Raw genomic sequence first — 44,926 nt, forward strand, 5'->3', positions numbered from 1 at the left:
CCCTCCATGGGCCAGGGAACGCTGCCGCCGCAGTACCAGCAGGCGCTCGAACCGGTGATCGCGGCGAACTGGCAGTAAGTACGCGGGGAGGGGACCATGCAAGAGCCTGAAGGCCGGGCGAGCGGCCTCGCGTGTCTGGTGATGCTCGCCCGGTTCCACGGGGTTGCGGCCGATGCCGGGCGCCTCGCCCACGAGTTCGACATCGGGGACGAGCCCTTCGGCATCGAGCAAATCCTTCTGGCGGCGAAATCCCTGGGGCTGAAGGCGAAAGTGGCGGAGAGCCGTTTCGAGCGCCTGGCAACCACCCCTCTCCCCGCCATCGCGGAAGGGACGGATGGCCGCTTCTTTGTCCTGGCCCGGGCGGATAGGGATCGCGAACAGGTGTTGATCCAAGACCCGGGCGCCGGGCGGCCCCAGGTGCTCGCGCGGGAGGCGTTTCAGGCGCGCTGGTCGGGGAAGCTGATCCTCATCGCTTCCCGGGCGTCCCTCGCGGGGGAGCTCGCGCGATTCGACTTCTCCTGGTTCATCCCCGCCCTGGTCAAGTACCGCAAGCTCCTGGGGGAGGTGCTGGTGGCCTCCCTCTTTCTCCAGCTCTTCGCCTTGGTGACGCCCCTCTTTTTCCAGGTGGTGATGGACAAGGTGCTGGTGCACCGGGGCTACAGCACCCTCACGGTAGTGGGCGTGGGGCTTCTGGCGGTGTCCCTGTTCGAGGCGCTGCTGTCGGGGCTTCGCACCTACGTGTTCTCCCATACCGCGAGCCGCATCGACGTGGAGCTGGGCGCGCGGCTGTTCCGCCATCTCCTGGCGCTGCCGCTCGCCTACTTCGAGGCGCGCCGGGTGGGGGATTCGGTGGCCCGGGTGCGGGAGCTGGAGCACATCCGGCAGTTCTTGACCGGCCCGGCGCTTACCGCGCTGCTCGATCTCGTCTTCTCGGTGGTGTTCATCGGGGTGATGCTGTACTACTCGGTAGCGCTTACCTTGATCGTGCTCACGTCGCTTCCCTGTTACGCCCTTCTCTCGGTGCTGGTCACCCCGGCACTGCGGGCCAGATTGAACGAGAAGTTCGACCGCGGCGCCGAGAACCAGGCTTTCCTGGTGGAGTCCGTCTCCGGCATCCACACGCTGAAGGCGATGGCGGTGGAGCCCCATGTCACCCGTCATTGGGACAGCCAGCTCGCGGCTTACGTGACGGCGGGATTTCGCGTGGCACGCCTTTCTTCCGTAGCCGCCGAGACGGTGTCCCTCATCGGCAAGCTTACGACGGTGGCGATCCTGTGGCTCGGCGCCTATCAGGTGATCGACGGCGAGCTCACCATCGGGGCGCTCATCGCCTTCAACATGCTGGCGGCCAGGGTGGCCCAGCCGGTGATGCGGCTGGCCCAGCTCTGGCAGGAGTTCCAGCACGCCGGGATCTCGGTGGCACGGTTGGGGGACATCCTGAACGCCCGCACTGAACTCCCGGCGAGCCGCCAGGATCTCCCGCCCATGCGCGGCGCCATCGAGTTCGAGAATGTGCACTTCCGTTACCGTCCGGACGGGACCGAGGTGCTGAAAGGCGTCTCCTTCCGCATCGAGCCCGGCGAGGTGATCGGCATCGTGGGCCGCAGCGGCTCGGGCAAGAGCACCATCGCCAAACTGATTCAGCGGCTTTACGCGCCCGAGCGGGGGCGGGTGCGGATGGACGGGGTGGATCTCGCCCTGGCCGACCCGGTGTGGCTGCGCCGGCAGATCGGGGTGGTGCTGCAGGAGAACGTGCTCTTCGCCCGGAGCATCCGCGACAACATCGCGCTCGCCGATCCCGGCGCGTCCCTGGAGGTGGTGATCGAGGCGGCCCAGCTCGCCGGCGCCCACGAGTTCATCATGGAGCTTCCCCAGGCTTACGATACGCCCGTCGGCGAGCACGGCGCGACCCTCTCCGGCGGGCAGCGCCAGAGGATCGCCATCGCCCGGGCGCTGCTTGGCAATCCCCGGGTGCTCATCTTCGACGAGGCGACCAGCGCCCTCGACTACGAGTCGGAGCGCACCGTCCAGGAAAACATGAAGCGGATCTGCGCCGGGCGCACGGTGATCGTCATCACCCATCGCCTCTCTGCGGTGAAGGAGGCGGACCGCATCTTCGTGCTCGACCAGGGGGAATTGGTGGAGGAAGGCCGGCACGGGGAGCTCAAGGAGCGTCCCGACGGGCGCTACGCCCGGCTCTACGCGCTGCAGAGCGCGTAGGCATCCGGGGTGGGACCATGGCGGAGACGGCATGAAGCGCGCGGCGATGGGCGCTTCCAGCTCCCCTTGGGGTGAATTGCTCGCCCGCTACGTCCGGGTGTTCCGGGCGGCTTGGCAAGCACGGCGCGCGCTGGAGCCACCCCGGCGCGAGCCCCTGGAGCGCGAGTTCCTGCCGGCGGTGCTGGAGCTGCAGGAGACCCCGCCGGCGCCGCTGCCCCGCGCGATCCTGTGGACCCTCATCGCCGCCTTCACCCTGACGCTCGCCTGGGCGGTTTTCGGGCGCGTGGACACGGTGGCCGTGGCCCCGGGGAAGCTGATCGCCGACGTGCGCGCCCAGGTGGTCCAGCCCATGGAGACGGCCACCGTGAAGCGCATCCTGGTGCGGGACGGGCAGTCGGTCCGGCAAGGCGATATCCTGATCGAGCTGGACGCCACCGCCGCCGACGCGGAGTCAGCCCAGACGCGGGACGCCTGGGTCGCGGCACGGCTGGAGTCGGCCCGCGCCAGGGCGCTGCTCAACGCGCTGGAGGGCGGCGCCGCGCCGCGGCTTCCCCCACTGCCGGACGTGGACCCGGCGCGGCTGGCGTCCGAGCAGCGGTTGCTTTCGAGCCAGTTCGAGGAATACCGCAGCCGTATGGCGGCCTTTGAGGCGGAGCTGGCCAGGCGCAGGGCGGAGCTCGCCACGACCCGGGAGCTCGCCGCCCGGCTGGAACAGACGGTGGAGATCGCCCGCCGGCGGGCGGAGGATTTCCAAGCCTTGATGGAGAAGAGCTTCGTCTCCCGCCACGGCTTCCTGGAGAAGGAGCAGGCGCGCATCGAGCAGGAGCGGGAACTTGCCCACCAGCAGCTGCGGGCCGCGGAACTCGCGAGCGCCATCGCCCAGGCGGCGCGGGAACAGGCGGCGTACGCGGCGGAGTTCCGGCGCACCGTGGCGGCGACGCTGAACGAGGCGGACAAGCGCGCCGCCAGCCTCGCCCAAGACGTGGTGAAGGCCGAGCAGAAGCGCAGGCTCACGCGGCTCACCGCCCCCGTGGACGGCACGGTGCAGCAGCTCGCGGTCTTTACCGAAGGCGGCGTGGTGACCCCGGCCCAGCCCCTCCTGGTGATCGCGCCCAGGGACTACCGGGCGGAGGTGGAGGCGTGGCTGCCGAACAAGGACGTGGGCTTCGTGAAGGCGGGGCAGCGGGCCGAGATCAAGGTGGAGACCTTCCCGTTCGCCCGCTACGGCACGATTCCGGCCACCGTCACCTTCGTCTCCAACGACGCCGTCAACGACGAGAAGCGGGGGCTGGTGTTCCAGACGCGGCTGCTGTTGGAACGCTCTACCCTCCAGGTGGACGGGCGCACCGTGCAGCTCACCCCCGGCATGGCGGTCACCGCCGAGATCAAAACGGGAAGCCGCCGGGTGATCGAGTACTTCCTCTCGCCCTTGCTGCAGACCGCGAACGAGAGCTTGCGGGAGCGCTAGACCGAGCGCCGGTGCAGCAGCTTGGCACTCCTTCAGGCTTCACGCCACCGGCACCACCCGCATCGAGAAGTCCACCGCCTTCACGTCCTTGGTGAGGCTGCCGATGGAGATGCGGTCCACGCCCGTTTCGGCGATGGCGCGCACGTTCTCCAAGGTGATGCCGCCGGAAGCTTCCAGCTCGGCCCGGCCGGCAGTCAGGCGCACTGCCTCCCGCATGGCGTCGAGGGAGAAGTTATCGAGCAGAATGAGCCGGGCGCCGGCGGCCAGAGCCTCCTCGATCTGGGCCAGGGTTTCCACCTCGATCTGGATCGGCACCGAAGCGTTCATCCGCCAGGCGGCAGCCAGGGCCTCCTTCACGCCCCCCGCCACGGCGATGTGGTTCTCCTTGATCAGGATCCCGTCATAAAGCCCCATGCGGTGGTTTGTGCCACCGCCCACGCGCACCGCGTATTTTTCCGCGAACCGCAGCCCGGGCAGCGTTTTGCGGGTATCGAGAATGCGCGCACGAGTGCCCGCCACCGCGTCCACGTAGCGCCGGGTGGCGGTGGCCACCGCCGAGAGGGTCTGAAGAAAGTTGAGGGCGGGCCGTTCCGCCGAGAGAAGCGCCCGGGCCCGACCCTGGAGCAGGCAGACCTCGGTGCCCGGGGACAAGGCGCCGCCCTCGGGGACGTTCCACTGAATCTCCACGGCCGGATCGAGCCGCCGGAAGCAGGCATCGAACCAGGGGGCGCCGGCCAGCACCGCGTGGTCCCGGCACATGACCCGGGCCCGGGCGATCAAGTCCTCGGGCAGGAGCTGCGCGGTCAGGTCTCCGGGACCCAGGTCTTCTTCGAGCGCCCCGGCCACGTCCCGGGCCACATGCTCCTGGAGCGTGGGGTCCATCGGGCTAGCGCACGTGCTGGGTAAGTTCGGTCAAGGCCTTCAGCACCGCGTCCGGGCTGTGCCCCAACTCGTCGGGCGTGGCGTCGAAGCGGTTGATCCAGAAGACGTGGAAGCCAAACGCCTTGGCCCCCACCACATCCCAGTAGTTGGACGAGACGAACCCCACCTCATGCTTGTCCACCCCCAGGCGGGCCGGGGCCAGGGCGTACACGGACGGGTGGGGCTTGAAGATCTTGAGCTCGTCCACCGACAGGATCGCCTTGAACTTGGGCTCGAGCCCCGTGTTGCGGACCAGGTCCAGCAGCATGCGGGGGCTGCCGTTGGAGAGGATCGCCAGCGGCCGCCCTCGCAGGGCCTCCAGCGCCTCCGCCACTTCTGGGTAGGGCTCCAGGTGCAGGTAAGCGTTCAAGAGCCGGGCGCGGGTGGCGTTGTCGCAGGCAAGGCCCAGGTGACGGCAGGCGTAGGTCAGGGCCCTCTCGGTGATGGCCCAGAAGTCCTCGTATTCCCCCATGAGGCTTTTGAGCCAGGTGTATTCCAGTTGCTTTTGCCGCCAGGTCTGGCTCAAGGCCTGTCCCTGACCGGGGAAGCGCTGGTCGCACCGGGCGACCACCGAGTGCACGTCGTAGAGCGTGCCGTAGGCGTCGAAAACCAGGGCCTTGATCCGGTTCGTCATGGGGTCTGCTCCTTTCTTTCCCCGATGATACCCTGGCCCGGCAGGATTCCGAACCCCGGAAGGCATTGAAATCGCCGCCCGTCCCCCCATTTAAGTGAAAAGTTCATTTTTCGGCAAAGACTTTTTGGAGACCCTCCATGCGCCTGGACAAATTGACCACCAAGTTCCAGCAGGCATTGGCCGACGCCCAGAGCCTGGCCTTGGGCCAGGACAACCCCTTTATCGAGCCCCAGCACGTGCTGATGGCCCTTCTCAACCAGGAAGACGGCGGCACGGCGTCGCTTCTCGCTAGGGCGGGGGTCAACGTGGGGGCCCTGAAAGCCGACCTGCAGAAGAGCCTCCAGCGGCTGCCGAAGGTGGAGGGAACCGGGGGGGAAATCACCCTGTCCCGGGACCTCGTCAACCTGCTCAACTTGACCGACAAGGAGGCCCAGAAGCGGGGGGACCAGTACATCGCCTCGGAACTCTTTCTCCTGGCCTTGACCGAGGACAAGGGCGAGACCGGGCGCCTGTTCAAGCAACACGGGGCCAACCGCACGGCACTGGAGCAGGCGATCCAGACGGTGCGGGGCGGCGCGAGCGTGGAAAACCCCGAGGCCGAGAGCCAGCGCCAGGCCCTGGAGCGCTACACCCTGGACCTCACCGAACGGGCCCGCCGGGGCAAGCTCGATCCCGTGATCGGGCGCGACGACGAGATCCGACGGGTGATCCAGATCCTGCAGCGGCGCACCAAGAACAACCCGGTGCTGATCGGCGAGCCCGGCGTGGGCAAAACCGCCATCGTGGAGGGGCTCGCCCAGCGCATCGTCAACGGCGAGGTGCCGGAATCCCTGAAGAACAAGCGCGTGCTGTCCCTGGACATGGCGGCCCTGCTGGCGGGGGCCAAGTACCGGGGCGAGTTCGAGGAGCGCCTGAAGGCGGTGCTCAAGGAGATCGCCCAGGAAGAAGGCCGCATCATCGTCTTTATCGACGAGCTCCACACCATGGTGGGGGCGGGCAAGGCCGAAGGGGCGATCGATGCCGGCAACATGCTCAAGCCCGCCCTTGCCCGGGGCGAGCTGCATTGCATCGGCGCCACGACCCTGGACGAGTATCGCAAGTACATCGAGAAGGACGCCGCCTTGGAGCGGCGCTTCCAGAAGGTGATGGTGGACGAGCCCACGGTGGAGGAGACCATCGCCATCCTGCGGGGCTTGCAAGAGAAGTACGAACTGCACCACGGGGTGGAGATCACCGACCCGGCCATCGTGGCCGCTGCCGAACTTTCCCACCGCTACATCACCGACCGGTTCCTGCCGGACAAGGCCATCGACCTGATCGACGAGGCGGCGGCCCGCATCCGCATGGAGATCGACTCCAAGCCGGAGGAGATGGACCGCCTGGAGCGGCGCCTGATCCAACTCAAGATCGAGCGGGAAGCGGTGAGGAAAGAAAAGGACGAGGCGTCCCGGAAGCGGCTGCAGCTCCTGGAAGAGGAGATCGCCAAGCTGGAGAAGGAGTATTCGGACCTGGAGGAGATCTGGAAGGCGGAGAAGGCCCAGGTGGCCGGCGCCCAGCACATCAAGGAGGAGCTGGACAAGCTGAAGCTGGAGATGGAGGCGGCCAAGCGGAGGGGCGACTGGCAGAAAGTCTCCGAGATCCAGTACGGGAAGATCCCCCAGCTCGAGGCCCAGCTCAAGCAGGCGGAAAGCGGCGCGGGCAAGAAGCAGTTCAAACTGCTGCGCACCCAGGTGGGCGCGGAGGAGGTGGCCGAGGTGGTGTCCCGCTGGACCGGCATTCCCGTCTCCAAGCTGATGGAAGGGGAGCGGGAAAAGTTGCTCCACATGGAGGAGCGATTGCATCAGCGGGTGGTGGGCCAGGACGAGGCAGTGCGGCTTGTCTCCGACGCCATCCGCCGCTCCCGGGCTGGGCTTGCCGACCCGAACCGGCCCTACGGCTCGTTCCTGTTCCTCGGACCCACCGGGGTGGGCAAGACCGAGCTGTGCAAGGCCCTGGCCGAGTTTCTGTTCGACTCGGAGGAGCACTTGATCCGCCTCGACATGAGCGAGTACATGGAAAAGCACTCGGTGGCGCGATTGATCGGCGCGCCACCGGGCTACGTGGGCTATGAGGAAGGCGGCCAGCTCACCGAGCAAGTGCGCAGGAAGCCCTACTCGGTGATCCTGCTGGACGAGGTGGAGAAGGCCCATCCCGAGGTGTTCAACGTACTGCTCCAGGTGCTCGACGACGGGCGCCTCACCGATGGGCAGGGCAGGACGGTGGACTTCCGCAACACGGTCGTGGTGATGACCTCCAACCTGGGCTCTCACATGATCCAACAGATGGCGGGGGACGACTACCAGGTGATCAAGCTGGCGGTGATGGCGGAAGTAAAGAACTACTTCCGGCCCGAGTTCATCAACCGCATCGACGAGGTGGTGGTGTTCCACGCCCTTGACGAGAAGCACATCAAGCAGATCGCCCAGATCCAGCTTGCCTACCTGCGCAAGCGGCTGGCGGCGATGGACATAGGGCTGGAGGTGTCGGAGGCAGCCCTCTCCGAGCTGGCCAAGGTGGGGTTCGATCCGGCCTACGGGGCGCGCCCCTTGAAGCGGGCGATCCAGCAGCGGATCGAAAATCCCCTGGCCAGGCTGATCCTGGAGGGCCGCTTCGGGCCGAAGGACCTGATCCGGGTGGACGTTTCCGGCGGCGAGTTCATGTTCACCAAGGCGGAGCGGCAGGCGGCCGCGGCGTGAGGGCGCTTTTCTTATGCGGCCGACGGCTGGGGCGCCGAGGAAAGGGCGCGTTCCCCGCTCGCCCGCAGCCGCTGCCACCACTCGGCGGCGGCGGTCTGGGTCCAGGGGTGCCAGGCGGAGAGCACATAGAGCACCACGAGCAGCTCCTCCATGCGCTGGGGACGGGCGGCGGGGTCCTTGTCCAGGCAGCGCACCACCAGGTCGTCCAGCTCCTGGGGAATCTCCTGGGCGCCGCGCTCGGAAGGCCGCGGGGGCGGGGCGCTCAGCACCTGGTGGGTCAGGTCCATGTCGGTTTCCGCCTCGTACAGCCGCCGCCCGGTGAGAAGATAGAAGGCCACTGCGCCCACGGAATAGATGTCGGAGCGGGAGTCGGCCTGCCCCGGGTTGCGGATGCGCTCCGGCGCCATGTACAAGGGCGTGCCCAGGATGCGCAAGGTGCGGGTGAGGTCCCGGGGGTCGGGCTTGTCCAGGTCCTTCACTAGCCCGAAGTCCAGGACCTTTACCACGTCCAGCTCCCCGCCTCGCTCGCACAGCATGATGTTCTGGGGCTTGACATCCCGGTGCACCAGGCCTTTCCCGTGGGCTTCCCGTAGCGACCCGCACAACTGCCGCAGGATGTGGATCACCCGGGGAACGGGCACCGCCCCGTCGCGCGCCACCAGGACGTCCAGGGTGATGCCGTTCAGGTACTCCATGGCGTAGAAAAAGACCCCGTCGGGCGAGCGGCCGTAGTCGTAGATCTCGATGGTGTTGGGGTGGGAGAGCTGGCTCGCGAGGCGCACCTCCCGCTCGAAGCGGGCAATCATCTCGTCGGTGGCCACCGCGGGCTTCAGGATCTTCACCGCCGTGGGCCGCTTGAGGAGCGCATGGGTGGCGAGATAGACCCGGCTCATGCCGCCTTCGCCGATCTCTCGCTCCAGCTTGTACGGCCCGAGCTGGCGCGCTTCGCCCACCTGGCGCTTGAGCCGGGCCACCAGCAGGGACGAGCCGAGGGCCGCCAGCAGGGACAGGACGAACAGCCCGAACAGGGTGCCGAACATGACGTTGAGATAGGCGAGGGGGGCGAAGGCCTCCCGGGCGCTCACCTCCACCGCCACCCCCATGTCGTACTCCGGCAGCCACTTCCACGCGCCGATCACCAGGACGCCGCGATAGTTGCGATACGGCTCCACCAGGACGCCCCGCTGCTCCTGGGGGTCGGATTTAAAGCGGCTCGCCACGGCCAGCGCCGCCAGCCGGGTGAGGGGCCAGGCGTTCGGCTCCAGCTCGGGCACGTACCCGGTGGCCAGTTCGCCCCCGGGGTCGCGCACCTGCACGGCGAGTGCCGAGCGGGCGTCGGGAGATTGAGGCAGAAGGCCCGCGCGCTTGAGGGCTTCGTCGAAGCGGCTTTCGGAGAGCATCAGACCGCTTTCGTCGAAAGCGTACACCTCCAGCGTTTTCCCGGGATGCGTCACCTTGAGGATCTGGGCGAACTCTTCGTCGGCGAACCGGGCGAAGCCCAGGGCGGCGATCACTTCGCCCCGCTCGTTGCGTACCGGGGCCTCGATCCACAGCACCGGGCGCCGGAACAGGGGCAGGGGCGGAGCGTTCAGGCGCTGCTCCTCCCGCAGCGGGCGCACGAAGCGGGTCTTTCCCTGGAACACCGGTTCCAGGTGGTCGAGGGCCGTGCCTGACAAGCGGGCGCCCGCGTACTCGCGAAACCGGGTGGCGATGATCACCCCGCTCCGGTCGATCACCTGGGCGCTGACGCTGCCCGAGTCCCGGATGACGGGGGACAGGATTTCGAACAACCGCGCCCGGGCCGGCGACTCCCACAGGCGGCTTGACGCCGTTGCCGGGTCCCGGCTCAGGCGGGCAAGCTCCACCACGGCCTCCCGGACCCGGGGGTCCTGGGCCCAGCGCTCCGCTTCCCGCCTCTTTTCCTCTATCCAGATCTCCAGCCCTTTGACTTCCGCGTCGAGCACCGTGGTGAGCTCGGAAGCGCGGATCTCCTGCAGGGAGCCGCGCACGCCCTGGTAGGTCCAGCCACCCAGCCCCCCGATGGCCGCCAGGGTGAGGGCCAGCGCCAGGTTGCGGCGCAGGGGGGTCGCGAAGAGCAGGGCCGCGAGGGACGGGCGCCGGTCCTTGCCCACCGCGGGCGCGGGCCGCTCGGCCCGGCTGATCTCCTCGGGATCGGGGGCGGAGGGGGGAGGAGTGGGGGAAGGGCTCATGGACGGCCGCGGGACGCGGAGCCGAGGAGCATGGGGAGTCGCGGTTCTGTCGGTGCGGCGAGGGCTGGCCGCTTGAGAAAACTTATACCTCAACCCCGGCGGCCGCGGCAAACCGGGCGAGGGCTTTTTTATAATGGGCTGCTGCGCCCGAGCCACCTGGCCCCTGATCCCAAGGCCGGGCGCGGATCACCATGGAACACGCCCACACCCTTTTCGAACCCTCCGCCTGGGTGAAGCGCTGGGCCCGGCTGATTCCCGCCGGCGGCGCCGTTCTGGACGTGGCGGCGGGCTCCGGCAGGCACGCCCGTTATCTCGCGGGGCTGGGGTACCGGGTAGAAGCGGTGGACCGAGACGCCGAGGTCTTGCAGGCTTTGGCGGGGGTGCCCGGGATCACGGTGCGGGTGGCCGACCTGGAGGGCGGGCCCTGGCCCTATGCCGGGCGGCGCTTCGACGGGATCGTGGTCACCCACTACCTCCACCGGCCCTTGTTCCCCTGCTTGCTCGAGGCCCTCGGGGAACGGGGCGTCCTCATCTACGAGACCTTCGCGGCGGGCAACGAGCGCTACGGCCGCCCCAGCAACCCGGACTTCCTGTTGCGGCCGGGGGAGCTGCTCGCGGTCTTCGGTGCCGCGCTCCAGGTGGTGGCCTTTGAAAGCGGGCGGGTCAGCGTTCCGAAACCCGCGGTCCTCCAGCGCCTGTGCGCGGTGCGCTTCTCCGAGCCGGTGGACCTGGAACCGGCACTGCCGGCGGATTGAGCCGGCGTGTATGCCGCGGGGCAAAAGAGGCGGGGGTTCCATTTCGCCGGGAGGCTGAATTGGCTACAATGGCCCATTTTCTGGGCGCTATCACATGATCAAGGGCAGTCTCGTCGCCATCGTCACCCCCATGCACGACGATGGCAGCCTGGACCTGGAGCGCTACCGCGCGCTGATCGACTGGCACATCGAGCAAGGCACCGACGGCATCGTGGTGGTGGGCACCACGGGGGAATCGCCCACGGTGGATTTCGACGAGCACCGCACCCTGATCCGGGTGGCGGTAGAGCACGCGGCGGGACGCATTCCCATCGTCGCCGGCACGGGGGCCAACGCCACGCGGGAGGCCATCGAGCTGGCGGCCTACGCCCGGGAAGCCGGCGCCGACGCGAGCCTGTCGGTGGTGCCCTATTACAATAAGCCCACCCAAGAGGGGCTGTATCGGCATTTCAAGGCCATCGCCGAAGCGGTGGACATGCCCCATATCCTCTACAACGTGCCCGGCCGGACGGTGGCCGACATCTGCAACGACACGGTGCTGCGCCTGGCCGAGCTTCCCAACATCGTGGGCATCAAGGACGCCACCGGGAACCTGGAGCGGGGTGCCGACCTGCTGCGGCGCGTGCCGAAGGATTTCGCGGTCTACAGCGGTGACGACGCCACCGCCCTCGCGCTCCTGCTGCTGGGCGGCCATGGGGTCATTTCCGTTACCGCCAACGTGGCGCCCCGGCTCATGCACGAGATGTGCGCTGCCGCCTTCGAGGGGGACTTGAGCCGCGCCCGGGAGATCAACAATCGATTGATGGGATTGCACAAGGATCTGTTCATCGAAGCGAACCCGATTCCGGTGAAGTGGGCCGTCGCCCAGTTGGGGCTCATCAACGAGGGCATCCGGCTCCCCTTGACACCCCTCGCCTCCCAGTATCACGGGCGGGTGCGGGAGGCCATGCGTCAGGCGGGGGTGCTGGGGTGAGCCGAAGGAGTGGAGGGCCGCGCGCCCTGGTTCGGGGGATCGGAGCCTTCCTGCTGGCCCTGGTGGTGGCGGGCTGCTCGGGGGGGCTGCTGCGCAAGGAGATCGATTACAAGTCTTCCAGCAAGCTGCCGCCGCTGGAAATTCCCCCCGACCTGACGGCGCCCAGCACGAGCGATCGCTACACCGTGCCGGACGTGAACGCCCCGGGACCGGCCACCTATTCCGCCTACAGCGCCGAGCGCGCCGGGCGCCCCCAGCCCTCGGGCGTATCCACCCTGCTCCCCGAGAACGCGCAAGTGCGCATCGAGCGGGCGGGCAGCGAGCGCTGGCTGGTGGTGAACCAGCCGCCGGAAAAAGTATGGCCCGTGGTGCGGGACTTCTGGCTGGAGCTGGGCTTCATCATCGCCACCGAGGTCCCGGAGGCCGGGGTGATGGAGACCGACTGGGCGGAGAACCGGGCCAAGATTCCCCAAGACTTCATCCGCGATACCCTGGGCAAGGTGCTGGACCAGTTGTGGTCCACCGGCGAGCGGGACAAGTTCCGCACCCGGCTGGAGCCGATCAAGGATCGCACCGCCACCGAGGTCTACATCAGCCACCGGGGGATGGTGGAGCGGCTGGTGGGCAACAATCCCAACGAGCCCCAGGGCTCCGTGTGGGAGCCGGTGCCGCCCAATCCAGACCTGGAGGCGGAGATGCTGCGGCGGCTGGCGGTGCGCTTCGGTGTGGAAGAGGAGCGCAGCCGGCAACTGCTCGCGGCGCCCAGCCGGGAGCCCCAGGCGAGCCTGATGCCGGGGGCGGGGACGCTGGCCCTGGTGGATCCCTTCGACCGGGCTTGGCGGCGGGTGGGGCTCGCCCTGGACCGGGTAGGATTCACCGTGGTGGACCGGGACCGCTCCAACGGGATCTACTACGTGCGCTACGCCCCCTTGGAGACCCAGCCGAGGAAAGAAGGCGGGCTCCTCTCCCGGCTCGCCTTCTGGCGCAGCGACGAGGGGGGGAAGCCCAGGCCGGAGCAGTATCGCGTTCACCTGGAGCCCACAGGAGAGGGCACTCGGGTGAGCGTGCTCGACAAGGAAGGCCAGCCGGAGAAGTCCGAAACCGGCAAAAAGATCCTGAGCCTGCTGTACGAGCAGCTCAAGTGAGCGGGCGCCACGGATGCCGGGCGAGGGAAAGGGATGAGAAGCCGCGCCGGGCCGCGGGGCGTGGTTATCCCTCTCCTCCCTTCCCCCGCGTCATGATGCGCTTCGCCTCCCTCGGCAGCGGCAGCGCAGGGAACGGCCTGCTGGTGGAGGCGAACGGGACCCGCGTGCTCCTCGATTGCGGTTTTCCCTTGCGGGAGACCGAGGCCCGGCTGGCTCGGCTGAAGGTGGATCCCGGCGAGCTGGACGCCCTCCTGGTAACCCACGAGCACGAGGACCACGCCAGCGGCGTCGCCCGACTGGCAGCCCGTCACGGCATTCCAGTCTACCTCACCTACGGCACCCGCCGGGCCCTGGAATCGGCCCTGCTCCCCGCCACCGAAGTGCATCTGATCGACAGCCATACGCCCTTCGCCGTGGGAGACTTGGAGATCCATCCGTTCCCCGTGCCCCACGACGCCCGGGAGCCCGTCCAGTTCGTCTTCGCCGACGGGGCGGTGCGCCTGGGGGTGCTGACCGACACCGGCTGCCCCACGCCCCACATCCGGGCAATGCTGAACGGCTGCCAGGCCCTGGTCCTGGAGTGCAACCACGATCCCGAGATGCTGGAGAAGGGACCCTATCCCCCGTCCCTCAAACGGCGGGTGGCCGGTCGCTACGGGCACCTAGCCAACCCGGCCGCCGCCGGGCTCCTTGGGAGCCTGGAAACGGGCCGCTTGCAGCATTTGGTCGCCGCCCATCTCAGCCAGACCAACAACACCCCCGAGCTGGCCCGGCGCGCCCTGGCCCAAGCCCTATCCTGCGAGCCCGAGTGGATCGGCGCGGCGGATCAAGACCTGGGCTTCGGCTGGCGCGAGGTCCGTTGACCTCCGCTCAGCCAATGAAAAAGGCCGGCTTGCGCCGGCCTTTTTGCCACTCGCCCGTTCGAGCGACCCGGATTACTTGGGCTGCTCTTTCTTCTCTTCGGCGGGCGCGGCGGCAGGGGCGGCCTGGCCTTCGGCGGGCTTGGCTTCGCCCGCAGGCGCGGCCGCTTGCGGTAGGGCTTCGGCCGGCTTGGCTTCAGGCGTAGCCGCCTGCTGGGTCGGGGCCGGAGCGGGCGCCGGAGCGGCCTGTTGAGCGGGCGCCGGCGCCGTGGCCGCTTCTTCTTTCTTGCCGCAGGCGCTCAGCGCCACGGCGGCGAGGGCTACGAGGAGGATGGAGCGTTTCATAGGGGAGTTATCCTTCGAAAAGTTGGTCATGTCCTGCTTTTCCAGGCCGGCATCCCAGGAACCTGTACGTGCAAGTCTCGCCCGCTTCCGGCGAGACCCGGTTGCCTGTACAGGCTCCTGGGGGACCGCCTGGCGCCCTGGTCCGAACGGATGGGCGCTGGCTGTCCCGGATCCCGACCGGCGGCGGATTTTAGCAGAACACGGCGAAAAGGATAGTAACCTGTATTTTTATACAGTTTAGCGGCCGCGCCCGCGCTTCCCTGCGGCCTTCCCCAGGGCGAGATACCCGGCCCGGTACCACTGGTAAAGCGCTTCCCGGACGGTGGGATCGAGGGGTGTTCTGGGCGGAAGTACGCGGGCATCGGCCAGCCGCGCCAGCGCTTCCCGGGAAGCGCCCTCCACCCGGACGGCTTCCCCGTTGATGTAGACCCCTCGGGGGCCATGGAGCATGCGGGTCTTGATGGCCAGGACGACGCCCCGCCGCGCCGCCTCCCGGGCGAAGGCGTTTGGGCTTAAAGGGCGCGAGGGGGGAGAGAACACCACCGTGGGCTTGGGCTCGGAGAGGTAGACTCCGGCGAACGCCTCTACCTCCGCCGGTCTCCAGCGGATGTGGGCGAGCACCTGGGCGAAACGTTGCACCATCTGGGCGGGGATACGGGCCGGGCGGCGCTGGGGGCGCAGGTCCGGATCGGCGTACATCCCCGGGAGCCGAATGCGATCCTGGAGATAGGCCAGGAACTGGGTGGCGAGCTCCCCGTGGGAAGGGGCGCGGAAGCCGATGGAGTAGGTCATGCATTCCCCCAGGGCAGTGCCCTCGTGGGCGTAGCGGGGCGGGAGATAGAGGAGATCGCCGGGCTCCAGGATCCAGGCCCGCTCGGCGCGGAAGCGCTTGAGGAGCTTGAGCGGTGCGTTTTCCACCCACTCGAGATCGGCCTGGGCGGAGATGCGCCAGCGCCGGCGCCCCGGGCCCTGCAGCAGGAAAACGTCGTACGAATCGAAATGGGGCCCGACCCCGCCGCCGGGGGCGGCGTAGCTCACCATCACGTCGTCCAGCCGGGCGAGGGGCAGGAAGGCGAAGTTCATCATCAGGGCGTGGGCGGAGGCGAGGTGCAGGTCGAGACCGTGCACCAGCAGGGTCCATCCCCGCTCGGGCAGCCGGGAGAAGCGCCGGCCGGCGAAGGGGCCGCTCTCGGCGTGCCAGCGGCGGCCTTGCTTGATCACCAGGCGGGACTCCACGTCGTCCCGGGCGGCGAGCGCTATCAGTTCCCGGGGGGAGAGAAGCCCGGCGAAGCTGGGAAGCGCCTCGCGCACCAGGAGGGGTCGCTTCTGCCAGTGGGCGCGCAGGAAATCGGCGGCGCTCAGGCCGCCCAGGAGGGAGAGCTTTACCGAGTGCGAAGAAGCTTGCATTTTCAATTGTCAAAGGAACCCCGCGATCGGCCCGATCGCGCATTGTGCCGCGAGACAAATACGTTAGAATGGCCTCGCCATTTCTCCTCGACGATGGATGCACCGCCTGCAATGGTTCAAGTCGGCCAGGCCGCGCCGGAATTCGACCTTCCCGATGCCGACATGGCGATGGTGCGGTTGTCGACGTTTCGTGGCAAGAAGAACGTGGTGCTGTACTTCTACCCTAAGGACGACACTCCGGCGTGTACCATGCAGGCGATCGACTTTAGTGACCTGGAGGAGGAATTCAAGCGTTTGGACGCCGTGATTCTGGGGGTGAGCCGGGACGACTGCATCAGCCACGGCTCCTTCCGCGACAAGCACGGACTGTCCATCCAGCTCCTCTCCGACACCGACGGCGAGGTGTGCCGGCGCTACGGCGTGCTCCAGGAAAAAGAGGTGGAGGGCAAGCGTCGGCTGATCGTGTGCCGGTCCACTTTCATCATCGACAAGAAGGGCATCGTGCGCCACGCCCTCTACGGGGTCAACCCGAAGGGTCACGCCCACGCGGTGCTGGAGCTGGTCAAACAGCTCGGTGCCAAAGCCGGTCCCCATGTTTCACGAAGACGCTCCTAGGAGATAACGGGCGGCGGGGATATGGGGCGGCGGTTGCGCGCCGGGACCCTTTGACGGTACCTTGTTGTCTAGCTCGGATATTTCCCCAGGATGCCCCTCAAAGGAAGCGGCGATGGACGAAAAATATCCGGGCCGGGCCAGGCGGGTTCGTCTTCCGGCTCAATGAACTAAAGGAACTATCGCCATGATCGTCGCAAAAAACACTATCGTTACCTTCACCTACAAGCTGTTCGACGCGCAGGGCAATCTACTCGAGGAATCCCGGGAGCCGGTCTCCTACCTGCACGGGGGCTACCATGGCATTTTCCCCTTGGTGGAGGATGCCCTGGAGGGCAAGCAGCCCGGGGACGAGTGCTCCATCACCATGGAGCCGGAGAGCGCCTTCGGCGAGTACGACGCCTCCCTGGTGCGGGTGGAGGACCGGGCCCTATTTCCGGCCGAGGTGAGGGTAGGGATGCAGTTCGAAGGCCGGGGCGAGCAATCGGGGGAGGTGCACATCTTCACCGTGACCGAGGTGGCCGAGAACAAGGTGGTGGTGGATGGCAACCATCCCCTCGCCGGCATGCGGCTGCGTTTCGACTGCCAGGTGACCGACGTGCGGCCGGCCACCCCGGAAGAGCTGGCCCACGGGCACGTCCACGGCCCCCACGGGCATCACTGAGGGCGGCCGGGCCATCGAGTCTTTGGTCGATGGCCAGCGGGCCATGGGCCGCAATCCACCCTCCCTCCTCCCCTCTCGCCCAGAGGGAGAGAGAGACTGAGAAGGGGACTGAACCGCCAGGCAGTCTTTCGGGACGCTCGGCCGCAGCCCTTCGTGAAATATCCAGGCGAGTCACGCCTTACCGAGGCGCTTGAGTTCGTAGAGCTTTTCCAGTGCCTCCCGTGGCGACAACTCGTCCGGCTCCAGCGCCTTGAGCGCGTCCAGGACCGGGTGGGGTTCGGGTTCGGCCGGCGGCGCTTCGATTGCCAGCGCGAACAAGTCCCCTTGCCGCGACCGGCTCAATCCCTGGGTTTCCAGCCAGTGGAGCTGCTTGCGCGCCTGGGCGATCACCCGCGCCGGAACGCCAGCGAGGGCCGCCACCTGCAGCCCGTAGCTCTGGCTGGCGGGCCCCTCGTTCACCGTGTGGAGAAAGACCACCTTGTTGCCGTGCTCTACCGCGCCCAGATGCACGTTGGCGGCCTCCGGGTAGAGAGCGGCGAGGCGGGTCAGCTCGAAGTAGTGGGTGGCGAACAAGGTATAGCCGCGGTTGACGGTGAGGAGATGGCAAGCGATGGCCCACGCCAGGGCGAGGCCGTCGAAGGTGGACGTGCCGCGGCCCACCTCGTCCATGAGCACCAGGCTCGTGTCCGTGGCGTTGTGCAGGATATTGGCTGCCTCGGTCATCTCCACCATGAAGGTGGAGCGGCCGCCGGCCAGGTCGTCGGCGGCGCCGATCCGGGTGAAGATCTGATCCACCGGCCCGATCACCGCCCGGCCTGCCGGGACGAAGCTGCCGCAGCAGGCGAGGAGCACGATCAGCGCCACCTGCCGCATGTAGGTGGACTTGCCCCCCATGTTGGGGCCCGTGATCACCAGAAGCCTGCGCCCGGGACCTAGCCGGGCGTCGTTGGGGATGAAGTCCGCCGTCGCGCGCTCCACCACCGGGTGGCGCCCTGCCTCGATCTCGATGACCGGCTCCTCCGTGTACTCCGGGGCGCGGTAGTCCAGGGCCAAGGCTCGCTCCGCCAGAGCGGCGAAGACATCCAGCTCCGCCACGGCCCGGGCGATGCCCTGCAGCCGGGGCACGTACCCGCCGAGCCAGGCGAGCAGTTCCTCGTAGAGTTCCCGCTCCCGTGCCAGGGCCCGCTCCTGGGCGGAGAGGGTCTTTTCTTCGAAGCGCTTGAGTTCTGGCGTGATGTAGCGCTCGGCGTTCTTGAGGGTTTGGCGCCGGCGGTAGTCCTCCGGCACCTTGTCGCTCTGGGCCCGGGTCACCTCGATGTAGAAGCCGTGGACCTTGTTGTATTCCACCTTGAGGTTGGGAATCCCGGTGCGGGCCCGCTCCCGGGCCTCCATGGCCAGCAGGAATTCGCCGCAATGGGCCTGGAGGCTCCGTAGCTCGTCCAGTTCCGCATCGTAGCCGTCGGCGATCACGCCCCCGTCGCGCAGGAAGGCTGCGGGCGTCTCCTTGACAGCGCGCTTGAGCCGGGCCAGCACTTCTTTGGGTAAAGCGAGCGCCGACCGGATCTCGCCCAGCCGCGAGGCCTGGAGAGACATGAGCAGTGCGTCGAGGGCATCGAGGCGGGAGAGACTGTCCCGCAGCGCGGCCAGGTCCCGGGGGCGCGCGCTTCCCAGGGCGATGCGGGCGGCGATGCGCTCCAGATCGGCCATGCACTTGAGCTCGGCACGCAGAGCGGCGCAGGTCTCGCGCGCATCCCCAGCCAGCTCGGCGATCGTCTGCAGCCGCTGTTCCCGCGGGGAGCGCAGGCGCAGGGGATGGTGCAGCCAGTGGCGCAACAGGCGGCTTCCCATGCTGGTGGCGCAGGTGTCCAGCACCGAGAGAAGGGTGGGGGCCGGCTCTCCGCGCAAGGTCTCGCTGATCTCCAGATTGCGCCTGGTCACGGCGTCCAAGCGCACGAAATCGGTCGTCCGCTCCACGGTGACGCCTTGCAGATGGGCGAGGGTGGCCCCCTGGGTGAGGCGGGCGTACTCCACTAGGGCGCCGGCGGCGGCGACGGCGAGGGGCAGGTCGTCACAGCCGAAGCCCGAGAGGTCGCGGGTGCCGAAATGGCGGGCGAGCAGGTCCTGGGCGATGGAGTGGTCGAATTGCCAGTCGGGCAGGCGTTTCAGCGGGATCGGGCGGGCTTCGAAGACCGGGTGCCGCAGGCTCTCCGGCAGCAGGATTTCCGCCGGCCGGATCCGCTCCAGCTCGGAGGCGAGGGCGGCGGGCTCGATTTCCATGACCCGCAGGCTCCCGGCGGCCAGGTTGAGCCAGGCGAGGCCCACGCGCCGGCGTTCCCAGGTGGCGGCGAGGAGCACGCTCTCGGCGCGTTCGTCCAGCAGGCCCGCGTCGGTGAGGGTGCCGGGGGTGACGATGCGCACCACCCGCCGCTCCACCGGGCCGCGGGCGGCGTCCGTGTCCCCCACCTGCTCGCAGATGGCCACCGACTCCCCCAGCCGTAGGAGCTTGGCCAGGTACTGCTCCGCCGAGTGCACCGGCACGCCCGCCATGGGAATCGGCTCGCCGGCGGATACCCCCCGCCGGGTGAGGGTGATGTCGAGGAGCCTGGCGGCCTTCTCCGCGTCCTCGTAGAACAGCTCGTAGAAGTCGCCCATGCGGTAGAACAGCAGCACATCGGCATGCTGTGCCTTGATGCGCAGATACTGCTGCATGACAGGCGTGTGGCGGGAGAGGTCGTCGAGCTTCATGGGAAGCGTGGACCGGGTTCTGCCGAGGCCGGCGTGGCGGGAATCAGGGGTTCTTCAGCTTCTCGGTGAGGTGGGGCGCGATCGCCTTGAGCAGCTCGACGAACACCTTGGGGTTGCCGGCGACGATGTGGCCGCTCTTCAAGTGATGGGGTTCCCCCCTCAGGTCACCCACCAGGCCGCCCGCTTCGGTGATGAGGAGGCAGCCGGCCGCCATGTCCCAGGGGGAGAGCCCGAGTTCCCAGAAACCGTCGTACCAGCCGGCGGCTACATACGCCAGGTCCAGGGACGCGGCCCCCGGCCGTCGCACGCCGGCCGCGATTCCCATCACGTCGCGCAGCATGGCGAGATACGCCTCGCTGTGCTCCTTGCGGGAGTAAGGGAAGCCGGTGCCGATCAGCGCCCCTTCCAGGCTCGGGTGCTTGCTCACGCGGATGCGCCGGTCGTTCAGATAGGCGCCGGCGCCCCGGCTGGCGGTGAACAGATCGTTGCGGACGGGGTCGTAGACCACGGCCTGGCTCGGCGTCCCTTTGTGCATGAGGGCGATGGACACCGCATACTGGGGCATGCCGTGGAGGAAGTTGGTGGTGCCGTCCAGGGGGTCCACGATCCACTGGTACGGCGAACGCCCATGGCCGCCGCTCTCTTCTGCTAGAATGGCATGGTCCGGATAGGCCTTGTGCAACACTTCGATGATGGCTTCTTCGGCCGCGCGGTCTACCTCCGACACGAAATCGTTGTACCCCTTGGCGCTGACCTTCACCAGATCCAGGTCCCGGGCGGCGCGCAGAATGATGTTGCCGGCGCGCCGCGCCGCCTTGACGGCGGTATTCAGCATGGGATGCATGGGACGCTGTTGACTGGGTTACGAAGAATCCGCGCATTGTAGTGCGATTCCCCCGGTGAATAAACCCGATCCGCTGCAGAGGGTGCGCGTGGTGCTCGTGGGCACGAGCCACCCGGGCAATATCGGCGCTGCGGCGCGGGCGATGAAGACCATGGGGCTTACGGCGCTATACCTGGTGCGCCCCCGGCGCTTCCCCGACCCGGAGGCGACCGCTATGGCCGCGGCGGCGGCAGACGTACTGGAGGGGGCCCGGCAATGGGACAGCCTAGACGAGGCGCTGGCGGGCACCGTGCTGGCGGCGGGGCTCACCGCTCGCCACCGGGAGCTGGCGCCGCAGCCTTTGACGCCTCGGGAGGCCGCGCCGGAGCTGCTTGCCTTCGCCCGGGCCGGGCCGGTGGCGCTGGTGTTCGGCAACGAGGCGAGCGGGCTCACCCGGGAGGAATTGCAGCGCTGCCGGATGGTGGTGCATATTCCCGGGAACCCCCATTACCACTCCCTGAACCTGGCGGCCGCCGTGCAAGTCATGGGCTACGAGCTGCGTATGGCCTTGCCCCAAGCGGGAAGCCTGGAGGCGAGCCCGCGGGAGATGGCGCGCCACGAGGACATGGAGCATTTCTACGCCCACCTGGAGCGCACCCTTCTCGCCGTCGGCTTCCTGGAACCGCAGCGGTCGGGGCGGTCGATGCGGCGGTTGCGGCGCATCTTCGATCGCGCCCGCCTGGAAAAGGACGAGGTGAGCCTCCTGCGGGGCATCCTCAAGGCGGTGGCCAGGGAATGACAAGCGCGTTCATGGATCGGCAGTGCGGGCGGTCCGAGCGATGTACGAGTCCCGGCCGAATTCTTGACCGAATTGGTTGGGAAATGGATACTCGTACAGCGATTCAAGGATACCCGCATGTTCGACCGACTTCGAGAAGACATCGCCAGCGTTTTTCACCGGGACCCGGCCGCGCGCAATGCCTGGGAGGTGATCACCTGCTATCCTGGCTTTCATGCCATCGTCATCCATCGCGTGAGCCACCGGCTGTGGCTCATGGGCTTCAAGTGGCTGGCGCGGTTCGTCTCGCACATCGGCCGGTGGCTTACCGGCATTGAAATCCATCCGGGGGCGCGCATCGGCCGGCGCTTCTTCATCGACCACGGCATGGGCGTGGTGATCGGGGAGACCGCCGAGATCGGCGACGACTGCACCCTCTACCACGGGGTCACCCTGGGCGGAACCACCTGGAACAAGGGCAAGCGCCATCCCACCCTGGGCAGGGGGGTGGTGATCGGCGCCGGCGCCAAGGTGCTCGGCCCCATCACCGTCGGCGATGGCGCCAAGATCGGCTCCAATGCGGTGGTGGTCAAGGACGTGCCGCCCGGCGCCACCGCGGTGGGGATCCCGGCCCGGTTGGTGGACGATTCGCGCAAGGACGCCCGGGAGCGCCAGGCGGAGCAGATGGGCTTTTCCGCCTACGCTATCAGCCAGGACATGGATGATCCCATCGTGAAGGCGATCCACGGTTTGCTCGACCATACGGTGGTCACCGACCAGCGGCTCAACAAGATCATCGAGGCCCTGGACCGGCTGGGCGCCCGGGTGGACGAGCTCAAAGCCCTAGAGGACAAGTTCGACGCCGCTTATCTGAACAAAATAGTTGACTAATTTAGTTGTGTATTTTATCCTTGTCTTATTATTAATATTTTCAATGAGTTGAATTTTAAAGCGGGCAACCGGGAGAAAAGGACAGCGGGCATGAGACTGACCACTAAGGGACGCTTCGCGTTGACCGCCATGATCGACCTGGGGCTCCAGGGAGGCGCAAAGCCCACCGCCCTTGCCGGGATCAGCGAGCGGCAAAAGATTTCCCTCTCCTACCTGGAGCAGCTTTTCAGCAAGCTGAGGCGCCACGGGCTGGTGGAGAGCGTGCGCGGGCCCGGGGGCGGGTACACCCTCGCCCGGTCCATGGCGGAAATCTCCGTGGCCGACATCATCCTGGCGGTGGACGAGCCCATCGACGCCACTTTGTGCGGCGGAAAGGAAGACTGCAAGGACGGGGAGCGTTGCATGACCCACGAGCTATGGGCCGGTCTCAACGAGAGAATCTACGAGTATCTGTCCTCGGTGAGCTTGGCCCAGCTGGTGGCGAAACAGCGGCAAGAGAGCGTGGCGGTCCTGAAGGACCAGCGCAAGGCGGGCGGCAGAACCAGTCCCGAGCCCGCGGTTTCGGTTTGAGCCCTGCCGTCGTGGATCCGGTCTACTTCGATCACAACGCCACCACGCCCCTGGACGAGCGGGTGTTGGAGGCCATGCTGCCCTATTTGCGCGCAGACTTCGGCAATGCGTCCAGCCGCCATGAGCTGGGCACCCGGGCGCGCAAAGCCGTGGACCGGGCGCGGGAGCAGGTGGCCGAAGCGGTGGGCGCTCAGCCTTCCCAGGTGGTGTTCGTGAGCGGCGGTTCGGAAGCCAACAATCTGTTTATCAAGGGGGCCGCCGCTTTCCTCAAGCCCTCCCAGATCCTCGTGTCGGCGGTGGAGCACCCCTGCGTGGCGAAGCCCGCCCAGGAGCTCATCCGCCAAGGGTGGCAGTGCCGCCGGATCGCGGTGGACAAGCAGGGACGGCTCGACTTCGGCGATTACGAGGCGGCCCTGACGCAGCCCACCGGGATCGTGTCGGTGATGCTGGCCAACAACGAGACAGGGGTAATCCAGGACGTGGCTCGCATCGCTGAACGGGGCCGAGGGGCAGGGGCCTGGGTACACAGTGATGCGGTACAAGCTCTAGGGAAGATGGAAGTGGACTTCCGCTCGCTTCGCGTGCACGCGCTGACGGTGTCGGCCCACAAGGTCTACGGTCCTAAAGGGGCGGCGGCCCTGGTGCTAGACAAGCGGGTGTCGGTGAAGGGCCTGATCAGCGGCGGCGGCCACGAAGGAGGGCTGCGGGCCGGCACGGAAAACGTGCCCGCCATCGTGGGCATGGGGGTCGCCTGCGAGCTCGCCAGGGCCCGCTGGCGGCAGGACGCTGAGGGGCTTGCCCGCCTGCGGGACCGGTTGGAGCGGGGGGTGGCGAGCCTCGGCGCCGTGATTTTCGGCGCGGGTGCGGCCCGCATTCCCAATACGAGCTATTTCGCCTTCGAAGGCATCGATGGCGAGACTTTGGTGATCGAGCTGGACCGGCTGGGCTTTTGCGTGGCGAGCGGCTCCGCCTGCTCCAGCCTGAAGACGGGTCCAAGTGAGGTGCTCCTCGCCATGGGGGTCAGCCCCGAGCTCGCCCGGGGGGCGGTGCGGGTGAGCCTGGGGCGCGGCAACACCCAGGCCCAGGTGGAGGCTTTCCTGGAGGCCCTGGGGGGCGTGGTGGCTCGGTTGCGGCGCCTGAGCGCCCTCGCCCTCTGATGGGAGCGGTTAACGCCGCCGGGACGTGGCGCTAAAATAAGCCAATCGACGGCAAGGAGCGAATTCTATGGCAGTGACGTTGACCGAAACAGCGGCGAAACACGTTCGAAGCTTCCTGGAAAAGCGGGGCCGGGGCCTGGGCTTGAGGCTGGGGGTGCGTACGGCCGGCTGCTCCGGCTACGCCTACAAAGTAGAATTCGCCGACGAGGCGCGGGAAGGGGATACCTTGTTCGAAAGCCACGGGGTCAAGGTGCTGGTGGACGCCAAGAGCCTGCCCTTCCTCGACGGCACGGAAGTGGACTTCACCCGGGAGGGCCTCAACGAACGCTTCACCTTCCGTAACCCCAACGTGAAGGACGAGTGCGGTTGCGGGGAGAGCTTCAGCGTCTGAAGCGAGTCTTTCCGGGCCCGAAAGAAAGCGGGACCGGCGTCCCGCTTTCTTTTTTTCGGGCGCTCGTTACTTGCCCGCCGCGATGTGGGACAGGTACTGCCGGTCCACGTAGGCCTGCATCTCTTCCCGGGTGATGTAGCCGTCCCGGTTGACGTCGATGTCGTTGAAGCGGGCCAGCAGCTCAATGTGCCCGAAGATGTCGGAACGGCTAATGCGCCCGTCCCGGTTCACATCGTACTGCTCGAACAGGGCCACGTACTCCTGGGCCCGGCGCTTGTAGTAGTCCTCGGGGCTTTGGGCCAGGGCCAGGGCGCTTCCAGCGACGAGAAGCAACGACAGGGCGACGACGGTTTTTTTCATGGTTCCCCTCCTTTCCTCTTCTTCCGCAGACGCTAAATTCGACCGCGGCATGGGGCGTGAAGTTTTCCCGGGGGGACGTCCTTACCAGACGGCAGCCCGGGCGGTGATGGGCCACAGGGCCTCGACCCGCCCCCCTCGAACGGCCACGTACCAGTCGTCAAGGTTGACGGTGGGGTCGCAATGGCCCGGCACCAGGAGGAGCTTCTCCCCCCAGGGCCGGCAGCCTCGCCCCCGGCGCGGGCTCCAGCGCCCTGTGCTCGTCCATGGCGCGGGTGTAGACGATGTCCGGGCGGCCGTGGACCAGGGGCAGTCCCGAGTCCACGCTGAAGGCTTTCAGGCCGGCGTCCACCACCGCACGGGAGGCCGCAGGCCGGCCCATGACCGTGGCGAGCACGAAAAGGCTCAGCTCAAAGGGGGGCGGAGGGGGCGAGGCCTCAGGCGCCCCCCCCAGGTCCCTGGCGTAGTCCGCGTCCATGAAGACATAGGAACCCTACGGCTGCACCTTCCGGTAGGCGCCGCTGGCGGCCTCCAGGAGGTAGGTGCCGGTGCCGCCGCCGGTCACCCAGGGACAGGGGATGCCGTGGTTCTCCAGCAGCCCCACCGTGGCCTGCACGTGGCCCACGGCCGCGTCGATGGCAGCGCGCCGGGCGGCCGCGTCCAGCTCGTCCACGTTGCCGGCATCGTCCACGCACACCGCCACCCGGGCCCGGCGGGCGAGAGCCGCGATGCGCTCGAGCTTGCGCCGGCCGACCACCTCGTTGGACACCAGCACGTCGACGATGCCCCCTTCCACCAGGGCCTCGGCCTCGCTCACTTTCTGGCAGCACACCCCCACCGCCCCAAGGGCCATCCGCCGGCGGGCGATCTCCGGGCACTTGTGACTCTTGGCGTGGGGGCGAAGCCGCACGGGCAGGCCCCGGAGGGAATCCGCCATGCGGCGCAGGTGACGCTCGAGAACGTCCAGGTCGACCAGGAGGGCCGGGGTGTCGACTTCCTCCAGGGGCATGCCGAACTCAGCGGGCGGAGGTGGGGCCACCGGGGTTCCTCAGGCAAGGGTTGACGGGTGCCGGGGCCGGCGCTGACCGTTACAATAGCTAAGGTTGCGCCGGTCGGGCGCCGCGGCGCTCCGTCAGGGCCCGGCCGGCGCCAGGCCCTTCTGGCAATTCACGGGGAGCAGAAACGCCATGATCCGCACCTTGCGCAGGAGCCTGCTCGCCACCGCGCTGGTGATTTCGTCGGGCGCGCAAGCCGCGGGCGAGGTCACCGTTTACAAAAATCCCCACTGCGGCTGCTGCGGAAAGTGGGTCGAGCACCTGCGGGAAAACGGCTTCCAGGTGACTTCCCGGGATGTGGTGGATCTTACCGAGATCAAGGCCCGCTACGGGGTGCGCCCCCGCCTCGCGTCTTGCCATACCGCCGTCGTGGACGGCTACGTGCTGGAGGGCCACGTGCCGGCGGAGGCGGTCAAGCGACTGCTGCAGGAACGGCCGCCGGTGAAGGGCCTGGCCGTGCCGGGGATGCCGGTGGGATCGCCGGGCATGGAGGGACCTGACCCGCAGCCCTACAACGTCTACACCTTCGACGACAAGGGCGAAGCGCAGGTGTACATGCGCTATTGAACGCCGGCGATGGAAGGCCGCCGGCGGGGCGGCCCTCCTTCCTGGGCGGCGGTCAGAGGAGTGGGGATCAGCCGGAAGCGCCCTTGGACGCGGCGGGCTTGCCGCCCTTTAGGCACTCCCGCATGAAGTCCTTGCGCGCATCCCCAGAGAGCCCCTTGGCTTTCGCTTCCTTGGAGCAATCCGCCATGCGCTGCTGCTGGGGCGTCAAGGGCTTATCCTCGGCGGCGGAAGCGGCAGCGCAGAAGGCGAGGCCGGCGGCCAGGACGAGGCCTCTGGCCAAGACGAGGCCTCTCGCTGAAGCAAAGGTTTTCATGTGGCTTCTCCTTTCGTCGATGTTATGCAGTTAGGATGGAAACCCACCTGAGCGGGCGGGCGCGCGTCTCGTGGACGGCCGGCCCGATTGACCTGGGGCGGGGGCTGGGAAATACTGGAACCCCTTCCAGCACCGAGCCCTCCATGGCCCAAGCTCCACCCGACGAAGACACTCCTGGCGAGAGCCCCCTCGACGTGGCGGGGTGGCTGACCCGGCACGGAGACGCGCTCCTCCATTATGCCCTCGTCATGGTAAAAAATGAAGAGCAGGCGAAGGACCTGGTCCAGGAGACCCTGCTCGCCGCCTGGAAGGGGCGCCACGGCTACCAGGGGCGGGCGTCGGAGAAGACCTGGCTCACCGCCATCCTCAAGAACAAGATCGCCGACCACTTCCGCGCGAGCGTCCGGGAGGCGCTGGCGGCCGGGCCCTTCGACCCGGACGCCATCGGGGCGGAGGACGAGGAGTCCTGGCGCGAGGACGGGCACCACGCCGTCCCGCCCGGGACCTGGGGCGACCCGGAGGCGAGCCTGGAGCGGGCCCGGTTCTGGGAGGCGGTCCAGGCGTGCCTGGACGATCTGGCCGAGCTCCAGCGCTCGGCCTTCGTCCTGCGAGAGGTCCACGGGATCGAGGCGGAGGCGATCTGTAAGGACCTGGGGATCACGGCGTCTAATTTATGGGTGTTGTTGCACCGGGCCCGCCATCGGCTGCGCCGATGCCTCGAAAAGCGGTGGTTCGAATCCGCCCAGAGAAACCGAGATCCATGATCACCTGCCGCGAAGCCTCCCAGTTGATCTCCCGGGCCCGGGACGTGCGCCTCGCCTGGCGGGAGCGCTTGGCCCTGCGCCTGCACCTCCTCGCCTGCGAGATGTGCCGTCGCTACGGCCGGCAGATCGAATTTATCGGCAGGGCGGCGGGCATGCTGGAGGAGGCCCTGGAGCGCCACGGCGACCGCCTCGCCGGGCTGGACCAGCAACGTCGGGCCGAGATCCTGGAGGCGGTGCGCCGGCGCATCGCCGAAGAGGGAGCGCCCCCCCGGTCCGCCGGCCGTCCCAACGGCGCGGGCCACGAAAGAGAGGGCTGAATCTCGCCGCCGCCGGCGCGGCGGTTTCTTTCTTCGTCCCGCGCCTTTCTGTACCATGCAGGGCTGACCGGGGCGTGCCCGGCGCTTCCGCTTCCCCATGGATTCGATCGCGACTACGAGGCTTGCCCGCCCGGCCGGGGCGGGGCGCCCCTGAGGGCCGGCTTTGCTCGACGCTCCCACGCGCTCCGAGCGGCTCGGCGGCTGGACCCTGGTCGCCTTCGTGGTCCTGGTCATGGCCCACCAGATCCGGCCCGCCGTTCCCCTGGAGGCGGCGGGCGTGCTCGGCTGGACGGCCGCTTTGCTGCTCTGGCGCCGCCTGAGCGCCAAGCAGCGCATCCCGGTGCTGGCCATGCTGCTCCTGGGCGCGGCGGGCATCATGGCCGGCGCGCCGCTGGGGGAAGAGGCGCTGGTGCGCCAGGCCCTGACCCAAAACAACGCCCTGGTGGCGATGCTGATCGCCGTCTCCTTCCTCCAGCTCGTCACCCTCGCCCGGCCCACGGAGGAAGCGCTCCCCCACGGTCGCCGGGCCCTGGGGCGGACCCTGCTGGGGGTGCACCTCTTCGGCGGCGTCATCAACCTGTCCACCGTGCTGATCGTGGGCGAGCGGATCGCCCTGGGCGCCCGGCTGGGGCGCAGCCAGGTGATCGCCCTCTCCCGCTCCTTCGGTGCGGCGGCTTTCTGGTCCCCTTTCTGGGCGGCCATGGCCACGGCCCTTTCCTTTGCCCCTGGAGCGAATTTTGCGAAGCTGATGGGGGTGGGCGTGCCCTTCGCCGCCCTGGGGCTCTTCTTCACCTGGCTAGACCTCACCTCCGGGGATCCCGCCCGGGGCGAAGGCTTCCGGGGCTATCCCATGCACCTGGACTCCCTGGCGCTGCCCCTCTCGCTGGCGGCGGGCGTGATCGCCCTCCACGCCCTCATTCCCGGCTGGTCGGTCCTGTCGGGCGTCACCCTGCTGGCGCCCCTCGCGGCCGTGGCGCTGCTTCTCCTGCGCAGCGGCCCGGGCGCTGCGGCCCGGCGTCTCTCTCGCCACGTGACTACCCGGCTTTCGGGCATGGCGGGGGAAGTCCATCTGTTCCTCTCGGCGGCGGTGTTCGCCTCCGGGCTGGGCGCCGTGCTCAAGCTGCTGGGGCCGGGGCTGCCGTTCCACGGGTTCGGGCCCCTGGAAGCTTCCCTGGTCCTGGGGCTGATCGTGGCCTTGTCCCTGGTGGGGATCCACCCGGTCATATCGGTGGCCACCGCCAGCGCCTGGCTCGCGCCGGTCGCCCCCCACCAGGATCTCCTGGCCCTGACCATTCTCATGGCATGGGGCATTGCCACCCCCTGCAACCCCTTCTCGGGACTGGCCCTGGCCCTCCAGGGGCGCTTCGGCGTGCAGGGGCGCAAGCTCCTCGCCTGGAACGCGGCTTACGCCTTGCGCATGGTGGCGGCCGGGGCGGTGGTTTTATGGCTGTTCGCCGCCCTGATCCTGTGAGCGGATCCGGTCCCTTCCTGGACCCGTGATCGGGCCGGTTCCTCGGGCCGTTCCTCAGCCGGCGGCCTGATCGGCGCTGCAGACCCGGTCCCGCCCGCCCTGCTTGGCGTGATAGAGGGCCCGGTCCGCCCGTTGGACCAGGTCCCGGGCGGCGGCCTCGGAGGAACCCGGGCCCGGGCGCAGCACCGCCACGCCCGCCGAGAGGGTGATGCGGATTTCCTCCCCGTGCATCAGCCGGAACGGCGTCCCGCCGATGGCGCGGCGCACCCGTTCGGCGATATGGCGGGCGAGATCCTCGTCCGTGCCGCCGAGCAGCACGGCGAACTCCTCGCCCCCGTAGCGGGCCAGCGCATCGGTCAAGCGCAGCTCCCGCTTGATGCGGGAGGCCGCCTCCCGCAGGACCCGGTCCCCCTCCTGGTGCCCGTAGACGTCGTTGACGTGCTTGAAGCGATCGATGTCCAAGAGCAGGCAGGCGAGGGGCTCTCCTTTGCGGGCCGCCCGGGCGACTTCTTCCCCCAACCGCTCCTCGAAGTAGCGCCGGTTGTGGACGCCGGTTAAGGCGTCGGTGATGCCCAGGTGCTTCAGCCGTTCGCTGTAGGTAGCGTTCTCCAGACACACGGCCGCCACCGCCGCCAGGTGCATCAGGAAGTCGGTGCCCAGGCCCGGGGCGTAGCGCTGGGGTTCCCTGGCGCCCAGGGTGAGCACGCCCATCAGCCGCTCCCGGCGCAGCAGGGGCAGCACCGCGCAACTGCGCGGCGATCCCCCCGAGAACAGCCCGCCGTGGAGGGCGGGATCGAAGGGCCCGAGCCAGGGAGAACGGCGCGGTCCGAGGAGCCGTTCCAGGCCACCCAGGTCATCCGCGAAGACCAGGTCGGGAAACTCCGCCGGATCGACTTCCAGGGTTTCCAGGGTACGCCTCAGCTCGAAATCCCCATCCAGCAGCACCAGGCTGACCCATGCCAGACGTAGCAGGCGGCGGGTACGGTGAAAGAGGGCCTCGAACAAGGCGGCAAAGCCCACCGCGCCGATCAAGGCCAGTTCGCATTGCTGGAAGCGGCGCAGGACCTGCTCGTTGTCCCGGGCCTGGGTGGTGAGAAACTCCAGTTGGCGCCGCAGGCCGTCGATGAGCTGGTACTCGTTGGAATCGGGAGGCATGGCTGGGAAGGAGGGCGGTTTACCCACGGACAGCGCTCGCGGCGGACTCAAGCCGCCCGGCGGTAATGAAAAAGCGCGCTCGCGAAGGCGGAAGCGCGCTTTTCATGGAATTCGGTAGGCCTTGTTGCTAGGCCGGGATATCCGGGGTGAGCCGGCGTTCCAGCAGGGCAATGTGGTCTTTAAGGTAAAGTTTTCGTTTCTTGAGGCGCCGCAACTGCAGCTCGTCCTGGTAGACGTCCTCGGACAAGCGCTTGATGATGTCGTCCAGATCTCGGTGCTCCAGCTCCAGTTCCTTGATTTTGCGCTTGATTGCTTCGATTTCCTCCTCTTCCATGGCGTATCCTCCGCTCACGAACATCGATCGCCTCCTTTCGGCCAAAGGTGCGGGCGGACGCCGGGATCCCGGGGCGACCCGCCCGCGGTTGAGGTTCCGAACGGCTTTTCGCTAGCATACTCCCGCCGTTCGACAATGGGTACACCCCCACGCCGCGAGGCCGGCGGCCGCGACCCATCTCTTTGAAAAGGAGGCCTGAATGCCGCACGCGATACGCTTCTACGAGACCGGGGAACCGGAGGTGCTGCGCTGGGAGGAAATCCAGGTGGGCTCTCCCGGCCGGTGCGAAGTGCGCCTGCGGCACACCGCCGTGGGGCTCAATTTCATCGATGTCTACCACCGCAGCGGGTTGTACCCGGTCTCCCTTCCTGCCACGCCCGGGCTGGAAGCGTGCGGCGTGGTGGAGGAAGTGGGCGAGGGCGTGACCGAGCTCAAGCCCGGCGACCGGGTGGCGTACGCCTCGCCCCCCATGGGAGCGTATGCGGAAGCGCGGCTCATGCCCGCGGACCGTTTAGTCAAGGTGCCCGAAGGGATCAGCGACCTGCAGGCCGCCTCCATGATGCTCAAGGGCATGACGGCTGAATACCTGGTGCGCCGCACTTTCCGGGTCGGGTCGGAGCACACCGTCCTGGTACATGCGGCGGCGGGCGGCGTGGGGCTGATTCTGTGCCAGTGGGCCCGGGCGCTGGGAGCGACCGTGATCGGCACCGTGGGCAGCGACGAGAAGGCGAAGCTCGCCGAGGCCCACGGCTGCAAGTATCCCATCGTCTACACCCGGGAGAACTTCGTCGCCCGGGTGCTGGACATCACCGGCGGGCGCAAGTGCGACGTGGTCTACGACTCGGTGGGCAAGGATACCTTCATGAAGTCCCTGGATTGCCTGCGGATGTTCGGCATGTTGGTCTCCTTCGGCCAGTCTTCCGGCCCCGTGCCGCCCCTTGACGTGGGAGTGCTTTCCGCCAAGGGGTCGCTCTATCTCACGCGCCCCACGCTGATGCACTACACCGCCAAACGGGAAGACCTGGTGATGTCGGCCAACGCCCTGTTCCAGATGGTGCTGGACGGCAAGATCCGCATCGAGATCAACCAGACCTATCCCCTCAAGGAGGCCGCCCAGGCCCACCGGGACCTGCAAGCGCGCAAGACCACCGGCTCGACGGTGTTCGTCGTGTGATCGATGACGAGGCGGCGGTCAAATCCGTCGCCCGGCACGCTCATTTTCCACCCTGCTTCACCCTTCCGACAGGGTGGCGATGATGGGGCAGGCGAGCTTACCGCGGCGCGCGTGGCACTCGCCGATTAGGGCCTTGAGCACCCGGCGCATGCGCTGGAGGTCCGCGATGCGGCTCTCCACCGCCGCGAGCTTGGCCGTGGCCAGCCGCTGCGCCTCGGCACAACTTCGCCCGTCCTCGAGGGCGAGGAGGTTGCGGACTTCCTCCAGGGTGAAACCGAGCTGCTGCGCCCGCTTGATGAAGCGCACCCGGTCCACGGCCGTCCGGGGGTAGCGGCGCACGCCCCCGAAGGGCTTTTCCGGTTTATCCATGAGCTTGCGCCGCTGGTAGAAGCGGATCGTCTCCACGTTGACTCCGGCGGCGCGGGCCACCTGCCCGACGGTCAACGTGTCCGCCGGTCCCGGTCCTTTCATCTTCGCCATGATCGCTCCTTGACTGCGGACTATGGTACGCAATGCAGGCTATCCCCGTCCGAACCGTTTGGGAAGAAGGGGGCATCGTGACTTCTCTGCACATCGCGATTATCGGCAGCGGCTCGGCGGCGTTCGCCTGCGCCATCCGCGCCGCCGAGGAAGGGGCGCGGGTTACCATGATCGAGCGCGGAACCTTGGGCGGCACCTGCGTCAACGTGGGTTGCGTGCCTTCCAAGGTGCTCATCCGCGGCGCGGAGATCGCCCGCTTGCAGGCGGCTCACCCGTTCGACGGCCTGGAGCGGCGCCGGCCGGTCATTCGCCGGGACGCGATGGTGGCCCAGCAGCAGGCGCTGGTGGATCGGTTGCGCCACGCCAAGTACCGCCGCGTCCTGGAGGAAAACCCTAACATCCGGCTGCTAGAGGGATCGGCGCGGTTTCGCGACTCCCACTCCCTCGCCGTCACCCGCCGCGACGGCCGGGAGGAGACCGTCGCCGCTGATCGCTTTCTCATCGCCACCGGCGCTTCCCCCGCTATCCCGCCGATCCCCAGCCTGGCCGGTACACCTTACTGGACTTCTACCGAGGCCCTGGTGGCGGAGGAAGTTCCCGAACACCTGATCGTGCTGGGGGGCTCCGCCGTCGGGCTGGAGATCGGCCAGGCGTTCTTGCATCTGGGCGCCCGGGTGACCATCGTCGAGCTTCTCTCCCTGTTGCCCAGAATGGATCCCGACTTGGGAGCAGGGCTTCAGCACGTGCTGGAGGAAGAAGGCGCGCGAATCCTCACCCGGACCGAAGTTAAGCGGGTCGCGTACGCGGGCGGGCGCTTTACTCTCGATGCTGGGGCTGAGCAGATCACCGGCGACCGGCTGCTGGTGGCCACCGGCCGGCGGGCCAACACCCTGGGGCTCGGACTTGCGGAAATCGGGGTCGAGACCGACCGGGCGGGCGCCGTCCTAGTCGACCAGGGCCTGCGTACTTCGGTGCCCCATATCTACGCCGCGGGCGACTGCACGGGCTTTCCCCAATTCGTGTACGTGGCGGCGGCGGCCGGCACCCGGGCCGCCATTAACATGCTGGGCGGGGATGCGCGCCTGGACCTCTCCACCATGCCCGCAGTGGTTTTCACTTCGCCCCAAGTGGCGGCGGTGGGGTTGACCGCGGAGGAGGCCCGGACGAGGGATTTCGAGGCGGAAAGCCGGACCTTGCGCCTGGAAGACGTTCCCCGGGCGCTCGCCAACTTCGATACCCGGGGCTTCGTCAAGCTGGTCGCGGAGCGGGGAAGCGGGCGACTGCTCGGCGCCCATGTGCTTGCCCCCGAGGCGGGGGAGATCATCCAGGCGGCCGCTCTCGCGCTGCGTGCCCGGATGACCGTGGCCGAGCTGGCCGATCAGCTTTTCCCCTACTTGACCATGGTGGAAGGCTTCAAGCTCTGCGCCCAGACGTTTACCAAGGACGTCAAGAAACTCTCCTGCTGCGCGGGATGAGGCAAGAGAAAGAGGCAATGAAGACATACACGATCTCGAAACTGGCTCGGAACGCCAAGGTCAGCATCCATCTCGTGCACAACTATACCGAGCGTGGATTGCTAAGGGCATGTGGCCGCACGCTCTCTGGTTATCGCATTTATGACGCGAGCGACCTGGAGCGCCTGCGATGGATCCGCGCGGGGAGAGCGGCTGGCATTCCTCTCGATGCGTTGGCTGAAGTTGTTCACGCGCTGGACGAGGACGACGAACGACGAATGGCTCGCGGTGTCGCGACGATCCGAGCGTATATCGCAGGCGTGCGCAGCGCGTTGGCTGTTCTGGATGCCGCACTGATCGTCCTTCGGAAGCCGCCTGGACCCAGCAAAGAGGCCGTGGGCATCCCACGACCCACGCCCCGTGTGCGCCGATCGGCCAGCACACTCGGGACGCTTGAGCCGATTACCGCTTCGGAAGCCGAAATGCCCTCGGGCGCTTGACATTGTACTTAGGTACCTTCTCTAGCATTCGCCACGATATTCATACCTTGGAGGTGATCGATGTCGCGAGTCAAAGACCATGCGTTGGAAGCTGGAACACTCAAGGCGGAGCGTGCTTTGAACAGCCGCCAAAGTGCCAAAGAAAAACTCGTAGGCGGTGCGCTGGCGGGAGGGGTGCTTGCCGCGGTCGGTGCATCGCTGTGCTGCCTGGGACCTCTGGTCCTAGTGAGCCTGGGCTTCGGGGGCGCCTGGATGGCGAACCTGACCGCGCTCGAGCCCTATCGACCCTTGTTTCTCGTCGCCGCGGTGACCGCCCTGGTTCTCGCCTACCGCAAGCTCTACCGCGCCCGGCCGGAGCAAGCGTGCGCCTCCGGCGCTGTCTGCGCGACGCCGCGCGTCGATCGCCTGTACAAGGCTTTGTTTTGGGCCGTCTCCGCGCTGGTCTTGCTGGCCGGGGCTTCACCCTACCTTGCCCCCCTGTTCTACTGATTCACCCTATGTATAGGAGATCCAGGAGATGAGTATGCGTGGGTTGACGTTTGCCGCCGTCTTCGGCCTGGGCGTGCTGATGAGCACGCCGGCTTTCCCGGCTACGCAAACCGTCGTGCTCGAGGTGCCGAGCATGACGTGCTCAGCTTGCCCGATCACGGTGAGGAAGAGTCTGGAAAGAGTTCCTGGCGTACTCAAGGCCAAGGTGACCTATGAGCCCAAGGAAGCCGTAGTCACCTACGACGATAGCAAAACCTCGCCTGACGCGCTAATGCGAGCGACCGCCGAGGCGGGTTATCCCTCATTCATCAAAGAGGGAGCAAGGCGATGACGGTGACTCATAGGCTTGGGATCTCGGGGATGACCTGCGACCACTGCGCGCAGGGGATCGAGAAAACACTTGCCAGCGTCGCTGGCGTGATCAAGGCCGTTGTCTCGTACCCTGACGGAATCGCTCACATTCAAACCACAAGTGAAGTGGTAGCCTCTGAGCTCGTCGAGGCGATCGAAGCTAAAGGCTATAAAGTGTGGCTTCCGGATCAGCGCGTAGCTGCCGAGGCAAAAGAGAAACCGCGCGTGCGCGAGGGGCCCCTCTTGGGGGTCGTCAAGGACCTCTTCGGTCGTCAGCACAAGAAGCCGGCCCAGTTGCACATTGCGATCATCGGAAGCGGCGGGGCGGCCTTCGCCGCGGCCATCCGCGCTGCCGGGGAGGGTGCTCGAGTGACTCTAATCGAGCGCGGCACGCTGGGGGGAACGTGTGTCAACGTGGGTTGCGTGCCCTCCAAGATCTTGATCCGGGCGGCGCATGTGGCGCATCTCCAGGCACACCATCCATTTGATGGTCTGGCGAGACAGCCGGCCGTGGTGGAACGCACAAGGTTAGTCGCGCAGCAGCAAGCCAGGGTCGAGGCGCTGCGTCACGCTAAGTATGAGAGCATACTTAAAGCCAACCATGGAATAACATTTGTTAGGGGTTTTGCGCGTTTCAAAGATGCTCACACGCTGATTGTGGTGCGGCCCGACGGCAGGGAATTGGAACTGCGGACGGACCGGATATTGATCGCCACGGGCGCTTCGCCGGCTGTTCCCGCCACGCCCGGCCTGGAGAGCACCCCTTACTGGACGTCGACCGAGGCACTGGCTGCGCAGCGGTTGCCCAGGCACCTGATCGTTTACGGCGGCTCAGTGGTCGCTGTGGAGTTGGGACAAGCTTTTCTGCGCCTAGGCTCCAAGGTGACCCTCGTCGCTCGTTCGACCCTGTTGTCGAAGGAAGATCCGGCGATCGGCGAGGGGCTCAAGGCGGCGTTGGAAGGTGAAGGCATGCGCGTGCTCACGCATACCGCGCCCAGGTATGTGGGCTTCGACAACGAGCGGTTCACTGTCGATGTGGGCGGCGAAAAGCTGATCGGCGACCGCTTGCTGGTGGCGACGGGCCGTAAGCCAAACACCTCTGCGCTGGATTTGGACAAGGCGGGCGTCAAGACCGATGCCAACGGCGCCATCATTGTGGACGAGCACATGCGTACGTCCATTGAACACATCTATGCTGCTGGCGATTGCACGACCCTGCCGAGCTACGTATACGTGGCGGCCGCGGCTGGCACTCGGGCGGCGCTCAACATGCTGGGCGGCGCGGAAACCCTCGATCTATCAGCGATGCCGGCAGTGGTGTTCACCGATCCGCAAGTGGCGACGGTGGGCTTGACTGAAGCCCAGGCGACCAAACTGGGCATCGAGGCGGAGAGCCGCATCCTTGCCTTGGATAACGTGCCGCGGGCGCTCGCGAACTTCGATACGCGTGGATTCATCAAACTGGTCGCGGAGCGGAGCTCCGGCCGTCTGATCGGTGTTCAGGCGCTCGCGGCGGAGGCGGGCGAACTGATCCAGGCTGCCGCGCTTGCCATCGGAAACCGCATGACGGTGCAGGCCTTGGCGGGCCAATTGTTCCCTTACCTCACCATGGTCGAAGGACTGAAGCTCTGCGCTCAAACCTTCACCAAGGATGTGAGACAGCTCTCGTGTTGCGCAGGGTGAGCGAGCGGCGCAATGACGAAGAGCAGGACAGGACCCTATGCTAGCGGATCTAATCAAGCAATTCGGCAGCGTTTTTGGAGCGGGGTTCGCCGCCGCGTGCTGCCTCGGCGTGAGCGCGGCGCTCTCGGCGGTCACCGCTATCGGCGCGGGCTTCCTGATCAACGACGCGTTTCTGATCCCGCTTTATGGAGCGCTCCTCGGACTGAGCGTCTGGCTCCTTTATCGTTCGACACGGGCCCACGGCAGCCCCGCTCCGTTCTACCTGGGGCTGAGCGGGGCAATCGTCGCGCTCGTGGGGTTATGGGTCGGCCCTTTTTTGGTTTACGGGGGGCTTGCGGCGATTGTCGCCGGGAGCGTCTGGGATTTTCAAAGGAAGCGCCGGCAACGCGCTTGTTCGAGTAATTGATGTTTATCGGCCCGGGCCCATTGGCGTTTCTTCCATAGGGGAGGTCACGCCGTGAAGAAATCGGACAACATGCGCTCGTTCCGTCTCGGGGCGTACTCGTCCATGTCCGCCAGTGTACTCAGAGTCTCCTTAGGCTGCCGGGCCGCTCCGGGACTCGGTTGCGGTTCGCGCGCCAAACCGTTGTTAGAAGCGCTGGAGCGGGAATCCTCCGTCGCGCAGGCCTGGCTCCACCGCTCTGGGACGATGCTGTGCTTGGTGTGGAAGAGTGCAACCCCCAGCGCTCAAACGCTGAAAGCGCTTCTTCTAGTCCACGGTCTGACAATGGAGGAGGAGATAAAGGGAATTGAGCGGGAGCAGGCGTTGAAAGATCTTGTTTTCGGCATCGGCTGGTATCGTGGAGCGCAGGTGGATCGGCTCAGCGAAGAAGAGGCCGAAGTCATAGCGGCGAGGCTAGTGCGTAGATTACGCAAGAGGCTACCGCTGCCCGATGGGCAAAGCGAAACGCTACAGGCTGCTTTCGCCGAGGTTTGCCGACACGAGTTCATCAACTACTCCCCGGAGCCGGAACAGGCACGCCGAGAGAGAATATTCCAAGGAACCATGGCGGCCGGGAGGCGATATCTCAGCATAGGGCAGCTTGGCGTGCTGCAAAAAGTGATCTCGGCGGGGTACCGTCCGATTTCGGACAGGGATTGACTCAATGGTGGAAGTGGGTCGAGCGCAGCGCAGGGCCCGGGTCCTCGAATCGCTGGACCGACTCCGGCGCGATTTTCCCCTGGAGGAGCGGATCAAGCGGGCTCAGCCAGCAGTGCAGGCCGTGTATGCCCAGGTGATTTTGCATTGGGTGCGCCATGGGATGCCGCCGCGAGCCGACATAGCGCCCCTTGCGGTTCTCGACGAGCTGACTGCGATGGACGCCTTGGTGATAGGCGAAAGCGGCATTGGTTGCTATCCCTTCAGCGCGCGCAAGACCGGCATCCGGGTGCAGTATTCGGGCAGCCCTGTCTACGCGATGTGCGCCATCGACGCGCTTGCCATCCCGCGGCTGGTCCGGCGGCCGGTTCGCATCGAAGCGCGCTGCACAGTTTGCCGGTGCCGCCTAGCCTGCGATCTGGAGGCCAACGGCGCCCTGCCCCATGATTTCGACCGAGGAATCCGCATCCTGTGGGAGCCATCCGCGTCTCACGCGGGCCCGTGCTGCGACAGCTTGTGTGCCGGGATTACCTTCATCTGCCGCTACTGCTCGGTCCCGGGAGAGTCCGCCGCTTTTTCGTTGCCTGAAGCCGCAGCGATCGGGAACGCGTTTTTCGCGTTCCAGCACAAGCTCTTAGAGCACTACGGGCCTCTGTGACAGCGCTACACGAATCGGGAGCAGTCGGTGTCTACCATCTCTAGCGATAGGGCTTCGGCTGGAACAAGGCCGGTCGATCCTGCCCTTGGGATCGAGCCGCCGGTAGCGCTGGTCCTGTGCGGCGGCAACAGTCGGGGTGCCTTGCAGGTCGGCTTCTACTGGGCGTTGTGGGAGCTGGGGTTGCGCCCCGATTTCGTCATTGGAAGCTCGATCGGTGCCTTGAATGGAGCGTTCATCGCGGCAGGAATGAGCCCGGATGCGCTGGCGGAGCTTTGGCTCAAATTCCGGCGCAGGGATGCCCTCTCGTGGAACCTGCCGTGGCTGTTCGGCTTGCGTGACCAACCCGGGCTGTTCAGCCTGGAACGTCTGCGTCGAACCCTGCGGCAAGCCCTCCCTGTCCAGCGCTTCGAAAAGCTCGAGATGCCATTGACCGTGGTGACCACCGATCTGCAGCTCGGCGCGCCCGTTTACTGGTCTGGCAGTGGGGATCTCATCGAGCCCGTCGTGGCTAGCATGAGTCTCCCGGGGCTGTTTCCGCCTGTCGTCATCGGCGCCCACCAGCATGTAGACGGCGGTGTGGCCAACAAGGCCCCCCTGGACAGGGCTTACGAATTAGGCGCCCGTACCGTGCTGATGATCGAATGTGTCTGCTGCGATCCGGTCCTGAAACGCTACATTAGCCTGCTCGAAGTAATGACCCGGAGTTTTTCCATCGCCATGGACAGCAAGTACAACGTCGATCTCGAGCGGTTGGGCTCTCTGGTTCGTATCCATGTGGTGCGTCCCAGGCTGGCCTGGGATATCGGGCTGCTCGACTTTTCCTACACGGCAGAGCTGATCGAGGCGGGCTACCGGCAGAGCATCGAGTATCTTGTCCCCCTTGCGCAGGCGCAGAATGCCCTGACGTGTGCTCCTGTAGTTCCGGGAGCGAGCGGAACGGACACGCTCACCGGCCTGGTAGAGAGAAGCTCATGACCAGCCGCGCCCTGACCATCGGAAAGCTGGCCAAAGCGGCCGGCGTGATCGTCGAGACGATCCGCTATTACCAAAGAATCGGCCTGATCGAACAGCCGCAGAAGCCTGCTTACGGCTTCCGCCATTATCCGCAGGATACGGCGGATCGGGTGCGGTTCATCAAGCGGGCCCAGCAGCTTGGGTTCAGTCTCGACGAGATCAGGGAACTGCTTGCGCTGGACGCGGGACGCTGCGACGACGCGCGGCGGCTCGCCGCGAACAAGCTTACCCAGATTGGCGCGCGCATTGCCGCCCTTCAGGCCCTGCAGCACACGCTGCAGGTGATGATGGAAGCTTGCGAACGAAAAGAAGCGGGCCTTAAGTGCCCGGTCGTCGAGGCGCTCATCGGGAATCGGCAGGACATGGACAGACGCCGGAACGGGGCTCCGGTGAAGCGCGCGGTAAAATGATGCCCGATGTGACGGCCTTGCGACTCGCGCTCCAACAGGGCGAGCTGCGGCTTTATTATCAGCCCTCGGTGGATCTGCGCTCAGGAGTCGTGAACGGGGTGGAGGCGCTTCTCCGATGGGAACGGCCGGGGCGGGAGATCCGGTTGCCTTCGACGTTCATCTCCCTCGCCGAGGAGTCCGGGCTCATCGTGTCTCTCGGCGTCTGGGTATTGCGCACCGCGTGCGAGCAAGCCAAGGCTTGGCAAAGGAACAGCCTGAGCGGATTGACCGTCGCGGTCAACGTCTCGCCCTGGCAGTTCCAGGAAGGGCACCTGCACGAGACGGTGGCCAGGATCCTGGGGGAGACGGGCCTTGCGCCCGAGGGGCTTGAGCTCGAGATTACCGAGAGCATCGCCATGGCGCGCGAGGAACACGCCATTGCATCCCTCAAGGCGTTGAAGGCAATGGGCGTGAACCTCTCGATCGACGATTTCGGCACGGGCTATTCGTCGCTCGCTCAGCTCCAGTGCTGTCCGGTAAGCAAGCTCAAGATCGATAGTTCGTTTGTCGGCAATCTTGCACGCAACACGCCGGACAAAGCGATCGTCCAAGCGATTGTCTTTCTCGGTCATAGCCTTGACATGAGGGTCACGGCCGAAGGCGTGGAGACCGAGCAACAGCTCGAACTGCTGCGCGGTTATGGCTGCGACGAAATCCAGGGATTCCTCGTGAGCCCGGCCGTGCGTGCAGAGATGGTTCCCGGCGAGCTAAAGCGTTGGGGGATCAAAGCCGCATCGGAGCGTGAGCCGTGTCCTCGAGACCGCTGACGGTTGGACAGCTTGCCCGCAAGACCGGCGTCACGGCCAGGGCGATCCGGCATTCCGAGCGTCTGGGGCTGATCAAGGCCGCGGGTCGCACGGGCGCGAACTACCGGGTTTTCGGCGCCGGCAGCGTTACCCGCCTGAACTTCATTGCGAGATGTCGTTCCCTGGGCTTCTCTCTCCCGGAGGTCAAGGATCTGCTTTAGGTCATGGAGGGTCCTCGTTACACCTGCGCTTAGGTCGAGAACCTTGCGAGGCAGCACCTGAATCTCGTCGATGCAAAGCTTAGAGAGCTCTTGGCGGTACGCCGCGCACTTGCTCGAGAGCTTAACCGTTGCACCGGCGAGGAAGTTCCCGATTGCCGGCTGCTGGAACACCTTCAGCGAGCACAGCCATAGAAATCGGGCCGGCGTGCGGACGCGAACCCCCGCAAAGGCCGTCCTAGCACGCCGGCCGATCAGGGCGCATGAGGGCCCTTAACTTTTTTCCGTCCACCCGGGGATGTGGTTGGTTGTAGTGTGGGGTGCTGAACGATAGGAGGGAAGGATGTCAAAGCGTCAATGGATCGTTGTGCAAGTGGAGGGTATGACTTGCGACGGTTGCGCTGCCCATGTGCGGAAAGCGCTTTCCGCAATGGAGGGGGTCGAAGAAGTCCGGCTGCCCAATTGGCAGGCTGGCAAGGCGGAAGTGCTGGTCAAAGGCGAGCTGGCCGACGAGACCATCGCCCGTGCGGTCGAAAGCGCAGGTTACCGGGCGCTCGTGCGCGAGCGACGCGAGCTGGACGCCGGGCGCAAGGTTCCGCAGAGCGAGGCGACAGACTACGACCTCGTGATCGTGGGCGGCGGCTCGGCGGCCTTCGCTGCGGCGATCAAGGGCGCCGAGCTGGGCGCCAAGGTTGCCATCGTCGAGCACGGCACCCTCGGCGGCACCTGTGTCAACATCGGGTGCGTGCCGTCCAAGACGCTCATCCGCGCGGCCGAGCACTGCTACCACGCTGCCTATTCCGCCTTTGAGGGACTGGGCGCTTGTCCGCCACCTCAGGACTGGCAGCGCGTCGTCCGGCAGAAAGACGAGCTGGTCGCCGCCCTGCGGCAGGGCAAGTACGTCGACGTAGCAAGCGCTTATCCCGGCATCACCATCGTGAAAGGCCACGCCGAGCTCACGGGCGGCCACGGCGTCGCCGTGGACGGCAAGCCCTTGAGCGCTGCCAAGCTCCTGGTGGCCACGGGCTCGAAGCCCTGGGCACCGCCGATTCCGGGTCTTGCCGAGTCGAGCTACCTCGACAGCACCGACGCCCTGAGCCTGGAGCGCTTACCCGCGACCCTTGCGGTGATCGGTGCTGGTGCGATCGGGCTCGAGCTCGCGCAGCTCTTCAACCGCTTCGGCGTCAAGGTCACGCTCCTCGAGGCCGGCCCCCGCATCGCACCTCAGGAGGAGCCCGAAATCGGGAAGGCCCTGTGCCGCTACCTCGAGGAAGAAAAAATGCAGGTGCTTTGCGGCGCGGCGATCGAGCGTGTGAGCCGGAGCGAGGCCGGCTACCGGCTTGAGGCCGTCGTGGATGGCAAGATCCGCGCGATCGAATCCGAGCAGTTGCTCGTTGCCACCGGCCGTCGGCCGACCACGGCCGGCTTCGGCCTCGAGCGTGCCGGGGTGAAGCTCGGCGAAAGGGGCGAGATCCTCGTCGACCGGCACTTGCGCACCGATAACCCGGATATTTTCGCCGCCGGCGACTGCATCGGCGATCCCATGTACGTTTATGTGGCGGCTTACGCCGGAAGCCTCGCCGCCGAGAACGCTCTCACCGATGCGGGCCGGATCTACGATCTCGTGCCGCTGCCGCGGGTGACCTTCACCGACCCCCAGATCGCCAGCGTCGGTCTGACCGAAGCTCAGGCGCGGGCCGAAGGCAGAAAAGTGCGCGCGTCGGTGCTGTCGCTCAGCGAGGTTCCCCGCGCTATCGCGGCTCGGAATACGAAAGGGCTTATCAAGCTGGTGGCCGAGGAGGACACCGGCAAGCTGCTTGGCGCTCACGTGCTGGCGGCCGAGGCTGGCGAAGTGACCCAGGAGGCCGTCCTTGCCATCCGCTTCGGCTTGCGGGTGCAGGACCTCGTCGAGACGTTCCACCCATATCTCACCATGGTCGAGGGCCTGAAACTCGCCGCGATAACGTTCACCAAGGACGTGAAGCAGCTCTCCTGCTGCGCTGCGTAGCCGGGCTCACCTTGTGTTATCCCTATCGGCATCGGGGTTAGGCTCGCTTGCCAGGGGTGCCGAAGTCTTGAGAAAAACCCTGCTTGACTCTGTATCCGAGTACCGCGTCTAGCCTTTGATACGAGGGCGCCCTGTGAGCAAGCATGGCACCATGAGTCAAAGCGGTATGACGGGAGACACCATGCCCCCCAACCATCGCATCGCCCAGCCGGTCAATGGCGGTCGCCCGCTGGGGGGACAGGTAGACCCCGCATCGCTGCAGCCCCATCTTGGTTACCTGTACCGCTTCGGGTTGGCACTAGCCCGCGACCCCGAGATGGCGCGCGAGGCGGTCCAGGAAGCCCTGGTCTGCGCGTTAGAGAATCTGGCGTCGTTCGAGGGGCGCTCGTCGCTGCGTTCGTGGCTGGCCAGTATTGTCAAGCACCAGATCATTGATTTGCAGCGGGAAGCCACGCGGCGGGTAGCGATTGACTTCTCGCCGGACTGGGAGAGCGATGAAGAAAGCGCACAAGGGGAGCTTGCCCATGGAGCGACGAGGGATTTTATCGTCGACGGGCGCACGCCGGAGCAGGCGATGGAGGCTCGCGAGCTCTGGAACGTGGTTGGCCGCTGTCTCTCCGGAATGCCCGAGAAGCGAGCGCAAGCCTTCGTCCTACGGGTGCTCATGGGCGAACCCCTCGGCGTAGCCTGTAAGGCGGCAGACGCGGTTTCTATGAACGCCTGTTCAGCGATGCTGTGGCGAGCGAAAGCCTGTCTGCGACGGTGCCTTGTGCGGGCCGGTTACATGACTTCGTGTGCCCCGGCAGAGAATTGTTGCTGCACGTCGCGTGCAGGGTCGGCGGGGGAGGGGGCCGCCTCCCAGGAAGGTGACGGCCTAAGACGGAAAAAGATGCGAGGAGGGTGACCTTATGAGTAACAGTGTGAATATCGGTACCGCACTTCCTAGGTTGAAAATCACACGGGATCCCATTTTGGCGAGACCGGCTTTCCTCGCGCCGGGGATGCTCAAACCGGATGCGCTCGCCCTGAACGTCATGACCGACTTTCGGCAGGTAACCCCGATCACCGTGGACGGCGGGATTTCCATCGACCAGGCTCTGCAGCACATGATCCATTCAGGCGTGCGGCTGCTGTTCGTGACCGGCCGCGATGCCCGCTTGATCGGGCTCATCACCGCCGACGATATCCAGGGGGAGAAGCCGTTGCGATACCTGCAGGCGATCGAATGCAAGGATCGGAGCTGTTCCCGGCGCGATGTCCTGGCCCGGAACATCATGACGCCCGTGGCCGACTGGGAAGTACTGGACTACGAGGCCGTGCGCCGGGCGAGCATCGCCCAGGTGGTCGCCACCTTCAAGGCCACAGGATGTCGCCACTTGGTGGTGGTCGAATGCCCACCCGAGCCTGGCCGGTGCATCGTGCGGGGCCTTTTTTCGGCGAGCCGGCTCGAGCGGGAGCTCGGCCTGGGTATCGATGTTCTGTGCATGGCCAAGAGTTTCGCCGACATCGAACGAGTGCTCGCACATCCTCATGGCGAGTGCGACTGAAAGGTTTGACCGAGATTCGTGGAGGAAAATCGAATGAACTCCGAAAAAAGCGCCGTCCGGCGGCGAGGCGGTTACGCCATGATGTTCCTCGCTGCGCTGACCTGCCCTTGCCACTTGCCTGTTCTTGCGCTTTTGCTCTCGGGGACTGCAGCGGGCGCCTACCTGACCGAGCACATGGGAGTGGCGTTGACGGTGCTGGGGGCCTTGTTCCTGCTCTCGCTGTCCGCCGCCATGCGGCTGTTGCGGAATGACGCTGCGCGAGGAGGATCGAATTTGTAGTTTTTTGCAAAGCTCAAAAGGAAAGGTGAGCATGAATGGGTAGAACCTATCTCAAAATTGTTGTCTGCGCGCGTATGAGTTTCTAGAATTGGGTTCATGCTGCGTTTGAGCGACGAACGATGGGAGCGAATTCGGGAGCA

General features: G+C 66.7%; 47 protein-coding genes and 2 pseudogenes. 35 read left to right on the forward strand and 14 right to left on the reverse strand.

Going from position 1 to position 44,926, the window contains the following annotated elements; genetic code table 11:
* The first annotated feature begins 96 nt into the window (after nt 1-96).
* Both ACTFO6_RS16345 and ACTFO6_RS16350 read left to right on the forward strand, forming a co-directional pair.
* Nucleotides 97-2,220, forward strand: coding sequence for a type I secretion system permease/ATPase (locus ACTFO6_RS16345; protein WP_439935508.1), 2,124 nt, complete (start codon nt 97-99; stop codon nt 2,218-2,220).
* 31 nt (nt 2,221-2,251) lie between these two features.
* Nucleotides 2,252-3,688 carry an HlyD family type I secretion periplasmic adaptor subunit gene (locus tag ACTFO6_RS16350; RefSeq protein WP_439935509.1) on the forward strand — a complete coding sequence of 479 codons (1,437 nt, stop codon included), beginning with the start codon at nt 2,252-2,254 and terminating at the stop codon, nt 3,686-3,688.
* A 39-nt stretch (nt 3,689-3,727) separates the two neighbouring features.
* Here ACTFO6_RS16350 and nadC read toward each other — a convergent pair whose 3' ends face one another.
* Both nadC and ACTFO6_RS16360 read right to left on the reverse strand, forming a co-directional pair.
* Nucleotides 3,728-4,570 (reverse strand): carboxylating nicotinate-nucleotide diphosphorylase, encoded by an 843-nt coding sequence (gene nadC, locus ACTFO6_RS16355; RefSeq protein ID WP_439935510.1) that lies wholly within the window; start codon nt 4,568-4,570, stop codon nt 3,728-3,730.
* Between the two features lie 4 nt (nt 4,571-4,574).
* Entirely contained in the window at nt 4,575-5,243 is a 669-nt protein-coding gene (locus ACTFO6_RS16360) for a haloacid dehalogenase type II (protein WP_439935511.1), read from the reverse strand.
* Nucleotides 5,244-5,380: 137 nt separating this feature from the next.
* On the opposite strand from ACTFO6_RS16360, the gene clpB reads away from it, so the two are divergent.
* Nucleotides 5,381-7,978 carry an ATP-dependent chaperone ClpB gene (clpB, locus tag ACTFO6_RS16365; protein WP_439935512.1) on the forward strand — a complete coding sequence of 866 codons (2,598 nt, stop codon included), beginning with the start codon at nt 5,381-5,383 and terminating at the stop codon, nt 7,976-7,978.
* Between the two features lie 11 nt (nt 7,979-7,989).
* Here clpB and ACTFO6_RS16370 read toward each other — a convergent pair whose 3' ends face one another.
* Nucleotides 7,990-10,188, reverse strand: coding sequence for a serine/threonine protein kinase (locus ACTFO6_RS16370; protein WP_439935513.1), 2,199 nt, complete (start codon nt 10,186-10,188; stop codon nt 7,990-7,992).
* Nucleotides 10,189-10,379: 191 nt separating this feature from the next.
* Between ACTFO6_RS16370 and ACTFO6_RS16375 the strand changes: the two genes are divergently transcribed.
* The 4 genes from ACTFO6_RS16375 to ACTFO6_RS16390 all read left to right on the forward strand — a co-directional run bounded on the left by ACTFO6_RS16375 (nt 10,380) and on the right by ACTFO6_RS16390 (nt 13,924).
* Nucleotides 10,380-10,943 (forward strand): class I SAM-dependent methyltransferase, encoded by a 564-nt coding sequence (locus ACTFO6_RS16375; protein ID WP_439935514.1) that lies wholly within the window; start codon nt 10,380-10,382, stop codon nt 10,941-10,943.
* Nucleotides 10,944-11,037: 94 nt separating this feature from the next.
* Nucleotides 11,038-11,916: a 4-hydroxy-tetrahydrodipicolinate synthase gene (gene dapA / locus ACTFO6_RS16380; protein WP_439935515.1), complete on the forward strand. Its 879-nt coding sequence runs from the start codon at nt 11,038-11,040 to the stop codon at nt 11,914-11,916.
* On the forward strand, nt 11,913-13,061 hold the full coding sequence (gene bamC / locus ACTFO6_RS16385; RefSeq protein ID WP_439935516.1) for an outer membrane protein assembly factor BamC: 1,149 nt from the start codon (nt 11,913-11,915) through the stop codon (nt 13,059-13,061). Before dapA ends, bamC begins: the two co-directional genes overlap by 4 nt.
* A gap of 95 nt (nt 13,062-13,156) precedes the next feature.
* The gene (locus ACTFO6_RS16390) at nt 13,157-13,924 is read left to right on the forward strand and encodes an MBL fold metallo-hydrolase (protein ID WP_439935554.1); all 768 of its coding nucleotides are present in this window, start codon (nt 13,157-13,159) and stop codon (nt 13,922-13,924) included.
* A 72-nt stretch (nt 13,925-13,996) separates the two neighbouring features.
* Here the strand turns inward: ACTFO6_RS16390 and ACTFO6_RS16395 are convergent, their stop codons facing one another.
* Together ACTFO6_RS16395 and ACTFO6_RS16400 are read right to left on the reverse strand one after the other, a co-directional pair.
* Nucleotides 13,997-14,266, reverse strand: coding sequence for a hypothetical protein (locus ACTFO6_RS16395; protein ID WP_439935517.1), 270 nt, complete (start codon nt 14,264-14,266; stop codon nt 13,997-13,999).
* A 237-nt stretch (nt 14,267-14,503) separates the two neighbouring features.
* Complete coding sequence (locus tag ACTFO6_RS16400; protein ID WP_439935518.1) at nt 14,504-15,673, reverse strand: JmjC domain-containing protein; 1,170 nt, start codon at nt 15,671-15,673, stop codon at nt 14,504-14,506.
* Nucleotides 15,674-15,784: 111 nt separating this feature from the next.
* Between ACTFO6_RS16400 and ACTFO6_RS16405 the strand changes: the two genes are divergently transcribed.
* Both ACTFO6_RS16405 and ACTFO6_RS16410 read left to right on the forward strand, forming a co-directional pair.
* Nucleotides 15,785-16,288, forward strand: a complete 504-nt coding sequence (locus ACTFO6_RS16405) for a peroxiredoxin (RefSeq protein WP_439935519.1) — start codon at nt 15,785-15,787, stop codon at nt 16,286-16,288.
* 184 nt (nt 16,289-16,472) lie between these two features.
* The gene (locus ACTFO6_RS16410) at nt 16,473-16,949 is read left to right on the forward strand and encodes an FKBP-type peptidyl-prolyl cis-trans isomerase (RefSeq protein ID WP_439935520.1); all 477 of its coding nucleotides are present in this window, start codon (nt 16,473-16,475) and stop codon (nt 16,947-16,949) included.
* A gap of 171 nt (nt 16,950-17,120) precedes the next feature.
* Here the strand turns inward: ACTFO6_RS16410 and mutS are convergent, their stop codons facing one another.
* Together mutS and ACTFO6_RS16420 are read right to left on the reverse strand one after the other, a co-directional pair.
* Nucleotides 17,121-19,694, reverse strand: coding sequence for a DNA mismatch repair protein MutS (mutS, locus tag ACTFO6_RS16415; RefSeq protein WP_439935521.1), 2,574 nt, complete (start codon nt 19,692-19,694; stop codon nt 17,121-17,123).
* A gap of 43 nt (nt 19,695-19,737) precedes the next feature.
* Nucleotides 19,738-20,538 carry an inositol monophosphatase family protein gene (locus ACTFO6_RS16420; protein ID WP_439935522.1) on the reverse strand — a complete coding sequence of 267 codons (801 nt, stop codon included), beginning with the start codon at nt 20,536-20,538 and terminating at the stop codon, nt 19,738-19,740.
* Between the two features lie 55 nt (nt 20,539-20,593).
* Between ACTFO6_RS16420 and ACTFO6_RS16425 the strand changes: the two genes are divergently transcribed.
* From ACTFO6_RS16425 to iscA, 5 genes are all read left to right on the forward strand, one after another.
* Complete coding sequence (locus tag ACTFO6_RS16425) at nt 20,594-21,316, forward strand: RNA methyltransferase (RefSeq protein ID WP_439935523.1); 723 nt, start codon at nt 20,594-20,596, stop codon at nt 21,314-21,316.
* A gap of 117 nt (nt 21,317-21,433) precedes the next feature.
* Nucleotides 21,434-22,186 carry a serine O-acetyltransferase gene (gene cysE / locus ACTFO6_RS16430; protein WP_439935524.1) on the forward strand — a complete coding sequence of 251 codons (753 nt, stop codon included), beginning with the start codon at nt 21,434-21,436 and terminating at the stop codon, nt 22,184-22,186.
* A gap of 90 nt (nt 22,187-22,276) precedes the next feature.
* Nucleotides 22,277-22,756, forward strand: a complete 480-nt coding sequence (locus tag ACTFO6_RS16435) for a Fe-S cluster assembly transcription factor (RefSeq protein WP_439935525.1) — start codon at nt 22,277-22,279, stop codon at nt 22,754-22,756.
* A complete protein-coding gene (locus tag ACTFO6_RS16440) occupies nt 22,753-23,913 on the forward strand; it encodes a cysteine desulfurase family protein (RefSeq protein ID WP_439935526.1) in 1,161 nt (386 codons plus the stop codon). Before ACTFO6_RS16435 ends, ACTFO6_RS16440 begins: the two co-directional genes overlap by 4 nt.
* A 67-nt stretch (nt 23,914-23,980) precedes the next feature.
* A complete protein-coding gene (gene iscA, locus ACTFO6_RS16445; RefSeq protein WP_439935527.1) occupies nt 23,981-24,304 on the forward strand; it encodes an iron-sulfur cluster assembly protein IscA in 324 nt (107 codons plus the stop codon).
* Nucleotides 24,305-24,370: 66 nt separating this feature from the next.
* On the opposite strand, the gene ACTFO6_RS16450 is transcribed toward iscA, so the two are convergent.
* The 3 genes from ACTFO6_RS16450 to ACTFO6_RS16460 all read right to left on the reverse strand — a co-directional run bounded on the left by ACTFO6_RS16450 (nt 24,371) and on the right by ACTFO6_RS16460 (nt 25,700).
* On the reverse strand, nt 24,371-24,664 hold the full coding sequence (locus tag ACTFO6_RS16450) for a calcium-binding protein (RefSeq protein WP_439935528.1): 294 nt from the start codon (nt 24,662-24,664) through the stop codon (nt 24,371-24,373).
* 157 nt (nt 24,665-24,821) lie between these two features.
* Entirely contained in the window at nt 24,822-25,139 is a 318-nt protein-coding gene (locus ACTFO6_RS16455) for a hypothetical protein (protein ID WP_439935529.1), read from the reverse strand.
* A 15-nt stretch (nt 25,140-25,154) separates the two neighbouring features.
* A complete protein-coding gene (locus ACTFO6_RS16460; RefSeq protein WP_439935530.1) occupies nt 25,155-25,700 on the reverse strand; it encodes an alanine racemase in 546 nt (181 codons plus the stop codon).
* Between the two features lie 148 nt (nt 25,701-25,848).
* Here ACTFO6_RS16460 and ACTFO6_RS16465 point away from each other — a divergent pair, with 148 nt between their 5' ends.
* Complete coding sequence (locus tag ACTFO6_RS16465) at nt 25,849-26,283, forward strand: DUF411 domain-containing protein (protein WP_439935531.1); 435 nt, start codon at nt 25,849-25,851, stop codon at nt 26,281-26,283.
* A 67-nt stretch (nt 26,284-26,350) separates the two neighbouring features.
* Here ACTFO6_RS16465 and ACTFO6_RS16470 read toward each other — a convergent pair whose 3' ends face one another.
* Entirely contained in the window at nt 26,351-26,596 is a 246-nt protein-coding gene (locus ACTFO6_RS16470) for a PsiF family protein (RefSeq protein ID WP_439935532.1), read from the reverse strand.
* A gap of 143 nt (nt 26,597-26,739) precedes the next feature.
* Between ACTFO6_RS16470 and ACTFO6_RS16475 the strand changes: the two genes are divergently transcribed.
* The 3 genes and pseudogenes from ACTFO6_RS16475 (at nt 26,740) to ACTFO6_RS16485 (ending at nt 29,148) form a co-directional block, all read left to right on the forward strand.
* On the forward strand, nt 26,740-27,360 hold the full coding sequence (locus tag ACTFO6_RS16475) for a sigma-70 family RNA polymerase sigma factor (protein ID WP_439935533.1): 621 nt from the start codon (nt 26,740-26,742) through the stop codon (nt 27,358-27,360).
* Nucleotides 27,357-27,503 (forward strand): annotated as a pseudogene (locus ACTFO6_RS16480) (zf-HC2 domain-containing protein); the annotation flags it as partial. The gene ACTFO6_RS16475 and the pseudogene ACTFO6_RS16480, both read left to right, overlap by 4 nt.
* 337 nt (nt 27,504-27,840) lie before the next feature.
* Nucleotides 27,841-29,148, forward strand: a complete 1,308-nt coding sequence (locus tag ACTFO6_RS16485) for a hypothetical protein (RefSeq protein ID WP_439935534.1) — start codon at nt 27,841-27,843, stop codon at nt 29,146-29,148.
* A 54-nt stretch (nt 29,149-29,202) separates the two neighbouring features.
* Here ACTFO6_RS16485 and ACTFO6_RS16490 read toward each other — a convergent pair whose 3' ends face one another.
* Together ACTFO6_RS16490 and ACTFO6_RS16495 are read right to left on the reverse strand one after the other, a co-directional pair.
* Complete coding sequence (locus ACTFO6_RS16490; protein ID WP_439935535.1) at nt 29,203-30,330, reverse strand: DUF484 family protein; 1,128 nt, start codon at nt 30,328-30,330, stop codon at nt 29,203-29,205.
* 100 nt (nt 30,331-30,430) lie between these two features.
* Entirely contained in the window at nt 30,431-30,661 is a 231-nt protein-coding gene (locus ACTFO6_RS16495; protein WP_439935536.1) for a YdcH family protein, read from the reverse strand.
* 175 nt (nt 30,662-30,836) lie between these two features.
* Between ACTFO6_RS16495 and ACTFO6_RS16500 the strand changes: the two genes are divergently transcribed.
* Nucleotides 30,837-31,811 carry a quinone oxidoreductase family protein gene (locus ACTFO6_RS16500; protein WP_439935537.1) on the forward strand — a complete coding sequence of 325 codons (975 nt, stop codon included), beginning with the start codon at nt 30,837-30,839 and terminating at the stop codon, nt 31,809-31,811.
* A 57-nt stretch (nt 31,812-31,868) separates the two neighbouring features.
* Here ACTFO6_RS16500 and merR read toward each other — a convergent pair whose 3' ends face one another.
* Nucleotides 31,869-32,291 (reverse strand): Hg(II)-responsive transcriptional regulator, encoded by a 423-nt coding sequence (gene merR / locus ACTFO6_RS16505; RefSeq protein WP_439935538.1) that lies wholly within the window; start codon nt 32,289-32,291, stop codon nt 31,869-31,871.
* Between the two features lie 86 nt (nt 32,292-32,377).
* Between merR and merA (ACTFO6_RS16510) the strand changes: the two are divergent.
* From merA (ACTFO6_RS16510) to merE, 16 genes and pseudogenes are all read left to right on the forward strand, one after another.
* Nucleotides 32,378-33,766: pseudogene (merA, locus tag ACTFO6_RS16510) on the forward strand (mercury(II) reductase); the annotation flags it as partial.
* A 17-nt stretch (nt 33,767-33,783) separates the two neighbouring features.
* A complete protein-coding gene (locus tag ACTFO6_RS16515; protein ID WP_439935539.1) occupies nt 33,784-34,245 on the forward strand; it encodes a MerR family transcriptional regulator in 462 nt (153 codons plus the stop codon).
* Nucleotides 34,246-34,305: 60 nt separating this feature from the next.
* Nucleotides 34,306-34,734, forward strand: a complete 429-nt coding sequence (locus tag ACTFO6_RS16520) for a mercuric ion transporter MerT (RefSeq protein ID WP_439935540.1) — start codon at nt 34,306-34,308, stop codon at nt 34,732-34,734.
* A 34-nt stretch (nt 34,735-34,768) separates the two neighbouring features.
* Entirely contained in the window at nt 34,769-35,065 is a 297-nt protein-coding gene (merP, locus tag ACTFO6_RS16525) for a mercury resistance system periplasmic binding protein MerP (RefSeq protein ID WP_439935541.1), read from the forward strand.
* Complete coding sequence (gene merA / locus ACTFO6_RS16530) at nt 35,062-36,768, forward strand: mercury(II) reductase (RefSeq protein WP_439935542.1); 1,707 nt, start codon at nt 35,062-35,064, stop codon at nt 36,766-36,768. Before merP ends, merA (ACTFO6_RS16530) begins: the two co-directional genes overlap by 4 nt.
* A 37-nt stretch (nt 36,769-36,805) precedes the next feature.
* The gene (locus ACTFO6_RS16535; protein ID WP_439935543.1) at nt 36,806-37,174 is read left to right on the forward strand and encodes a MerC family mercury resistance protein; all 369 of its coding nucleotides are present in this window, start codon (nt 36,806-36,808) and stop codon (nt 37,172-37,174) included.
* Between the two features lie 51 nt (nt 37,175-37,225).
* On the forward strand, nt 37,226-37,870 hold the full coding sequence (locus ACTFO6_RS16540; RefSeq protein WP_439935544.1) for a hypothetical protein: 645 nt from the start codon (nt 37,226-37,228) through the stop codon (nt 37,868-37,870).
* Between the two features lie 121 nt (nt 37,871-37,991).
* Nucleotides 37,992-38,525: an organomercurial lyase gene (merB, locus tag ACTFO6_RS16545; RefSeq protein ID WP_439935545.1), complete on the forward strand. Its 534-nt coding sequence runs from the start codon at nt 37,992-37,994 to the stop codon at nt 38,523-38,525.
* Between the two features lie 27 nt (nt 38,526-38,552).
* Nucleotides 38,553-39,500 (forward strand): patatin-like phospholipase family protein, encoded by a 948-nt coding sequence (locus ACTFO6_RS16550; protein WP_439935546.1) that lies wholly within the window; start codon nt 38,553-38,555, stop codon nt 39,498-39,500.
* Nucleotides 39,497-39,949 (forward strand): MerR family transcriptional regulator, encoded by a 453-nt coding sequence (locus ACTFO6_RS16555; RefSeq protein ID WP_439935547.1) that lies wholly within the window; start codon nt 39,497-39,499, stop codon nt 39,947-39,949. The genes ACTFO6_RS16550 and ACTFO6_RS16555 overlap by 4 nt, the downstream gene beginning before the upstream one ends.
* Nucleotides 39,946-40,755: a putative bifunctional diguanylate cyclase/phosphodiesterase gene (locus ACTFO6_RS16560; RefSeq protein ID WP_439935548.1), complete on the forward strand. Its 810-nt coding sequence runs from the start codon at nt 39,946-39,948 to the stop codon at nt 40,753-40,755. Before ACTFO6_RS16555 ends, ACTFO6_RS16560 begins: the two co-directional genes overlap by 4 nt.
* Nucleotides 40,737-40,955, forward strand: a complete 219-nt coding sequence (locus ACTFO6_RS16565) for a MerR family transcriptional regulator (protein ID WP_439935549.1) — start codon at nt 40,737-40,739, stop codon at nt 40,953-40,955. Before ACTFO6_RS16560 ends, ACTFO6_RS16565 begins: the two co-directional genes overlap by 19 nt.
* A 340-nt stretch (nt 40,956-41,295) precedes the next feature.
* Entirely contained in the window at nt 41,296-42,960 is a 1,665-nt protein-coding gene (merA, locus tag ACTFO6_RS16570) for a mercury(II) reductase (RefSeq protein WP_439935550.1), read from the forward strand.
* Nucleotides 42,961-43,093: 133 nt separating this feature from the next.
* Nucleotides 43,094-43,864, forward strand: coding sequence for a sigma-70 family RNA polymerase sigma factor (locus ACTFO6_RS16575; protein WP_439935551.1), 771 nt, complete (start codon nt 43,094-43,096; stop codon nt 43,862-43,864).
* Nucleotides 43,865-43,931: 67 nt separating this feature from the next.
* The gene (locus ACTFO6_RS16580; RefSeq protein WP_439935552.1) at nt 43,932-44,507 is read left to right on the forward strand and encodes a CBS domain-containing protein; all 576 of its coding nucleotides are present in this window, start codon (nt 43,932-43,934) and stop codon (nt 44,505-44,507) included.
* 33 nt (nt 44,508-44,540) lie between these two features.
* Nucleotides 44,541-44,786 (forward strand): broad-spectrum mercury transporter MerE, encoded by a 246-nt coding sequence (gene merE, locus ACTFO6_RS16585; RefSeq protein WP_439935553.1) that lies wholly within the window; start codon nt 44,541-44,543, stop codon nt 44,784-44,786.
* Nucleotides 44,787-44,926: the final 140 nt, after the last annotated feature.

Origin of the sequence: Pelomicrobium sp. G1 (genome assembly GCF_051905455.1) — a bacterium.
Taxonomy (GTDB): Bacteria; Pseudomonadota; Gammaproteobacteria; order Burkholderiales; family UBA6910; genus Pelomicrobium.

Bases quoted from the DNA above. Each gene is read 5' to 3' on its own strand.
- ACTFO6_RS16345 (WP_439935508.1), top strand. From the start codon at position 97: ATGCAAGAGCCTGAAGGCCGGGCGAGCGGCCTCGCGTGTCTGGTGATG.
- ACTFO6_RS16350 (WP_439935509.1), top strand. From the start codon at position 2,252: ATGAAGCGCGCGGCGATGGGCGCTTCCAGCTCCCCTTGGGGTGAATTG.
- nadC (WP_439935510.1), bottom strand. From the start codon at position 4,570: ATGGACCCCACGCTCCAGGAGCATGTGGCCCGGGACGTGGCCGGGGCG.
- ACTFO6_RS16360 (WP_439935511.1), bottom strand. From the start codon at position 5,243: ATGACGAACCGGATCAAGGCCCTGGTTTTCGACGCCTACGGCACGCTC.
- clpB (WP_439935512.1), top strand. From the start codon at position 5,381: ATGCGCCTGGACAAATTGACCACCAAGTTCCAGCAGGCATTGGCCGAC.
- ACTFO6_RS16370 (WP_439935513.1), bottom strand. From the start codon at position 10,188: ATGAGCCCTTCCCCCACTCCTCCCCCCTCCGCCCCCGATCCCGAGGAG.
- ACTFO6_RS16375 (WP_439935514.1), top strand. From the start codon at position 10,380: ATGGAACACGCCCACACCCTTTTCGAACCCTCCGCCTGGGTGAAGCGC.
- dapA (WP_439935515.1), top strand. From the start codon at position 11,038: ATGATCAAGGGCAGTCTCGTCGCCATCGTCACCCCCATGCACGACGAT.
- ACTFO6_RS16390 (WP_439935554.1), top strand. From the start codon at position 13,157: ATGCGCTTCGCCTCCCTCGGCAGCGGCAGCGCAGGGAACGGCCTGCTG.
- ACTFO6_RS16395 (WP_439935517.1), bottom strand. From the start codon at position 14,266: ATGAAACGCTCCATCCTCCTCGTAGCCCTCGCCGCCGTGGCGCTGAGC.
- ACTFO6_RS16400 (WP_439935518.1), bottom strand. From the start codon at position 15,673: ATGCAAGCTTCTTCGCACTCGGTAAAGCTCTCCCTCCTGGGCGGCCTG.
- ACTFO6_RS16405 (WP_439935519.1), top strand. From the start codon at position 15,785: ATGGTTCAAGTCGGCCAGGCCGCGCCGGAATTCGACCTTCCCGATGCC.
- ACTFO6_RS16410 (WP_439935520.1), top strand. From the start codon at position 16,473: ATGATCGTCGCAAAAAACACTATCGTTACCTTCACCTACAAGCTGTTC.
- mutS (WP_439935521.1), bottom strand. From the start codon at position 19,694: ATGAAGCTCGACGACCTCTCCCGCCACACGCCTGTCATGCAGCAGTAT.
- ACTFO6_RS16420 (WP_439935522.1), bottom strand. From the start codon at position 20,538: ATGCATCCCATGCTGAATACCGCCGTCAAGGCGGCGCGGCGCGCCGGC.
- cysE (WP_439935524.1), top strand. From the start codon at position 21,434: ATGTTCGACCGACTTCGAGAAGACATCGCCAGCGTTTTTCACCGGGAC.
- ACTFO6_RS16435 (WP_439935525.1), top strand. From the start codon at position 22,277: ATGAGACTGACCACTAAGGGACGCTTCGCGTTGACCGCCATGATCGAC.
- iscA (WP_439935527.1), top strand. From the start codon at position 23,981: ATGGCAGTGACGTTGACCGAAACAGCGGCGAAACACGTTCGAAGCTTC.
- ACTFO6_RS16450 (WP_439935528.1), bottom strand. From the start codon at position 24,664: ATGAAAAAAACCGTCGTCGCCCTGTCGTTGCTTCTCGTCGCTGGAAGC.
- ACTFO6_RS16455 (WP_439935529.1), bottom strand. From the start codon at position 25,139: ATGGACGCGGACTACGCCAGGGACCTGGGGGGGGCGCCTGAGGCCTCG.
- ACTFO6_RS16465 (WP_439935531.1), top strand. From the start codon at position 25,849: ATGATCCGCACCTTGCGCAGGAGCCTGCTCGCCACCGCGCTGGTGATT.
- ACTFO6_RS16470 (WP_439935532.1), bottom strand. From the start codon at position 26,596: ATGAAAACCTTTGCTTCAGCGAGAGGCCTCGTCTTGGCCAGAGGCCTC.
- ACTFO6_RS16475 (WP_439935533.1), top strand. From the start codon at position 26,740: ATGGCCCAAGCTCCACCCGACGAAGACACTCCTGGCGAGAGCCCCCTC.
- ACTFO6_RS16495 (WP_439935536.1), bottom strand. From the start codon at position 30,661: ATGTTCGTGAGCGGAGGATACGCCATGGAAGAGGAGGAAATCGAAGCA.
- ACTFO6_RS16500 (WP_439935537.1), top strand. From the start codon at position 30,837: ATGCCGCACGCGATACGCTTCTACGAGACCGGGGAACCGGAGGTGCTG.
- merR (WP_439935538.1), bottom strand. From the start codon at position 32,291: ATGGCGAAGATGAAAGGACCGGGACCGGCGGACACGTTGACCGTCGGG.
- ACTFO6_RS16515 (WP_439935539.1), top strand. From the start codon at position 33,784: ATGAAGACATACACGATCTCGAAACTGGCTCGGAACGCCAAGGTCAGC.
- ACTFO6_RS16520 (WP_439935540.1), top strand. From the start codon at position 34,306: ATGTCGCGAGTCAAAGACCATGCGTTGGAAGCTGGAACACTCAAGGCG.
- merP (WP_439935541.1), top strand. From the start codon at position 34,769: ATGCGTGGGTTGACGTTTGCCGCCGTCTTCGGCCTGGGCGTGCTGATG.
- merA (WP_439935542.1), top strand. From the start codon at position 35,062: ATGACGGTGACTCATAGGCTTGGGATCTCGGGGATGACCTGCGACCAC.
- ACTFO6_RS16535 (WP_439935543.1), top strand. From the start codon at position 36,806: ATGCTAGCGGATCTAATCAAGCAATTCGGCAGCGTTTTTGGAGCGGGG.
- ACTFO6_RS16555 (WP_439935547.1), top strand. From the start codon at position 39,497: ATGACCAGCCGCGCCCTGACCATCGGAAAGCTGGCCAAAGCGGCCGGC.
- ACTFO6_RS16560 (WP_439935548.1), top strand. From the start codon at position 39,946: ATGATGCCCGATGTGACGGCCTTGCGACTCGCGCTCCAACAGGGCGAG.
- merA (WP_439935550.1), top strand. From the start codon at position 41,296: ATGTCAAAGCGTCAATGGATCGTTGTGCAAGTGGAGGGTATGACTTGC.
- merE (WP_439935553.1), top strand. From the start codon at position 44,541: ATGAACTCCGAAAAAAGCGCCGTCCGGCGGCGAGGCGGTTACGCCATG.